General features: G+C 68.5%; 54 protein-coding genes (1 of these 54 running past the window's edge). 31 read left to right on the plus strand and 23 right to left on the minus strand.

What is annotated here, in order from left to right; all coding sequences use genetic code 11:
• The 9 genes from NNZ72_RS09900 to NNZ72_RS09945 form a co-directional block, all read left to right on the plus strand.
• A partial coding sequence (locus NNZ72_RS09900; protein WP_257315141.1) for a hypothetical protein occupies positions 1 to 1,375 on the plus strand: 1,375 nt, incomplete at its 5' end.
• A complete protein-coding gene (locus tag NNZ72_RS09905) occupies positions 1,375 to 2,127 on the plus strand; it encodes a hypothetical protein (RefSeq protein WP_257315142.1) in 753 nt (250 codons plus the stop codon). The genes NNZ72_RS09900 and NNZ72_RS09905, both read left to right, overlap by 1 nt.
• Positions 2,127 to 3,047: a hypothetical protein gene (locus NNZ72_RS09910; protein WP_257315143.1), complete on the plus strand. Its 921-nt coding sequence runs from the start codon at positions 2,127 to 2,129 to the stop codon at positions 3,045 to 3,047. Before NNZ72_RS09905 ends, NNZ72_RS09910 begins: the two co-directional genes overlap by 1 nt.
• Positions 3,047 to 3,346, plus strand: a complete 300-nt coding sequence (locus NNZ72_RS09915; protein WP_257315144.1) for a hypothetical protein — start codon at positions 3,047 to 3,049, stop codon at positions 3,344 to 3,346. The genes NNZ72_RS09910 and NNZ72_RS09915 overlap by 1 nt, the downstream gene beginning before the upstream one ends.
• Positions 3,343 to 3,681, plus strand: coding sequence for a hypothetical protein (locus tag NNZ72_RS09920; RefSeq protein ID WP_257315145.1), 339 nt, complete (start codon positions 3,343 to 3,345; stop codon positions 3,679 to 3,681). Before NNZ72_RS09915 ends, NNZ72_RS09920 begins: the two co-directional genes overlap by 4 nt.
• Before the next feature lie 131 nt (positions 3,682 to 3,812).
• The gene (locus tag NNZ72_RS09930; protein ID WP_306766246.1) at positions 3,813 to 4,472 is read left to right on the plus strand and encodes a peptidoglycan recognition protein family protein; all 660 of its coding nucleotides are present in this window, start codon (positions 3,813 to 3,815) and stop codon (positions 4,470 to 4,472) included.
• An 11-nt stretch (positions 4,473 to 4,483) separates the two neighbouring features.
• Positions 4,484 to 4,867: a hypothetical protein gene (locus NNZ72_RS09935; protein WP_257315146.1), complete on the plus strand. Its 384-nt coding sequence runs from the start codon at positions 4,484 to 4,486 to the stop codon at positions 4,865 to 4,867.
• A complete protein-coding gene (locus NNZ72_RS09940; protein ID WP_257315147.1) occupies positions 4,864 to 5,199 on the plus strand; it encodes a hypothetical protein in 336 nt (111 codons plus the stop codon). The genes NNZ72_RS09935 and NNZ72_RS09940 overlap by 4 nt, the downstream gene beginning before the upstream one ends.
• A 650-nt stretch (positions 5,200 to 5,849) precedes the next feature.
• Positions 5,850 to 6,494, plus strand: coding sequence for an SGNH/GDSL hydrolase family protein (locus NNZ72_RS09945; RefSeq protein ID WP_257315148.1), 645 nt, complete (start codon positions 5,850 to 5,852; stop codon positions 6,492 to 6,494).
• On the opposite strand, the gene NNZ72_RS09950 is transcribed toward NNZ72_RS09945, so the two are convergent.
• Positions 6,409 to 8,412, minus strand: a complete 2,004-nt coding sequence (locus tag NNZ72_RS09950; RefSeq protein ID WP_257315149.1) for a glycosyltransferase family 2 protein — start codon at positions 8,410 to 8,412, stop codon at positions 6,409 to 6,411. The two genes, NNZ72_RS09945 and NNZ72_RS09950, sit on opposite strands and share 86 nt — an antisense overlap.
• A gap of 58 nt (positions 8,413 to 8,470) precedes the next feature.
• Here NNZ72_RS09950 and NNZ72_RS09955 point away from each other — a divergent pair, with 58 nt between their 5' ends.
• Positions 8,471 to 9,358 (plus strand): transporter substrate-binding domain-containing protein, encoded by an 888-nt coding sequence (locus NNZ72_RS09955; protein WP_257315150.1) that lies wholly within the window; start codon positions 8,471 to 8,473, stop codon positions 9,356 to 9,358.
• A 12-nt stretch (positions 9,359 to 9,370) separates the two neighbouring features.
• On the opposite strand, the gene NNZ72_RS09960 is transcribed toward NNZ72_RS09955, so the two are convergent.
• Positions 9,371 to 10,036, minus strand: coding sequence for a S24 family peptidase (locus NNZ72_RS09960; RefSeq protein ID WP_257315151.1), 666 nt, complete (start codon positions 10,034 to 10,036; stop codon positions 9,371 to 9,373).
• A 136-nt stretch (positions 10,037 to 10,172) separates the two neighbouring features.
• Positions 10,173 to 11,057, minus strand: coding sequence for a DMT family transporter (locus NNZ72_RS09965; RefSeq protein ID WP_257315152.1), 885 nt, complete (start codon positions 11,055 to 11,057; stop codon positions 10,173 to 10,175).
• A 171-nt stretch (positions 11,058 to 11,228) separates the two neighbouring features.
• Here NNZ72_RS09965 and NNZ72_RS09970 point away from each other — a divergent pair, with 171 nt between their 5' ends.
• From NNZ72_RS09970 to NNZ72_RS09985, 4 genes are all read left to right on the plus strand, one after another.
• Positions 11,229 to 12,131 carry a DMT family transporter gene (locus NNZ72_RS09970; protein WP_257315153.1) on the plus strand — a complete coding sequence of 301 codons (903 nt, stop codon included), beginning with the start codon at positions 11,229 to 11,231 and terminating at the stop codon, positions 12,129 to 12,131.
• 90 nt (positions 12,132 to 12,221) lie between these two features.
• Entirely contained in the window at positions 12,222 to 13,718 is a 1,497-nt protein-coding gene (locus NNZ72_RS09975) for a sensor histidine kinase (RefSeq protein ID WP_257315154.1), read from the plus strand.
• Positions 13,715 to 14,161 (plus strand): response regulator, encoded by a 447-nt coding sequence (locus tag NNZ72_RS09980; protein WP_306766247.1) that lies wholly within the window; start codon positions 13,715 to 13,717, stop codon positions 14,159 to 14,161. Before NNZ72_RS09975 ends, NNZ72_RS09980 begins: the two co-directional genes overlap by 4 nt.
• Complete coding sequence (locus tag NNZ72_RS09985; RefSeq protein WP_257315155.1) at positions 14,162 to 15,217, plus strand: sensor histidine kinase; 1,056 nt, start codon at positions 14,162 to 14,164, stop codon at positions 15,215 to 15,217.
• Positions 15,218 to 15,235: 18 nt separating this feature from the next.
• Here NNZ72_RS09985 and NNZ72_RS09990 read toward each other — a convergent pair whose 3' ends face one another.
• The 5 genes from NNZ72_RS09990 to NNZ72_RS10010 all read right to left on the minus strand — a co-directional run bounded on the left by NNZ72_RS09990 (position 15,236) and on the right by NNZ72_RS10010 (position 21,313).
• Positions 15,236 to 17,446, minus strand: coding sequence for an FAD-dependent oxidoreductase (locus NNZ72_RS09990; RefSeq protein ID WP_257315156.1), 2,211 nt, complete (start codon positions 17,444 to 17,446; stop codon positions 15,236 to 15,238).
• 180 nt (positions 17,447 to 17,626) lie between these two features.
• Complete coding sequence (locus NNZ72_RS09995; RefSeq protein ID WP_257315157.1) at positions 17,627 to 18,835, minus strand: acetyl-CoA C-acetyltransferase; 1,209 nt, start codon at positions 18,833 to 18,835, stop codon at positions 17,627 to 17,629.
• Between the two features lie 35 nt (positions 18,836 to 18,870).
• Entirely contained in the window at positions 18,871 to 19,239 is a 369-nt protein-coding gene (locus NNZ72_RS10000) for a type II toxin-antitoxin system PemK/MazF family toxin (RefSeq protein ID WP_306766248.1), read from the minus strand.
• Positions 19,200 to 19,457: an AbrB/MazE/SpoVT family DNA-binding domain-containing protein gene (locus tag NNZ72_RS10005; protein ID WP_257315158.1), complete on the minus strand. Its 258-nt coding sequence runs from the start codon at positions 19,455 to 19,457 to the stop codon at positions 19,200 to 19,202. The genes NNZ72_RS10000 and NNZ72_RS10005 overlap by 40 nt, the downstream gene beginning before the upstream one ends.
• Positions 19,458 to 19,516: 59 nt before the next feature.
• A complete protein-coding gene (locus NNZ72_RS10010; RefSeq protein WP_257315159.1) occupies positions 19,517 to 21,313 on the minus strand; it encodes an acyl-CoA dehydrogenase C-terminal domain-containing protein in 1,797 nt (598 codons plus the stop codon).
• 351 nt (positions 21,314 to 21,664) lie between these two features.
• Here NNZ72_RS10010 and NNZ72_RS10015 point away from each other — a divergent pair, with 351 nt between their 5' ends.
• The 4 genes from NNZ72_RS10015 to rnk all read left to right on the plus strand — a co-directional run bounded on the left by NNZ72_RS10015 (position 21,665) and on the right by rnk (position 28,083).
• Positions 21,665 to 25,360, plus strand: coding sequence for a peptidoglycan-binding protein (locus tag NNZ72_RS10015; protein ID WP_257315160.1), 3,696 nt, complete (start codon positions 21,665 to 21,667; stop codon positions 25,358 to 25,360).
• A 311-nt stretch (positions 25,361 to 25,671) separates the two neighbouring features.
• Positions 25,672 to 26,598, plus strand: coding sequence for a sulfite exporter TauE/SafE family protein (locus tag NNZ72_RS10020; protein WP_257315161.1), 927 nt, complete (start codon positions 25,672 to 25,674; stop codon positions 26,596 to 26,598).
• Complete coding sequence (locus NNZ72_RS10025; protein ID WP_257315162.1) at positions 26,595 to 27,389, plus strand: TIGR02186 family protein; 795 nt, start codon at positions 26,595 to 26,597, stop codon at positions 27,387 to 27,389. The genes NNZ72_RS10020 and NNZ72_RS10025 overlap by 4 nt, the downstream gene beginning before the upstream one ends.
• A 244-nt stretch (positions 27,390 to 27,633) precedes the next feature.
• Entirely contained in the window at positions 27,634 to 28,083 is a 450-nt protein-coding gene (gene rnk / locus NNZ72_RS10030) for a nucleoside diphosphate kinase regulator (RefSeq protein WP_257315163.1), read from the plus strand.
• A gap of 39 nt (positions 28,084 to 28,122) precedes the next feature.
• On the opposite strand, the gene NNZ72_RS10035 is transcribed toward rnk, so the two are convergent.
• Positions 28,123 to 28,611, minus strand: a complete 489-nt coding sequence (locus NNZ72_RS10035; protein ID WP_257315164.1) for a winged helix-turn-helix transcriptional regulator — start codon at positions 28,609 to 28,611, stop codon at positions 28,123 to 28,125.
• 87 nt (positions 28,612 to 28,698) lie between these two features.
• Between NNZ72_RS10035 and NNZ72_RS10040 the strand changes: the two genes are divergently transcribed.
• On the plus strand, positions 28,699 to 29,250 hold the full coding sequence (locus NNZ72_RS10040) for a dihydrofolate reductase family protein (RefSeq protein WP_257315165.1): 552 nt from the start codon (positions 28,699 to 28,701) through the stop codon (positions 29,248 to 29,250).
• On the opposite strand, the gene pdeM is transcribed toward NNZ72_RS10040, so the two are convergent.
• From pdeM to NNZ72_RS10060, 4 genes are read right to left on the minus strand one after another with little or no spacing between them, the layout of a single operon-like run.
• Complete coding sequence (pdeM, locus tag NNZ72_RS10045; RefSeq protein ID WP_257315166.1) at positions 29,247 to 29,972, minus strand: ligase-associated DNA damage response endonuclease PdeM; 726 nt, start codon at positions 29,970 to 29,972, stop codon at positions 29,247 to 29,249. The two genes, NNZ72_RS10040 and pdeM, sit on opposite strands and share 4 nt — an antisense overlap.
• Before the next feature lie 8 nt (positions 29,973 to 29,980).
• The gene (locus NNZ72_RS10050) at positions 29,981 to 32,512 is read right to left on the minus strand and encodes a ligase-associated DNA damage response DEXH box helicase (RefSeq protein WP_306766249.1); all 2,532 of its coding nucleotides are present in this window, start codon (positions 32,510 to 32,512) and stop codon (positions 29,981 to 29,983) included.
• A 49-nt stretch (positions 32,513 to 32,561) separates the two neighbouring features.
• Entirely contained in the window at positions 32,562 to 33,197 is a 636-nt protein-coding gene (locus NNZ72_RS10055; RefSeq protein ID WP_257315168.1) for a DUF6198 family protein, read from the minus strand.
• 29 nt (positions 33,198 to 33,226) lie between these two features.
• Complete coding sequence (locus tag NNZ72_RS10060; RefSeq protein WP_257315169.1) at positions 33,227 to 34,174, minus strand: class I SAM-dependent DNA methyltransferase; 948 nt, start codon at positions 34,172 to 34,174, stop codon at positions 33,227 to 33,229.
• A gap of 158 nt (positions 34,175 to 34,332) precedes the next feature.
• On the opposite strand from NNZ72_RS10060, the gene NNZ72_RS10065 reads away from it, so the two are divergent.
• From NNZ72_RS10065 to NNZ72_RS10075, 3 genes are read left to right on the plus strand one after another with little or no spacing between them, the layout of a single operon-like run.
• The gene (locus tag NNZ72_RS10065) at positions 34,333 to 34,599 is read left to right on the plus strand and encodes a DUF6460 domain-containing protein (protein WP_257315170.1); all 267 of its coding nucleotides are present in this window, start codon (positions 34,333 to 34,335) and stop codon (positions 34,597 to 34,599) included.
• 2 nt (positions 34,600 to 34,601) lie between these two features.
• Positions 34,602 to 35,075: a CAP domain-containing protein gene (locus tag NNZ72_RS10070; protein WP_257315171.1), complete on the plus strand. Its 474-nt coding sequence runs from the start codon at positions 34,602 to 34,604 to the stop codon at positions 35,073 to 35,075.
• Between the two features lie 12 nt (positions 35,076 to 35,087).
• A complete protein-coding gene (locus tag NNZ72_RS10075) occupies positions 35,088 to 36,440 on the plus strand; it encodes an MATE family efflux transporter (RefSeq protein WP_257315172.1) in 1,353 nt (450 codons plus the stop codon).
• Positions 36,441 to 36,476: 36 nt separating this feature from the next.
• On the opposite strand, the gene NNZ72_RS10080 is transcribed toward NNZ72_RS10075, so the two are convergent.
• The 3 genes from NNZ72_RS10080 to NNZ72_RS10090 all read right to left on the minus strand — a co-directional run bounded on the left by NNZ72_RS10080 (position 36,477) and on the right by NNZ72_RS10090 (position 38,243).
• Entirely contained in the window at positions 36,477 to 36,680 is a 204-nt protein-coding gene (locus NNZ72_RS10080) for a DUF2934 domain-containing protein (protein ID WP_257315173.1), read from the minus strand.
• A 130-nt stretch (positions 36,681 to 36,810) separates the two neighbouring features.
• Entirely contained in the window at positions 36,811 to 37,896 is a 1,086-nt protein-coding gene (locus tag NNZ72_RS10085) for a quinone-dependent dihydroorotate dehydrogenase (protein ID WP_257315174.1), read from the minus strand.
• Entirely contained in the window at positions 37,896 to 38,243 is a 348-nt protein-coding gene (locus NNZ72_RS10090) for a DUF952 domain-containing protein (RefSeq protein ID WP_257315175.1), read from the minus strand. Before NNZ72_RS10090 ends, NNZ72_RS10085 begins: the two co-directional genes overlap by 1 nt.
• A gap of 98 nt (positions 38,244 to 38,341) precedes the next feature.
• On the opposite strand from NNZ72_RS10090, the gene NNZ72_RS10095 reads away from it, so the two are divergent.
• Positions 38,342 to 38,746 (plus strand): hypothetical protein, encoded by a 405-nt coding sequence (locus NNZ72_RS10095; RefSeq protein ID WP_257315176.1) that lies wholly within the window; start codon positions 38,342 to 38,344, stop codon positions 38,744 to 38,746.
• Positions 38,747 to 38,817: 71 nt separating this feature from the next.
• Entirely contained in the window at positions 38,818 to 39,465 is a 648-nt protein-coding gene (locus tag NNZ72_RS10100; protein WP_257315177.1) for a response regulator, read from the plus strand.
• Between the two features lie 161 nt (positions 39,466 to 39,626).
• On the opposite strand, the gene NNZ72_RS10105 is transcribed toward NNZ72_RS10100, so the two are convergent.
• Entirely contained in the window at positions 39,627 to 43,142 is a 3,516-nt protein-coding gene (locus NNZ72_RS10105) for a PAS domain-containing hybrid sensor histidine kinase/response regulator (RefSeq protein ID WP_371747746.1), read from the minus strand.
• Positions 43,143 to 43,313: 171 nt separating this feature from the next.
• On the opposite strand from NNZ72_RS10105, the gene mscL reads away from it, so the two are divergent.
• The gene (gene mscL / locus NNZ72_RS10110; protein WP_257315179.1) at positions 43,314 to 43,754 is read left to right on the plus strand and encodes a large conductance mechanosensitive channel protein MscL; all 441 of its coding nucleotides are present in this window, start codon (positions 43,314 to 43,316) and stop codon (positions 43,752 to 43,754) included.
• Positions 43,755 to 43,930: 176 nt separating this feature from the next.
• Here the strand turns inward: mscL and NNZ72_RS10115 are convergent, their stop codons facing one another.
• From NNZ72_RS10115 to NNZ72_RS10130, 4 genes are read right to left on the minus strand one after another with little or no spacing between them, the layout of a single operon-like run.
• Positions 43,931 to 45,538: a 5-guanidino-2-oxopentanoate decarboxylase gene (locus NNZ72_RS10115; protein WP_257315180.1), complete on the minus strand. Its 1,608-nt coding sequence runs from the start codon at positions 45,536 to 45,538 to the stop codon at positions 43,931 to 43,933.
• Positions 45,535 to 46,725: a pyridoxal phosphate-dependent aminotransferase gene (locus tag NNZ72_RS10120; RefSeq protein WP_257315181.1), complete on the minus strand. Its 1,191-nt coding sequence runs from the start codon at positions 46,723 to 46,725 to the stop codon at positions 45,535 to 45,537. Before NNZ72_RS10120 ends, NNZ72_RS10115 begins: the two co-directional genes overlap by 4 nt.
• Before the next feature lie 35 nt (positions 46,726 to 46,760).
• The gene (locus NNZ72_RS10125) at positions 46,761 to 47,378 is read right to left on the minus strand and encodes a TetR family transcriptional regulator C-terminal domain-containing protein (protein WP_257315182.1); all 618 of its coding nucleotides are present in this window, start codon (positions 47,376 to 47,378) and stop codon (positions 46,761 to 46,763) included.
• A gap of 14 nt (positions 47,379 to 47,392) precedes the next feature.
• The gene (locus tag NNZ72_RS10130; RefSeq protein WP_257315183.1) at positions 47,393 to 48,271 is read right to left on the minus strand and encodes a dimethylarginine dimethylaminohydrolase family protein; all 879 of its coding nucleotides are present in this window, start codon (positions 48,269 to 48,271) and stop codon (positions 47,393 to 47,395) included.
• Between the two features lie 213 nt (positions 48,272 to 48,484).
• On the opposite strand from NNZ72_RS10130, the gene NNZ72_RS10135 reads away from it, so the two are divergent.
• The 5 genes from NNZ72_RS10135 to NNZ72_RS10155 all read left to right on the plus strand — a co-directional run bounded on the left by NNZ72_RS10135 (position 48,485) and on the right by NNZ72_RS10155 (position 52,991).
• Positions 48,485 to 49,258: an ABC transporter ATP-binding protein gene (locus NNZ72_RS10135; RefSeq protein WP_257315184.1), complete on the plus strand. Its 774-nt coding sequence runs from the start codon at positions 48,485 to 48,487 to the stop codon at positions 49,256 to 49,258.
• Between the two features lie 28 nt (positions 49,259 to 49,286).
• Entirely contained in the window at positions 49,287 to 50,069 is a 783-nt protein-coding gene (locus NNZ72_RS10140) for a transporter substrate-binding domain-containing protein (RefSeq protein ID WP_257315185.1), read from the plus strand.
• A 204-nt stretch (positions 50,070 to 50,273) separates the two neighbouring features.
• On the plus strand, positions 50,274 to 51,002 hold the full coding sequence (locus NNZ72_RS10145) for an ABC transporter permease (RefSeq protein WP_257315186.1): 729 nt from the start codon (positions 50,274 to 50,276) through the stop codon (positions 51,000 to 51,002).
• The gene (locus NNZ72_RS10150; RefSeq protein WP_257315187.1) at positions 51,002 to 51,820 is read left to right on the plus strand and encodes an ABC transporter permease; all 819 of its coding nucleotides are present in this window, start codon (positions 51,002 to 51,004) and stop codon (positions 51,818 to 51,820) included. The genes NNZ72_RS10145 and NNZ72_RS10150 overlap by 1 nt, the downstream gene beginning before the upstream one ends.
• A 1-nt stretch (position 51,821) precedes the next feature.
• The gene (locus tag NNZ72_RS10155) at positions 51,822 to 52,991 is read left to right on the plus strand and encodes a M20 aminoacylase family protein (RefSeq protein WP_257315188.1); all 1,170 of its coding nucleotides are present in this window, start codon (positions 51,822 to 51,824) and stop codon (positions 52,989 to 52,991) included.
• A 113-nt stretch (positions 52,992 to 53,104) separates the two neighbouring features.
• On the opposite strand, the gene NNZ72_RS10160 is transcribed toward NNZ72_RS10155, so the two are convergent.
• Positions 53,105 to 53,626: a transglutaminase-like cysteine peptidase gene (locus NNZ72_RS10160; protein ID WP_257315189.1), complete on the minus strand. Its 522-nt coding sequence runs from the start codon at positions 53,624 to 53,626 to the stop codon at positions 53,105 to 53,107.
• A 389-nt stretch (positions 53,627 to 54,015) separates the two neighbouring features.
• Here NNZ72_RS10160 and NNZ72_RS10165 point away from each other — a divergent pair, with 389 nt between their 5' ends.
• Positions 54,016 to 54,315: a chorismate mutase family protein gene (locus tag NNZ72_RS10165; RefSeq protein ID WP_257315190.1), complete on the plus strand. Its 300-nt coding sequence runs from the start codon at positions 54,016 to 54,018 to the stop codon at positions 54,313 to 54,315.
• Positions 54,316 to 54,376: 61 nt separating this feature from the next.
• Here NNZ72_RS10165 and galE read toward each other — a convergent pair whose 3' ends face one another.
• Positions 54,377 to 54,869: the 3' end of a UDP-glucose 4-epimerase GalE gene (gene galE / locus NNZ72_RS10170; protein ID WP_257315191.1), read on the minus strand. Its footprint extends 500 nt past the window's final position; only the last 493 of its 993 coding nucleotides appear in the window; the start codon falls outside the window, past its right edge; it ends in the stop codon at positions 54,377 to 54,379.

Genomic DNA, 54,869 nt, shown 5'->3' on the forward strand with positions numbered 1-54,869 from the left:
GTTCCAGCGCTCGATCGTCGGCAGTGACGGCTTCTCCGGCTTCGTCCAGGGGCAGGGCGAGCTGGTGATCTCGAATGCGGACGGCAGCTACGACTTCCTGCCGCAGTTCTATGCGCTCGACGGCCGCGACCAACAGGTGCGGATGGGCCGCGCCGACCTGCCGTTCCGCCAATGGCATGTCGTCTTCACCGGCACGGCGACGGATTCGCATATCGACGAGACCGACTTCCGGATCTCGCTGCAGGACTACGGCTACAAGCTCGACGTGCCGCTCCAGGCCCGGACCTATGGCGGGGGAGGCGGCATCGACGGCGGCGCCGACCTTGCGGGCAAGCGCAAGCCGCGGTGCCTCGGCTACGTCTCCAACCTGACGCCGGTGCTGGTGCGCGCGCAGGCGCAGCTCTACCAGGTCAATGACGGACCGGTCCGCGCCGTCACGGCCGTCTACGCCAACGGGGCCCCGCTCGGCTTTGCCGGGGACTATTCGTCGGCGCAGGAGCTTCTCGCGATTTCGATCCCGGAGGGGCGCTATGCCACCTGCCTTGCCGAAGGCCTGTTTCGCATCCGCTTCCTGCTCGACGGCGAGGTGATCACCTGCGACGTCGAGGGCGATGCGAGCGGGTCGGGTTTCGCCGGCACGGTCGGGCAGGTGGTGCGCAGGATCCTGTCGCTTGCGACGGTCATCGCCGATCCGGACGGGCTCTACCTGCCGTCCTTCGCCGCCTACGACGCGGCCTACGGACGGGACTGCGGCTACTATGCCGACCAGAACAGCAGCGCGACCGTCTCTGAAGTGCTCTCCCTGCTCGTCGGGTTCGGCGGCTACATCGGCTTCCGGCGGAACGGCAAGTTGCAGATCGCCCGCTTCGCCAGCCCCGCGGGGCCGCCCATGATGCGCTTCGACGATACGCATATCCGCGACATCCGGCGCGAGAAGCTTCCGTCCGGGCTTTCCCCGCCGCCGTGGCGCTGGCGCGTCGGCTACGGGCGCAACTGGACCGTCCAGGACAGCGACGTGGCGGGCTCCGTCCCGGCCGCGCGGCGCGCCTTCCTGAAGGAGGAGGTCCGCTTCGCGGTCGCGGAGAGCAACGGCGTGAGGACGAACCATCCCTTCGCGCAGGAGCGAGAGGTCGGCGGCTACCTGCGCAGGGAGGCCGATGCGCTTGCGGAGGCGCAGGCGCTGCTTGCCATGCATGCCGCGCCGGCATCGCTCTACCGGCTGTCGCTCGACGCGCAGCCGTTCGGGCTGGAGATCGGCGACGACGTGCTCGTGACCTTTCCGCGCTTCGACCTTGCCGCCGGCCGCCTGCTGGTGGTGGTCGAGATCAACGAGAATGCGGCCGAGGATGCGGCCGAGATCGTGGGATATGGCTGATGCCTGCTGCCGTCGTCTTCGAGAACCTTGCGGACGCCGCCTCCGTGCGCGCTTCGTCCAGCATCCTGCTTGCCCAGCCGACGCTGGTGCAACAGGTCCATGTCGAGCGGCGCTGGCGCGCGCTCACCAATGTGGCCCATCTTGTCCTCGACCTCGGCGCCGAGATCCCGATCGACACCGTCGCGGCGATGGGGCTGACGGCGAGCGCTGCGCGGGTGCGCGTCTCGGCGGACGATCCGTCCGGCGCTGCCGGCGAGCTCTTCGACAGCGGCCAGATCACGGTGGACCAGGCCTATCTGGCGATCATCGCGCTCTGCGATATGCCCGTCGCGGGACGCTATGTGCGGATCGACCTTTCCGGCGCGACCTTCGACTACGTCGAGGCCGGTCGGGTCTGTGTCGGGCTCCGGTCGACCTTCGCCTACAATTTCGACTACGGCTGGAGCTACGGCTATGTCGATCCCTCGACGCGCTCGAAGACGCGCGGCGGGCAGACGCAGGTGACGCCGCGCCGGCCGTACCGGACGATCGACGTCAGCTTCGCACGCGTGACGGCGGCCGACCGATACACCTTCGTCGAGCGGATCGATCGCGAGAACGCGCTCCAGCGCGACATTCTCTTCATCACCGATCCCGAGAGCGACAACCTCGCGCGGGACACGATCTGGGGGCTGATGAGCGAGACGACGCCGATCGTCCAGCCCTTCATCGAGGATTTCACGAAGCAGTACAGGATAGAGGAGCGGCGCTGATGGCGTTGAGATTCCCTGACATGGTGGCGGAGACCTCCGTCACTACCGGCACGAACGACATGGAGCTCGCCGGCGCCGTCGCCGGGTTCCGCGCCTTCAGCGATGTCCTCGCGAATGGCGACACGGTGCCCTATGCGATCTCCTACGGCGACGAGTTCGAAACCGGCCTCGGCACCTGGAACGCGTCGACCGGACGCCTCGAGCGCACCGCCGTGTACCAGTCGTCGAACAACGACAACAAGGTGTCGTTCTCGGCCGGCACGAAGAAGGTGATCGTCGGCCCGCTCGGCAGGCACATCAATCCGGGCCTTGCGAGCAAGTCGGCCGACTACACGGTGGTTGCGGCCGACTTCGGAGCCGTCATCGCCGTTGACGCAAGCGGCGCTGCACGAACCATTACCCTGCCGGCAGCCGCCGCGGCCGGCACTGGCTTCAAGGTCGTCATAAAGAAAGCCGACACGAGCACCAACACCGTGACGATCGACGGTGATGGCTCCGAGACCATCGACGGCGCGACGACCAAGGTCTTGCGCCTGCCGTATCAGAGCGCGGCCCTGATCTGTGACGGCACCAAATGGCACGTCATGGCCGCGGCCGCCGAATTCGAGCGCGGGAGTAACGCAAACGGGGCCTACGTTCGTTACGCCTCCGGCATTCAGGAGTGCTGGGGCTCGCTAACGTTTACCGGCGGCGATGCGGTGACCGTATCCGCGACCTGGACCTATCCGGCAGCGTTTTCCTCGGCGCCGTTCTCGACGTTCCGGTCGACCTCATCGCCAGCCGCTGGCACGCGCGAGCGGTCCTATTGGGGCAACACGCCAGGGCTGGCGACGTCCGCGTTTTCGATGTCCATGAACACCAATTTTCCGTCAGGATTTTCGGAAACGGCCACTGTGTTCGCGAAAGGAGCGTGGTTCTGATGCGCATCTCTCTTTCCCCCATCCGAATGGATGCCGGCTTGGTCGTCAGCAAGCTCGGCGACGTGCTGACCATCAACGGCGAGACGTTCGACTTTTCGGGCCTCCCGGACGGCGCGACCATCCCGGCCGGCGAGGTGCCGTGCGAGTGGATCGTCGGGCCCGTCGAGCGCGTCGACGGTGACCTGCGCCTGACGCTCATCCTGCCCTACGGCTACAATGCACCGGTGGAGCGTCGCCACCCCGACCCCATCGTTGATCCAGCCGACGGCCTCCTCGTTTTCCCGGGAGACCAGCCATGACGTGGACCGTTGATCCCTCCAGAGTCATCACCGCCGAGGCCAAGGCTGCAGCGGCCGCTGCAGCCACGCTGCGCGCCTTCGAAGACGCCATCCAGGCGCACGTCGACGCCATGGCGCGGGAGCGGACGTTTCGCGACGGCGTGACGCTCGCGAGCTACGTGGCCTCGACCAATCCGCAATGGGCGGCGGAGGCGCAGGCTTTCGTCACATGGCGCGACGCCATCTGGGCCTATGCCTATGGCGAACTCGCCAAGGCGCAGGGCGGTCTTCGCCAACAGCCGACCGTCGAGGATTTCCTGACGGAGTTGCCGGCCATCGCGTGGCCGACGGCCTGAAACGAATGAGACCCGGGAGCGCCTCGTACGCTCGACCGGGTCCCCCTCACGGTCACTGGAGGGTGCTGTGACCGTGCCGGCGTAACGGCCGAACAGCACTCCGGTTCCCTGAAACTCAAGAGGACATCACCATGAAAACGATCCTGCAGGTGCAGGAGCGCCTGATCGTGCTCGGCTACAAGCCGGGCCCGGCTGACGGCATTTCTGGACCGAAGACGAAAGAGGCCATCAAGGCATTCCAGCGCGAGAACGGCCTTTCCGCCGACGGTATCGCCGGCCCGATGACGCAGGCGGCGCTTTTCCCGGCGGCCTCGGCGACACCCCAGGCCGCGGCCGTCGCGAGTACGGTGATCCTCAAGCAGCCGAAGGCGACGCGCGCGATCACGGAGATCATCGTCCATTGCACCGCGACGCCGGAGGGGCGGGACTACACCGTCGACACCATCCGCTCCTGGCATCTTGCCAACGGCTGGAAGGACATCGGCTATCACTATGTCGCCTACCGCGACGGCTCCGTCCATGCCGGCCGGCCGGAGGCGCAGGTCGGCTCACACGTTGCCGGGCACAACAGCGGCACGCTGGGCGTCGTCTATGTCGGCGGGGTGGCTGCGGACGGCAAGACCCCGAAAGACACGCGCACGCCGGCGCAGACGGCGGCCCTCCTCGATCTCGTCAAGGCTCTCCTCGCGAAATATCCGGCCATCCGCAAGGTGACCGGGCACAACCAGTACGCCGCCAAGGCGTGCCCCTCCTTCGACGTCCGCAAGGACCCACTCGGCAAACTCGTCTGAAAGGACCCATCATGTCTACCGCCATGGAATTCCTCACGGTCCTCTGGATCGTCATGCAGCCGCTCGTGACGCTCTTCATCGGTATCGTCGGCCCGGTCCTCGTCACCTGGCTGGCGATGCGCCTCGTCGCCCTGCTCAAGATCAGCGACGAGGCGAAGCGGGCGGAGATCGAAGGGCGCTTGCGCGAGGCGCTGCACGCATCGGCCGAAAATGCGGTGGCCTACGCTCGCGCGAGGTTCGGCGGGAGCCTGACCGCCCCTCCCATCCCGGCGGCGCTCGAAGCGGCAAAAGACTACGTGCGGAGCAAGAATGCCGGCACGCTCCGCCAGCTCGGCGTCTCCGAAGGCGATCTTTCCGACATCATCCTCTCCAAGATCGGCAAGGGTGCGAAATGACGCTGAGCGAACTGCAATGGCTCGTGGGGATCGCAGTGACATTCGTCCTCGCGATCGGCGGGATCGCGATCGGGGCATTCCGTGCGGTGGGTGCCCGCATCGACAAGGCGGTCGACCAGATGCGGGAGGCCGTCAAGGACGGGGACGACCAACTGCACGAGCGCATCAACCGCCTGCGGCAGGATGTTTCCGACAACTACGTCCGCCGCGTCGACCTCGACAGCCACATGATGCGGCTGGACAGTGCCGTCAAAGAAATCCGCGACGACCAGAAGGCGATCATCCGGTCGCTCGCGGCGCTGGAGGCGAAGCAGGGGCGGCAGGGGGTCTAATAGGCGACCCAGCCGCCGAGACACTGCAAGGTGCCGCCCCTCGCTTCCTGTTTTGTCGACCCGCCCGCCGGCTGGGGTTAGATGCGTCGGAGATTCGCCTTCGTCAAGCGCTCCGGGGTTTCGGGTACGTTCACTTGACACAACGGGCGGTAGCGGGCATTGTTTTACAAATGCCTGCTAAGTATCTGATATTCAATGAGGTTGATTGATCACGTTTTACAGCTAACTATCTGTGACTTGTGAAAAAGCCATAGCTTCCCAAGCTGAACGCGCGGGTTCGATTCCCGCTACCCGCTCCAGCGTTCCCTGAGGCAATTCCGGCAAAGGTCTGCAGCGGTTTTGCGCCCGGATTGCGGACATGCTATCGGCCCTAGCCCGCCGGCTTCCTGCTGTCGGGGCTTGCCTATGCGGACGGGCATATTCTGGGTCATGCGCTCGCCGCCGAGGAAATCGTCAGGGGCCAGGGTCAACCATTCCAGCGGTCGTATTGAATCTCCGCGGGAAAGCCTCCACAGTAAAACCACGTCGTTGTATCGGTTACTTGCATGCTTATTGCGACGATCGGCTCCTGCCTTTCGAGAAATATTACGGATTGCCTGATTGGGAGCCGGGTTCTCAACTCGGTCTACCACAACCGGAGCGACCGCCTGGTGGACATCCTGTCGACGGGCGGGACGAAGCTGAAGCCGCTCGACGAGCTGTGCGAGCGCATGGCCGTGGGCAGGACGGAGACCGGCGAGTTCTCCCCGCCCAATCTCCTGCGCAACCAGTCGGCCGAGGGTTTCGGCCGCCATCGCCTGCCGGACGGCATCCCGTTTCACCGCTCGCTCGTGGAGAAGCGGTTCGACCTGATCCTCATCGACAATTTCATGGACCTCGGCGCCCGTCTCTACAGGCTGCCGGGCGGGGAGCGGTATTTCTGTCGCTATACCAGGTCCCAGGTTCCGGCGGGCTTCCGGCTCGGCAGGCGCCTGACGCCGCAGGAAAGCGCCTCGAACTTCCGCGAGGTCGTGACGCTGCTGCGTGCCGCGCAGCCCTCCGCGCACATCGTCTTCATCCATTTCCCGATCAACAACTACCCCGCCGGCCGGAAGGCGGAATGGGCGAGGCAACTGGACGAGGTGCTCGACCTTTCGCCCTATGCCGACGTTCTCGCATTGAAGGAGGCCCGGCCGCGCTATCCCGACGGCGAGCCGCAGCATTTCCATTTCACGGAATACATGCGCTATGCGGCACGGATCCTGGCGCTTCACGGCCGCCATCGGTTCCCCCGCCTGTTTCGCGGGCCGGCGTGAGCGCCTGCCCGCTCTCGGCGGGCCGGTGCTCGGTCTTGTTCCAGAAGAAGGGGGCCGTGCGCAGTTCGCGCAGCGCCCGCCAGGCGGCAAGCGAGATCATGAGCCAGTAGAGCGGCGTGCGCAGCCACATCCAGCCGACCGCTGCCCGCTCGCCCGGCGTCATCGCCGCCTGCCCGAGCGCGACGAAGATCGCGTAGCTGCCGAAGATGTTGACGATGTCCAGCACGAAGAGTGCCGTCATCACCGGCGTGGAGCCGTGGATGCTCTGCTGCAGCAGCCAGGCGATCGTCAGGACATAGGCGAGCATCAGCGGATGCGCGAGCGAGGAGAAGACGAGCCCGCCGATCAGGACCTGCGCGACGAAGGCCGGCCACGGTCCCATTTCCGTCACGAGGCGCGCCGGCTGGCGCAGCATCACCAGCCACGTCTGCAGCCACCCCTTGAACCATCGCGTGCGCTGGCCGAGCCAGGCCTTCCCGTCGGACGGCGCGTCCTCGTAGGTCGGCCGGTCGATCGTGCCGCAGCGGTAGCCGTGCCGGTAGAGCCGGAGGCCGAGATCCGCGTCCTCCGTGACGTTGTGCGGATCCCAGCCGCCGACCGTCTTCAGGGCATGCGTGCGGAAATGGTTTGAGGTGCCGCCGAGCGGCATGGGCAGGCGCGCGGCGGCAAGGCGCGGCAGGAGCGTGCGGAACAGCCCGGCATATTCCAGCGCGAACAGCGCGCTGAACCAGCTTTCGCGCGCATTCGTCACGACGAGCGGCGCCTGCAGGCAGGCGAGCTCCGGCGGGCCGGCCTCGAAGCGGCGCCAGGCCTCCTCCAGTTGCCGGGGATCGACCCGGTCCTCCGCGTCGTAGACGGCGAGGTACTCGCCCCGCGCGCCGTAGAGCGCGTAGGCGAGCGCCTTCGGCTTCGTGCGGGGCTGGGCCGGCGGAACGGCCACGATCTCGTATTGCGGGCCGAGCGGCATCGCGGCGAGTGCGGCGAGCGTCTCCGGGTCGTCGGCCTCGCAGATCAGCTTGATGTCGAGCCGCGAGCGCGGCCATTCCAGCCGGTCGAGGGTCTGCACGAGCTGCGGCACCACCGCCGCCTCCCGGTAGAGCGCCACGAAGACGGAATAGATCGGGCGCGGGCGGCCCGGATGCGGGGCGGGCGGTTGCCGTCCGGCGCGGCGATGGGCGCGCAGGGCCTCGAAGCGGATTAGGAAGGTCGCGAGGAAGAACAGGGTCAGCGTCACGTGCAGGAGGAACAGCATCGCGATCGGCTGCAGGATGGCGAGCGACAGCGCCGCGCCGAGCGTGGTGCCGACGTAGAAGCCCTGGCGGCCCCAGAGCGTCACGCGGGCGCTCGCCTCCGGCGCGGCATCGAACAGGCCGCCGACCGTTTCGCCGAGGCGCCGCCGGCTCCCCGCCGCCCAGAGGCCCGCCCGCAGCGCCGACGGCGTCGTCACGGCCAGCCGCGAGCGAAGCGCCGGCATACGGTCGAGCATCGCGCGGAACTCCGCCAGCCGCGCGGCCTCCGGCACGACGACGGTGACCGGCGGATGCGCGGAATGGTGGAGGCGCGCCATCTTCGGCGTGGCGAGCTGGCTGTCGGCGCCGGGCAGGTCGTGCAGGAGGGCGGCGTCCAGTACCGGCCGGAAGGGCAGGCCGAGCGTTTCGGCGAGCGCCTCGTAATAGGTCGCCTCCGTCATGGCGCCGCTCGCCAGGAGCTCCGTCTCGAGCGTCGTGCCGTTGCCGGCGGCCCGCACGAGATGGCTGGAGATCAGGGGCTTGGCGAGGCCGAGCCGGCGAAAGAAGCGGGCTTCCTCCATCAGCGCCGGCGGCACGGCGGGTGCGTGCGGGGGCAGCGTCGCTTCCGTCGGGGCCGTAGCGATTGCGGTGGCAAAGCCGATGTCGTCGGGATATTCTGACAGCCGCATGCAGCCTTCGCGGCCGCGTGCGCGGCTACGTCCCCCTCTAAACCCCAAGTTGATTGTAATGCGGCCCAAGGCAATTTCATCCCTGAAAATTTACGGGTTTCTCGCCCTCTGCCTGCTCGCGGGCGTGGTCTTTGCGCCCGGCGGCGCCGGAGCCCAGGAGCGCCCGTCCGTGGACCTGCCGATCCTGTTCGACACCCGCGAGCGGATCGCCCGGCCGGATTTGTCCGGCATCGTCCGCCTGCGCTTCCTGACGACGGTCGATTTCCCGCCGTTCAACTTCATCGATCAGACCGGCAAGCTCGCCGGCTTCCATGTCGACCTGGTGCGCGAGATCTGCCGCGAGCTGGCCTTGTCGGAGAAATGCCAGATCCAGGCCGTGGCCTTCGCCGATCTCGAAAAGGCGCTTTCGGACGGCAACGGCGAGGCAGTGGTGGCGGGGATCGCCGTGACGGCGGGCCTGCGCGAGCGCTTCGCCTTCTCGCGCCCCTTCATGCGCCTGCCCGCCCGTTTCGCCGTGCCGCGCCAGGCCGTGCCCGAGGGCGATCCGGCGGGGGCCTTCGCCGGCAAGCCGGTCGGCGTGGTGAAGGGGACGGTGCACGAGGCCATGCTGAAGGCCTTTTTCCCCGAGGCGAGGCCCGAGGCCTTCGCCGATCGCGGCGCGCTGCTCGCCGCGCTGAAGGAGGGCAAGGTCGGCGCCGTGTTCGGCGACGGCATGCAGCTCGCCTTCTGGACGAACGGGACGGATTCGGCCGGCTGCTGCCGGCTCTTCGGCGGCCCCTATCTCTCGCAGCGTTTCCTCGGCGAGGGACTGACGGTCATGCTGCGCAAGGAGGATACGGCGCTGGCCGATGCGGTCGACCACGCGCTGCTCGCCCTTTCGCGCAACGGCCGCCTGCAGGAGATCTACCTGCGCTATTTCCCGGTCGATCTCTACGGCGCGATGTAGGCGGGATATCGCCTACTGGCTCGCCCAGATGATGCGGGCGATCCAGTCGATCTCGTCGATCTCGAAGCTGCGGTTGGGATGCTCGGGATTGAGCGAGACCAGCTCGATCGTGCGCGGGCTCTGGCGGTGCAGCACCTTGGCCATCACCTCGCCCTCGCGGGTCTTGACGACGACGCGGTCGCCCCGGCGCACCTGCGCGCCCGGCTCGACGATCAGCACGTCGCCGTCGCGGTAGAGCGGCAGCATGCTGTCGCCCTGCACTTCGAGCGCATAGACGCCGGGCTTGCGGTCGGGCGAGGCGGGGAACTCCACCACGTCCCAGCCCTGGCCCGCCGGGAAGCCGCCGTCGTCGAAGAAGCCGCCCGCGCCCGCCTGGGCGAAGCCGAGAAGGGGAATGGTGCCGGCCTGCGGCGGAAAGGCGCCCTGCGGCAGCGCGGGGCCGTTGGGCGCGGCGAAGGAGAGCGCGAAGAATTCGTCGATCGTCGCGCCGGTCGCATCCAGCACCTTGGCGATCGATTCCGTCGAGGGCCAGCGCTGGCGTCCGTCGACGCCCTGCCGCTTCGACTTGTTGAACGAGGTCGGATCGAGCCCGGCCCGCCGCGCGAGGCCGGAAGGGGAGAGCCGATGGCGCTCGGCAAGCGCGTCGATCGCCGCCCATATCCTGTCGTGGGAAAACATCCTGGAAAACCCTGCCCCTGGAAAATCCTGCCAAGGCCTCGGGCCGGCCGGCGCCGGTCCGATCGGCCGCAGCATAGTCAATGGCGGTGCGGGAGTAAAGGAAAAAGGATTATTTTCCTCTTGGAACGGCCCGGATTCAGCCGTTTTCCTTCGCGTTGCGCCTGGCCACCACGCTTTCGCGCCACAACGTGAAGATGCCGGCGCCGACGACGATGGCGGAGCCGGCGACCATGTTGAGCGTCAGCGTCTCGCCGAAGACCGTGGCGCCGATCCCGGCGGCGAGCACGACCTGGAGATAGGTGAGCGGCTGCACGGCGGCGGCGTCGAGCAGGTCGTAGGCCCGGATCAGGAAATAGTGGCTCGACATGCCGGTGATGCACAGCAGCGCCATCCACAGCCAGTCGACCGGCGCGAAGGCGGTCCAGTAGAAGGGGCCTACCAGCGTGAGCGTCGCCGCGCCCGCCACGCCGATGTAGAAGAAGCTCGCCGCCGCCGTGTCGGTGCGGCTGACGAGGCGGGTGGTGATGACGTAGAGGGCGAACATGAGGGCGGACGCGAGCGGCAGGAGCAGGCTCGGCTCGAAACCGCCGGCTTCGGGCGACAGGATGAGCAGCACGCCGGCAAGGCCGGCGGCGATGGCGCTCCAGCGCCGCCAGCCGACTCGCTCGCCGAGAAGCGGCATGGACAGGAGCGCGACGAAGATGGGGGTCGAGGCGAGGATCGCCTGGGAGCGGGCGAGGCCCACCGTGGCGAAGGCGGTGATGACGACGACGATCTGGAAGGCGAGCAGCGCGCCGCGCAGGATCTGCAGCACCGGACGCTGCGTATAGGCCGCCGCCCGCAGGCCGCCCTCGCCGCGCGCGCCCATCAGCGCCACGAAGCCGGCGAAGGCCCAGAAGCGGATCATCGCCACGAAGACGGGCGGATAGAGGCTGCCCAGGTGCTTCGAGATCGCATCCTGGAGGCAGAAGATCATCATGGCGAGAAGGGTGAAGGCGTAGCCGAGTCGTCTGGGGTCCATGCCTCGCGCATATACCTCTCCGGTGCCGCTTGCACGCCTGATTTGGCGGCCCGCAGGCTTTTCCTCCGGGGTGGGCCGGCCGGGCAACACATATGGGAAAAATTTCCTCGTGCTTGCCGTCTCTTGCCTCTTTCCGCCGGCCGCGCCGCGCGCTATCAAGGAGAGCGGCCGGTGCCGCTTTGGGGCCTTTCCGTGCGCGCGACCGTTACTTCCGGCATTCTGCTGACGAGCTTTGCCTATTTCCTCTTCTCGCTGCAGGACGCCTCCGTCAAATGGCTGGTCGCGGCCCTGCCGGTTCTGCAGATCCTCTTCGTGCGCAGCGTCACGATCTTCCTGATCTGTCTCGCCTTCGGCGGCCGGCCGCTCGTCGCGGCGGCCCGCCGGTCGCCCGTGCTGAAGCCGCTCTTCCTGCGCAACGTCCTGCTCCTGTCGGCCTGGCTGTCCTACTACACCGCGGCGCGCGACCTCGGCCTCGCGGAGCTGACGACGCTCTACTATGCCTCGCCGATCGTCATGACGTTCCTGTCGGTGCCGCTCCTCGGCGAGAAGGTGCCGCTCAACCGCTGGCTCGCCGTCGTCACCGGCTTCGCCGGTGTCGTCCTTGCCTGCGGCGTGGCGGCAAACGGGCTCGCCCTGTCGCTGCCGGTCTATCTCGCGCTGCAGGCCGCCGTCTTCTGGGCGACGGCGACGGTGCTCCTGCGCAAGACGGCGCTCCAGGAGCGCACCCATGTGCAGATGACCATTTCGAGCGGCTTCTTCATCCTCTTCACGGCGCTCGCCCTGCCGTTCGTCTGGCAGCCGGTATCCTTCTCCGCCCTCGCGCTGATGTCGGCGACCGGGGCGCTCGCCGGCGTCGCGCAGTTCGCCATGTTCGAGGGCATGCGGCGCGCGCCCGTGTCCGTGCTGGCGCCGTTCGAATATTCCTCGCTCGTCTGGGCCTTCCTGCTCGGCTACCTGATCTGGAGCGACATCCCGGGTTCGAACGTCGTCTCCGGCGCGGTGCTGATCTTCGCGGCGGGCATGATCGTCATCGCCGGCGAGCGGTTTGGCGGACGGCTGCGGCGGGGCGCATGAGGTGCAGCGCGCCTCCCCCATTTCTCGGCGGTTGCAACTCGGCCGCGGAACGATATTGTCGGGCGGCTAGAGAACCGGCCAGGAGGTGAAATGCCGATATCGAACGCCGCCTTCGTGCGTTCCACGCTGGTCCTGCTTCTGGCGGGGATGATCGCGCTGCTCGGCATCGTCGGCATGTCGCTGTGGCTGACGGGCAAGGTACAGAGCTATTTTGCGGAGCTGGTGGAGGTGCGCGCGGTGCGCAGCGCCGCCGCCGACCTGCTTTCGACGATCCAGGACGCCGAGACCGGTCAGCGCGGCTTCGTCATCACCGGCAACCCTGTTTTCCGCGGCCCTTACGACAATGCGCTGAAGGCGGTCGCCGAGCAGCAGCGCGATCTTGCGGAGCGCGCCGGCAGCCGGCCGGAATATGCGGGCCGGCTGGCCGAGATCGGCCGCCTCATCGACGGCAAGCTCGCCGAGCTGGCGCAGACCGTGACCCTGGTCGAGCAGGGACGGGCGGCGGACGCCGTCGCCATCGTCGAAGCCGAGCGCGGCCGCCAGATCATGGAGCGGCTGCGCGCCGAGCTCGGCGCCATCATCGCCGACGCCGACGTCCGCCTGCAGGAGGGGATCGCCGACATGCTCGGGGCCTCCGGTGCGCTGCGCTGGATGACGATCATCGGCGCCGTCGCCATCATCGGCGTGGTCGGCGGCGCGGCGCTGGTGGTCGCGCAATATACCCGCGACGTCGTCCAGGCCCGCCGCGAGGTGGAAACGCTGAACGCCACGCTCGAACGGCGGGTGGAGGAGCGCACGGAGGAGCTGATCCGCGCCAACCAGGAAGTCCAGCGCTTCGCCTATATCGTCACCCACGACCTGCGCGCGCCGCTCGTCAACATCATGGGCTTCACCAGCGAGCTGGATGCTGCGCTCGGCGCGATCCGCGCCTATGTGCTCGCCGACGACAAGACGCCGAACGCCGACGAGATCCTGGAGGCGCGCCGCGCCGCCGAGGAGGACCTGCCGGAAGCGATCGGCTTCATCCGCTCCTCGACGAAGAAGATGGATTCGCTGATCAACGCCATCCTGAAGATCTCGCGCGACGGCCGGCGCGAGCTGAAGATCGAGCGGGTCGACCTCAAGGGGCTGGTGGAGGCCGGCGCGGGGGCGGTCGCCCACCAGGTCGCCGAGTCGGGCGGCGACATCGCGATCGCCGCGACCCTGCCCACCGTGATCTCCGACCGCCTCTCGCTGGAACAGGTCTTCGGCAACCTTTTCGACAACGCCGTCAAGTATCGCGCCGAGGACCGGCCGCTCAGGATTTCCGTGACGGCGCGCGCCGGCGGGCGCGGCGAAAGCATCGTCGAGTTCACCGACAACGGCCGCGGCATTTCGGAGGAGGATCACGAGCGCATCTTCGAGCTGTTCCGCCGTTCCGGCACCCAGGACAAGCCCGGCGAGGGCATCGGGCTTGCGCATGTGCGCTCGCTGATGCGCAACCTTGGCGGGGACATCGGCGTTCGTTCTCAACTCGGGAAGGGCACGACCTTCGTCCTGCGCCTCCCGCCCGATCTCGGCAAAGTGGTAAGGAGTATGCAGGCATGAATGGTTTGGGCAAGGAAGTCACCATCGTCATGGTCGAGGACGACGAGGGGCATGCGCGCCTCATCGAGAAGAACATCCGGCGCGCCGGCGTGCACAACGAGGTCGTCGCCTTCGCCAACGGCACCGACGCGCTCGACTTCGTGCTCGGCAAGGACCGTTCCGGCGCCGTCAGCGCCGGCCGCTTCCTGCTGATCCTGCTCGACCTCAACCTGCCGGACATGTCGGGCATCGACATCCTGCAGAAGATCAAGACCAACACGCACACCAAGCGCCTGCCGATCGTCATCCTGACGACGACCGACGACGAGCGCGAGATCCAGCGCTGCTACGATCTCGGCGCCAACGTCTACATCACCAAGCCGGTGGACTACGACAGCTTCGCCCACGCGATCCGCCAGCTCGGCCTGTTCTTCTCCGTGATCCAGATTCCCGAGACGCAGTAGATGAAGGAAGGTCCGGTCCGGATTCTCTATGTCGACGACGACCCGATCCTGGCGCGTCTCGTCGAGCGCGCGCTCGGCCGCCTCGGCTACGAGGTCCTGCATGCCGAGGACATCGAACGCGGTCGCGCGCTGCTTGCCGAGGGCGGCGTGGACGCCGTCGTCCTCGACCATTTCCTGAAGTCGGGCACCGGCCTCTCCTTCCTGCGCGAGATCGCGGGCGCGCCGGGGGCCGTTCCGGTCGTCTACGTCACCGGCTCGAACGACGCGCAGGTCGCGGTCGAGGCGCTGAAGGCGGGCGCGGCCGACTACGTGGTGAAGACCGTCGGCGACGAGTTCCTGCCGCTGCTGGCGAGCGCGCTCGGCCAGGCGCTCGAGAACGCGGCGCTGAAGCGGGCGAAGCTCCGGGCGGAGATGGAGATCCGCCGCGCCAAGGAACGCGCCGAGGTGCTGCTCGCCGAGGTGAACCACCGCGTCGGCAATTCGCTGGCGCTCGCTGCAGCGCTGATCCGCCTGCAGATATCCAATGCGTCCAACGAGGCGGTGCGGGCGGCCCTCGCCGAGACGCAGGCGCGCATCACCGCGATCGCCGGCATCCACCGGCGGCTCTACACGTCCGACGACGTGCGCAACGTCGACATGGCCGCCTATCTCGGAACGCTGCTCGCCGAGCTCTCGGCCAGCATGCGCGGCGAGGGCCGGAGCCTCAGCCTGCGCCACGACCTGGAACCCCTGTCGGTGCCGACCGACCGCGCCGTCTCGCTCGGCGTGATCGTCACGGAGCTCGTCACCAACGCCTTCAAATACGCCTATGGCGAGGGCGGCGGCGAGGTGCGGGTGCGCCTCGCGCGTACCGATCCGGAAAGCGCGCTCCTCGTCGTGGAGGACGACGGGGTGGGCTGGCGCGGGGAGGGGCCCGTGCAGGGCACCGGGCTCGGCACTAAGATCATCGCCGCCATGCTCGGCAGCCTCGGCGCCTCGCTCGGCTATGCCGCGCTGCCCGTCGGCACCCGCGCCGAGCTGCGGCTGCGCGTCATGGAAAACCCGAACCCGGCGTGAGGCCGGCGGAGGCCGCGGTTACGCGGCCTTCCTGCCCTGCGGCGCGAAGCGGCCGTAGAAGGTCTCGCCCTTCGCGGCCATGTCCTTCAGCAGCGGCGTCGGCTGGAAATGCGGGCCGTATTTGGCGGCGAGCGTCTCGCAGAGCGCGACGAAGGCCTTCGCCCCCATGCCGTCGATATAGGAGAGCGTGCCGCCGGTATAGGGCGCGAAGCCGAAGCCGAGGATCGAGCCGACGTCGGCCTCGCGCGGATCGGTGACGATACCCTCCTCCATGGTGCGGGCGGCCTCCAGCGCGATGGTGACGAGGATGCGCTGCTTGAGCTCGCCGACATCCACCTCCTCGGGCTCCTTCTGCGGATAGAGGTCCTTGAGGCCGGGCCAGAGCTTCTTCTTCGCCGGCTTCGGCGGATAGTCGTAGAAACCCTTGCCGGCCTTGCGGCCGAGGCGGCCCTCCTTCTCCACCAGCCCGGCGACGAGCGCCATGTGGCGCGGGTCGACCGATTCCGGGCCGAGATCGGCGATCGAGGCCTTGAAGATCTTGTACGAGAGGTCGACGGCCACCTCGTCGTTGAGCGAGAGCGGGCCGACCGGCATGCCGGCCATCTTCGCCGCGTTCTCGATCATCGCCGCCGGCACGCCTTCGATCAGCATGTCGTAGGCCTCGGCGATGTAGCGGAAGACGCAGCGATTGACGTAGAAGCCGCGCGTGTCGTTGACGACGATCGGCGTCTTCCTGATCGTCGCGACGTAGTCGAGCGCGGTGGCGAGCGCCCGGTCGCCCGTCTCCTTGCCGAGGATCACCTCCACCAGCATCATCTTCTCGACCGGCGAGAAGAAGTGGATGCCGATGAACTGATCCGGACGCTTCGAGTTGCCGGCAAGGCCGGTGATCGGCAGCGTCGAGGTGTTGGAGGCGAAGATCGCGTCCTCCTTCAGCACCGCCTCGATCTTTTCCGTCACCTCCTTCTTCACCGTGCGGTCCTCGAAGACGGCCTCGATGACGAGGTCGGCGTCGGCGAGCGCCGAATAGTCGGCCGTCGCCGTGATGCGCTCGAGCAGCGCCCGGCCTTCCTCCTCCGTGGTGCGGCCTTTCTGCTGGGCGGCCTTCACCAGGCTTTCCGAATGGGTCCGGCCCTTGTCGGCCGCCTGCTGGTCGCGGTCGACCAGCACGACGGGAATGCCGGCGGCGGCTGTCACATAGGCGATCGAGGCGCCCATGAAGCCGGCGCCGACCACGGCGACCTTCCTGAACTCCACCTTCGGCTGGCCGGCGGGTCGCCGCGCGCCCTTGCCGAGCTCCTGCATGGAGACGAAGAGCGAGCGGATCATCGAGAAGGCTTCGGTCGTCTGCAGCACATGGGTGAAATAGCGCTGCTCGATCCTGAGCCCCGTCTCGAACGGCACCTGCAGGCCCTCGTAGACGCATTTGAGGATGGCGAGCGCGCCCGGATAGTTGCCGGCCGTCTCGCGGCGCAGGATCGCCGGCGCGGCGGGCCAGAGCTGCGCGGCCGCCGGCGTCCAGATGCCGCCGCCCGGCGCCTTGAAGCCCTTCTCGTCCCAGGGCTGGACCGGCTTCAGCCCGTCCCTGATCATCTGCTTCGCCGCCGGGATCAGCTGATCCGGCTCGACCACCTGGTGCACGAGGCCCATCGCCTTGGCGCGCGCGCCGGTGAGCGACTGCCCGGTCGTCATCATCTGCAGCGCATCCTGCGCATTGGCGAGCCGCGGCACGCGCTGGGTGCCGCCCGCACCCGGGAAGATGCCGACCTTCACCTCCGGCAGCGCGATCTTCAGCGCCTTGTCGCTGGAGGCGACGCGGCCGTGGCAGGCGAGCGACATCTCGAAGGCGCCGCCCATGCAGGTGCCGTTGATCGCCGCCACCCAGGGCTTGCCGCAGGTCTCCAGCTTGCGGAACAGCCAGGTCATCCGCCCCGCCGCGTCGAACAGCTTTTGCACCGCCGTTGCCGGATCCTCGGCCTGCGCCTGCCTCAGGAGGTCGAAGCTCGCCTGGATCATCGACAGGTCGGCCCCGCCCGAGAAGGAAGACTTGCCTGATGTGATGACGACGCCCTTGATCGCGGCATCCGCGACCACCTGGTCGATGATCCGGTCGAGCTCGTCCATCACCTCCGTCGTGAAGACGTTCATCGACTTGTCGGGCATGTCCCAGGTGACGAGCGCGATGCCGTCGGCGTCGGTTTCGATGGAAAAATTCTTGTATGCGCTCATGATGGGATTCCTCTTCCCTCGAAAATCTTGCGAACTGCCCCTCATCCGCCTGCCGGTACCTTCTCCCCGCAAGTGGGGAGAAGGATCATGCTGCGACGCCGCCGTTCCCCCTCGCCCCGCTTGCGGGGAGAGGGTGCGCCGAGCGAGGCGGGGTGAGGGGCTTCCATGCGATGCCGTTCCTCAGACCCGTTCGACGATCGTCGCCGTGCCCATGCCGGCGCCGATGCAGAGCGTCACCAGCGCGGTGTTGAGATCGCGGCGCTCCAGCTCGTCCAGCACGGTGCCGAGGATCATCGCCCCGGTCGCGCCGAGCGGATGGCCCATGGCGATCGCCCCGCCGTTGACGTTGATCCTGTCCTGAGGAATGTCGAAGGCCTGGCAATAGCGCAGCACGACGGCGGCGAAGGCCTCGTTCAGCTCGAAGAGGTCGATGTCGGACAGCGTCATGCCGGTGCGGGCGAAGAGCTTCTCCGTAACGTCGACCGGCCCCGTCAGCATCAGCGCCGGATCGGAGCCGATATTGGCGAAGGCCTTTATCCGCCCGCGCGGCTTCGCGCCGAGGATGCTGCCGCCTTCCTTCGAGCCGAGCAGCACGGCGGCCGCACCGTCGACGATGCCCGACGAATTGCCGGCGTGGTGGACATAGTTGATCGCCTCGATCTCCGGATGCGCCTGGATGGCGACGGCCTCGAAGCCGCCCATCTCTCCCGGCATCTGGAAGGAGGGCTGTAGGCTCGCCAGCGCCTGCATGTCGGTGCCGGGCCGCATGTGCTCGTCGCGGTCGAGGATCACGAGCCCGTTGATGTCCTTCACCGGGATGACGGACCTGGCGAAATAGCCGTTCTCCCAGGCATGCGCCGCGCGCCTCTGGCTCTCCACCGCATAGGCATCCACGTCGTCGCGGGAAAAGCCGTATTTCGTGGCGATCAGATCGGCCGAGACGCCCTGCGGCATGAAATAGGCCGGGAAGTTGACGGACGGGTCCATGAACCAGGCGCCGCCCGACATGCCGAGCCCGATGCGCGACATCGACTCGACGCCGCCGGCCACCACGATGTCGTCGGCCCCCTGGGCGATCTTCGCCGCGCCGAAATTCACCGCGTCGAGGCCGGAGGCGCAGAAGCGGGAGATCTGCATGCCCGGCGCCTTCGTCGAATAGCCGGCCTCGAAGGCGGCCGCCTTGGGGATCACCGCGCCCGCGTCCATCACCGGGTCGACGCAGCCCATGATGATGTCGTCGACCTTTTCCGTATCGAGGCCGTTGCGGTCGCGCACCGCCTCCAGCACCTTCGCCGCCAGCCGCACGGACGGCACCTCGTGTAGCGCCCCGTCCTTCTTGCCGCGCCCGCGGGGTGTGCGCACATGGTCGTAGATGAAGACGTCGGTCATGGATTCCTTCTCCCTGAGCGGCTTGCCGCCGGATCCTATTCGAAAAATGTTGCGACTCGCGCTAGGACGTCGTCGATGATGAAATCGGGAACACGTTCGATGAACCGGCCCCCGCGTGCCTTCAGATCGACGGCGCGCAACTGATTGCACAGGACGATGCCGCTGCTTCTTGTTCCGGCGCCGGACAATGAAACGGCAAATCCGCGAAACCGGGCGAATTCCCCGCCGGAGGTGATCGGGGCGACGATCGGAATGCTCGTCCTGTTGAAGAGAGCGTCCGTCACCACGAGGACATAGCGGGCGCCCGCCTGCTCATGGCCACGTATCGGCTCCAGGTCGACATGCCAGACCTCTCCCCGGTTCATCAGAGGACTTCCCGCCCGGTCGGCGGGTCGTTCAGCCATTCGCGATCTTCCTCGGAAAGTGGGGCATCGAGGTCGCACTCGGCGATCAATTCTTCGAGCGTATATTTGGGTCGGGTGCGCGGCACCGCGATGAGGCGGCCGTCCTCGACGGTAACCTCCACCTTGGTATTGGCCTGAAGGCCCAGCTCTTCGACGATCGGCTTGGGAACGGTCATCATCACCGATCCGCCGACATTGCGCAGTGTTGAGGTCGCCATCGTCATCTCCCTGGAAAGTTATATCAATATATAACTTCCACCCGCCCTTCACAATCCGCTCAGAATGCCTCCGCCGCCAGTTCCATCATCGTCTCCGCGCCGGCCTCGATGCGCGCCTTGCGCAGCGCGGTCTCCGGCATCAGCCGTTCCATGAAGAAGCGGCCGGTGACGAGCTTGTTCCTCAGGAAATCCTCGCGCTCGCCGGCGCCCGCGGCAAGGCCCGCCTGCGCCGCCTTGGCGATCCGCGCCCACATGTAGCCGACGACGACGAGGCCGAAGAGGTGCATGTAGTCGGTGGAGCCGGCGCCGGCATTGTCGGGCTTGGCGAGCGCGTTCTGCATGAACCACATGGTGGAGGCCTGCAGGTCGTTCAGACCCTTCTTCAGGTGCCTGGTGAAGAAGGAGAGCGTCTCGTCGTCGCGGTTCTCCTCGCAGAAGTCGCCGATCTCCTTGAACAGCGCCATGACGGCGCGCCCGCCGTTGAGCCCGAGCTTGCGGCCGACGAGGTCGAGCGCCTGGATGCCGTTCGCCCCCTCGTAGATCATGGCGATGCGCGCGTCGCGCACGTACTGGCTCATGCCGTGCTCTTCGATATAGCCGTGGCCGCCGAAGATCTGCTGCGCCATCACGGCGTGCTCGAAGCCCTTGTCGGTGAGCACGCCCTTGAGGATCGGCGTCATCAGGCTGAGGGTGTCGTCGGCCGCCTGCCGCGCCGTCTCGTCGTCCGAGCGGTGGGCGATGTCGGATTTGAGCGCGGTCCACAGCGTGAAGGCGCGCCCGCCCTCCGCCCAGGCCTTGATCGTCATCAGCGCGCGGCGCACGTCGGGGTGGACGATGATCGGGTCCGCCTTGCCCTCGGGGTTCTTCGCGCCGGAGAGCGAGCGGCCCTGCAGGCGCTCGCGCGCATAGGCGACGGCGTTCTGGTAGGCGGCCTCGGCGATCGAGAGCCCCTGCAGGCCGACGCCGAGGCGCGCCTCGTTCATCATCACGAACATGGCGTTGAGGCCCTTGTTCTCCGGGCCGATCAGGAAGCCGGTCGCCCCGTCGTAGTTCATCACGCAGGTGGCGTTGCCGTGGATGCCCATCTTGTGCTCGATCGCCCCGCAGGAGACGGCGTTGCGCGCGCCCGGCGCGCCGTCGTCGGCAAGCAGGAACTTCGGCACGATGAAGAGCGAGATGCCCTTGGTGCCCTCCGGCGCGCCCTCGATGCGGGCGAGCACGAGGTGCACGATGTTCTCCGACATGTCGTGCTCGCCGGCGGAGATGAAGATCTTCTGGCCGGAGATCTTGTAGGAGCCGTCGGCCTGCGGCACGGCCCTGGTGCGGAGCAGCCCGAGGTCGGTGCCGCAATGGGGCTCGGTGAGGTTCATGGTGCCGGTCCAGGTGCCCTCCACCATCTTCGGCAGGTAGGCCGCCTTCTGTTCGTCCGAGCCGTGGACGAGGATCGCGGCGATCGCCCCCTGGGTGAGGCCCGGATACATCATCAGCGACATGTTGGCAGACGACATGTATTCGCCGACCGCCGTGTGCAGCACGTAGGGAAGCCTCTGGCCGCCGAATTCCTCCGGCACCGCAAGGCCGATCCAGCCGCCCGCGCGATAGAGGTCGTAGGCCTCCTTGAAGCCCTTCGGCACCGTCACCGTGCCGTCGTCGTGGCGTGTGCAGCCCTCCTGGTCGCCGACGCGATTCAGGGGGAAGAGCGCTTCTTCCGCGAGCCTCGCGGCCTCGCCGGCGATCGCCTCCAGCATGTCCGCCGAGGCATCCGCAAAGCCGGGCAGGTTGTTGTGGCGCGCGAGCGCCAGCACGTCGTTCAGGATGAAGAGCGTGTCGGCCACGGGGGCCTTGTAGGTCGGCATCGTCGGTTCCTCGCCTTTCCGGACGGGCGGTCCGGGTCCGTGGGCAGGATAGTAGAAAGTTTTGACGTTCGCGTAAACGTCAAAACACGGGCATGGCGTATTCGCCGGCCGCTCCCCTTCCCGTGCCCCAGTCTATGAGCAAATCGTTAAAAAATTTCCGAAGCGGTTAACCCCTTGTTTACCACGTTTCGGGAATTGTGCGGTGAAGGACGCGGGACCGGGAATCACGTCGATTTCCCCTTGTGCGGCCCGGAGGACAGGTCCGGGAAAGACAGGGACGATACTTTTCCGCCGCGGCGTCTTCCAGGGTATTTCCCGGCGGCCCGGACGGCCGCCAAAGCGAGGCGAAAGATGAACGGATCGCGAAACCCGCAACGCCACGGCGAAAGATCCTCGCTCGACGCGCTGAACCGCACGATCGAGGGACTGGAAGCGCGCATCGAGGGCTTGATGGCGAACGGCCGCGAGCCGCGCGGACGCGGCGAGCCCGCCCGCTACGACGGCGCGCGCAGCCTGCCGCTGCGCGACGATCCCGTCTCCGAGATCATGCAGCGCCAGCGCGCCATCGACGGCGGGCGCGACCGCCTCGCCCAGCGCGCGGAACGCCGCCCGCTTTCCGCCGATCACCATGTCGCCGCGCAGCACGCCCAGAGCGCCTATGGCGGCCAGCGACCGGACGCGTCGGTCAAAGACATCGCCGAGGCGCTCGTGTCGCTCCGCCACGACCTCAAGCGCGACATCGCCGACGGCCTCGACCGCGAGATGCAGTCGCTGCGCGCCGAGATCCGCGGTATCCGCCAGATGGCCGAGGGCCGCGGCGGCGCCGACGACCTGCGCGAGGAGCTTCACCGGCTCTCCGCCGGCATCAGCCAGCTCGGCCGCCAGTCCTCCCATGGCGACGGCCTGCGCGTCGAGTTCGACGAGCTGCGCTCCGTGCTCGACGGCCTCGCCCGCGAGGATTCCGTGCGCCGCATGGAGGACCGCTGGTCGGGCGTCGAGCAGAAGCTCTCCGCCTTCGACCGGGCGCGCGACGACGAGCTGGTGGCGCTCGCCTACCGGCTCGACGAGCTGAAGGCGCAGATCAATGCCGTCAGCGCCACGCCGGCGATCCGCGCGCTCGAAGGCCGGATCGAGCAGATCGCCCATGCCATCGACACGCTCGCCCACCGTCCCGAGCCGGACGGCGGCCGCTTCGCCTCGCATTTCGAGGGCCTGGATGCCCGTCTCGACGAGATCAGCCGGGCGATCGCCGCGAGCGGCCGCATGCAGCAGTCCTCCTCCGCCGACCACACGATGATGCAGCGGCTGGAAGGCCGCATCGCCGACCTCGCCGGCCAGCTCGACCAGATCGCCCGCCGCCCGGTTCCGGCGGCCGACCAGGGCCTCGGCCTGCGCATCGAGGCGCTGGCGGGCCGCATCGAGGAACTGGCGGGCGAGCAGGCGGCGCTGCGGCTGGAGGAGCGCATCGAGCAGCTCTCGCAGATGCTGGAGCAGAACCGGCAGGCACCCGCCGCCGGCGGCGACGAGCTCGCCTATTACCTCTCCGACATTTCCCGCAAGATCGAGGCGCTCGACCAGGGCAGCGTCAACGGTGAGCTTGCCGAGCGGCTGGACGCGCTCGCCCGCCGCATCGATGCGCTCGACGTGCCCGTCGGCAGTCCCTTTGCGGAAGACCGCTTCTCGAAACTCGAAGGCCGCCTCTCGGCGATCGCCGACCGGCTGGACGCGACCCGCACGGCGCCTGCCGGCGACCACGAGGCGCTGCGCGGCCTGGAGGCACAGATCGCCCATCTCTCGACGCTGATCGGCGGTGCGCCGTCCGCGGGGCCTGCCGGCCTGCCGTCGGAGGTCGAAAGCCGCCTCGCCACGATCGAGGACTACATGGCGACCAACGACGAATATATCGTCGAGGCCGCGCGCCAGGCGGCCGAGGCCGTCATGGAGGCCTATCGCCACACCGGCTCCGCCGGCGCGCCCGCGCCGGCCGACATGGATGCCATCGCCGGCCTCGCCGACGACCTGCGCACGCTCGAGGAACTGACCCGCTCCAGCGAGGAGCGCACCGCCCGCACCTTCGACGCGCTGCACGAGACGCTCGTCCAGATCGCCGGCCGGCTGGAGCAGCTCGACGCTCCGCGCGAAAGCTTCGGCCGACGCGAGGCGCCGATGCCGCGTGCGGACATGCCGGACATGCGGCTCGCCGAACCCGAAGAAGCGCCGATCCGCCTGCGCGAGGACGAATACCCTTTTGACGACGGCGACTTCGACCTCGTCGAGGACCGCCCGGCCGAACCCGCCCGCCGCCAGGACGATGCGCTCGCCGACGCCGTCTCCGAGGCAGCCGTCGCGCTTGCCGATGCCGGCGAGCTCGCGACGAAGGCCGAGCCGCAGAAGGGCGGGCTCCTCGCCGGCCTGAAGCGCCGCCTCAAGCCCGGCCGCCGCGAGCCCGCCGCCGAGCCGGAGCGCCGGCACGTCGACCCGACCCCCTCGATCGATCCGGTCGACGAGCTGGCGCCGGAAGAAGCCAACCAGCTCCTCGAACCCGGCTCCGGCGTGCCGGACGTGCGCCGCATTCTGGAGCGCGTGCGTGCCGGCCAGACCGCGTCGGGCCGTGCAGGCCTCGACGGCGGGGCGGACAAGTCCGACTTCATCGCCGCCGCCCGCCGCGCCGCGCGCATGGCCGCCGAGGAGGCGGATTCGATGGCCCGCGTCGCCCCGGCGAAGAAGGCGGAGAAGGCCGCCGGCGCAAAGCCCGCTTCCGCGCTCGCCCGCCATCGCCGGCCGATCCTGCTGGCCGTCGGCGCCGTGCTGCTCGCCATCATGTCCTATCCGCTCGTCAGCGCGCTGACCAGGGGCGACACGGCGCCCCCGGTCGCCGTCGAGCAGGCCGCCGTCGCGACCGATGCGGCCGTTCCCGTGCAGGACGAAGCGGCGGCCGTCACCGGGACGGAAGCCGCCGTCTCCGACGGCGCGGCCGACACGGGTGCGGATGCGGCGGCCGACGAGGCCCTGCCGCCCGTGACGGATACGCATGCGGGCGCGGACATGCTGACCCGCCCCGCCGACGATGCGGAAGAGAACATGACGGCCGGCTTCGAGCCGGTGACGGCGGAGAGCGGCGAGGCCGCCGCGGACACCGTCGAGGCCGTGCCCGCCGGGGAGGTCGAAACGGCGGCGATCGTCGTGCCGGAGGCCATCGCCCCGGCCTCGCTCGCCAAGGCGGCCACGGACGGCGATCCGCTGGCGCTCTTCGAAATCGGCGCGCGCTACACCGAAGGCCGCGGCGGCGTCGCCGTCGATCTGAAGGAAGCCGCCCGCTGGTACGAGCTTGCCGCCGGACGCGGCTTCGCGCCGGCCGAATACCGGCTCGCCAACCTCTACGAGAAGGGCCAGGGCGTCGAGCGCGACCTGGCGCGCGCCCGCGATCTCTACCGGCAGGCCGCCGAGAAGGGCAATGCGAGCGCCATGCACAATCTCGCCGTCCTGCTCGCCACCGGCACCGGCGATGCGACGCCGGATTTCGACGGCGCGGCGAAATGGTTCGAGAAGGCCTCCGACCTCGGCGTGCGCGACAGCCAGTTCAACCTGGCGATCCTCTACGCCCGCGGCAACGGCGTGACGCAGGACCTGGAAGAGTCCTACAAGTGGTTCGCCATCGCCGCCCGCGACGGCGACCGCGATGCGGCCGGAAAGCGTGACGAGGTGGCCAACGCCATGCGGCCCGAGCAGCTTTCGAGCGCCAAGGCGAAGGTCGAGCTGTGGAAGCCGCAGCCGCTCGACGACAAGGCGAACGCGGCCGACCTGCCCGACGAATGGGCGGGCACCGCCACCAAGACCGCCAGCGTCGACATGAAGAAGGCGATCCGCAACATCCAGGCGATCCTCAACAACAACGGCTTCAACGCCGGCGCGCCGGACGGCCAGATGGGCAAGAAGACGGTCGCCGCCATCAAGGCCTTCCAGAAGTCCGTCGGCCAGCCGGAGACCGGCGAGATCGACGACGCGCTGGTGACGGAGCTCCTGAAGCGCAACAAGCAGCCGGAGTGAGCCGGGCGGCCTCGAAAACGGGCCGCTCCGGTTGACTTATCCACAGCCTGCGGGCATGACGCTCCATAGAAAAACCACATGTTGCCTCAGGATGATACGCGTCCGACGGACGTCTTCATCCACAGGGCGGCGACGGCGCGGTCTTCGGGCCGCGGCGACATGACCGGACCTTGCGCGATGCAGGGAGCGACCGGCCGGGGAGGGGGTGTCCCTCCACCCGGCGGGCGCGTTTTTGCATCCGGCGCGCGGGATGGGAGGAATGCCGGAGACGGGTCTGCACGGGCGGGCCGCTTGCCGATCGGGGTATCGTTGTGACTGTCTATCTGCCCATCGCAGAGCTTTCGGTGAATATCTTCATCATCCTCGGCATGGGCGCGGCCGTCGGCTTCCTGTCCGGCATGTTCGGCGTGGGCGGCGGCTTCCTGATCACGCCGCTCCTCATCTTCTACAACATCCCGCCGGTCGTCGCCGTGGCGACGGGCGCGAACCAGGTCGTCGCCTCCTCGATGTCCGGCGCGCTGTCGCATTTCCGGCGCGGCACGCTCGACGTGAAGCTCGGCACGGTCCTGCTCCTGGGCGGCCTCCTGGGGGCGACCGCCGGCATCTGGCTGTTCTCGCTGCTGCGCCGGATCGGCCAGCTGGATCTCGTCATCTCGCTGCTCTACGTGGTGCTGCTCGGCACCGTCGGCACCCTGATGCTGCTCGAGAGCATCCGGGCGCTGAGGCGCGCGGCGAACAACCAGCCGGTGTCGCTGCGCCGGCCCGGGCAGCACAACTGGGTGCACCGCCTGCCGCTCAAGATGCGCTTCAAGAAGTCGAAGATCTATCTGAGCGTCATTCCCGTGGTCGGGCTCGGCTTCTGCATCGGCGTGCTCACCTCGGTCATGGGCGTCGGCGGCGGCTTCATCATGGTGCCGGCGATGATCTACCTCCTGCGCATCCCGACCAATGTCGTCGTCGGCACCTCGCTGTTCCAGATCATCTTCGTCACCGCCTACACGACGATCGTGCAGGCGACGGCCAATCATGCGGTCGACATCGTGCTCGCCTTCATCCTGATGGTGGCGGGCGTCATCGGCGCGCAATACGGCGTGCGCGTCGGCCAGAAGCTGCGCGGCGAGCAGTTGCGCGCGCTGCTGGCGCTGCTCGTGCTCGCCGTCGGCGTGCGCCTTGCCGTCGATCTCGTCGCCACGCCGAGCGACATCTATTCCGTGGTGAGCGAGGGGGTCTACCGATGAGGATCCTCGTCCCCCTGCTGCTGGCCGCAAGCCTGCTCCTTCCCGCCGCCGCCCGCGCGCAGGAGGACACGCGCCCCGACTACCCGGAGAAGCTGGAGATCGGCATCTCCACCGACGAGATCGCCATCTCGTCCGATTTCCGCGGCGCGGACCTGACGATCTTCGGCGCCATCGAGGGCTACGATCCGGCGCTGCTCGCACAGGGCAAGTACGACATCGTCGTCGCGCTCGAAGGGCCGAAGGACGACGCGACGGTGCGCAAGAAGGAGCGTGTCTTCGGCATCTGGGTGAACCGCCGCTCGATGACCTTCGAGCTGGTGCCGGAATCCTATTCGCTGTCGAGCACGCGCGACGTCGAGACCATCGCGCCGACGGCCGAGCTCAACGGCGTCGGCGTCGGCATCCAGCATATCCGCCTGACGCCGACCGGCTATTTCGGCGACGGCTCCAACCTCACGGAGTTCCGCGAGGCCTTCAAGCGGCTGAAGGAAAGCGGCGGCTACTACCAGCGCGATCCCGGCGGCGTGCAGTTCATCAGCGCGAGCCTGTTCAAGGCGACGGTGAAGCTGCCGGCGAGCGTGCCGAACGGCACCCATGTCGTGCGCGCCCACCTCTTCCGCGACGGCGTCTTCATCAGTGAGAAGGCGCTGCCGCTGCGCGTGTCCAAGACCGGCATCGAGCAGATGATCTCGAATGCCGCCTACAACAATGCCTTCCCCTACGGCGTCTTCTCCGTGCTGCTCGCCGTGCTGACGGGCTGGCTCGCGAGCCTCGTCTTCCGCAAGGAGTAGCCGGACGGCTTGACATTTCGGCCCGTCGCCGGTTGGGTGTTTCAATGAATCGCACGCGTCCCCATATGCCCGCCACGGGCTTTTTCCGGGTGTCTCCCATCGCAGGAGGCTAGCCCCCGGTCGCGACGTGACGTCGGGATGCGGGGGGACGCATTTTTTCCACACATGAGCAAACGCGCGATGCGGCCGCCCGACGGTGCGCCGCCGCGCCGGCCGCACGGGCCAGACCGGAAGGTATTCGGACATGACCAACACGATAACCGCACCGCGCCGCAGGGGCGCCGACACGAAACCCCGCATCGTCATCAGCGATGCCGACCACGGCCGGCTGATGCGCCTTGCCGATAGCCTCTACGACAACGCGCCGGAGCTTGCCGACGCGCTGATCGGCGAGTTGGAGCGCGCCACGGTCAAGCCCGCCGAGAAGGTGCCCGCGGACACGGTGCAGATGGGATCCGCCGTCGAATACGAGACGGGCGACGGCCAGAAGCGGCGCGTCATCCTCGTCTATCCGAACGACGCGGAGATCTCGGCCGGCAAGGTGTCGATCCTCACGCCGATCGGCACGGCGCTGATCGGCCTTTCGCCCGGCCAGTCGATCGACTGGACGGCGCGGGACGGACGCGAGCATCGCCTGACCGTGCTCTCGGTCGAGCAGGGCGCCGCCGAGAGCAATCCCGGCAAAAGCGCGTAGGGTTCGCGTCCGGAACTGCGGAAAGCCCTCCAGGACGCGTCAACCGGCGGCGAGAGCCGCCTCGTAGGCCGCACGCAGTTCCGAGAAGACCGAGCGCGCCGGCCGCGGCGCGCCGAGATGGATCGCCCGCAGTTCCTCCATGAAGGCTTCCCACATCTCTGGCCCGCCCCGTTCCAGGAGCTCCGCGCGGATCGACAGTTCGCGCGTGACCGGCAGGAAGCGCCGCCCCCAGGCACCCATCGCCGCGAAGACCGGCACGAGCGCGATCCCCATCTCGGTCAGGCTGTAGAGCGCCTTCTGCTTGTGGCTGGGATCGTCGTTCTTCGTGATCAGCCCTTCCTCCACCAGCCGCCGCAGCCGGTCGGCGAGGATGTTGGAGGCGATGCCTTCCTCGGATCTGGTCAAGAGCTCGCGGAAATGGCGGCGGTTGCCGAACATCATGTCGCGCAGCACGATCAGGCTCCAGCGGTCGCCGAGCACTTCGAGCGTGAGATTGATCGGGCAGCCGGACCGGTGGACGTCTTTCATCGCGAACTCCAAAACCGGTTGCGTTATAAAATCGGTCTTGCTATCCATCAACCGATTGCAATTCGCAACCGGTTATGGGAGGCGGCGATGGCATCGGTGATCGTCTGGAACCTCGTGAGCCTCGACGGCTTCTTCGAGGGCGAGGAGAAATGGGACCTCGGTTTCCACGAGAAGGCCTGGGGGCCGGAGCTCGAGGCGCTGAGCATCGAATTCGGCGGCAAGGCCGGCCTGCTCGTCTTCGGCCGCGTGACCTACGAGGGCATGAAGGCCTATTGGACGACGGCCGAGGATGAGACCACGGTGAAGGCCTACATGAACGCCCTGCCGAAGCTCGTCGCCTCGCGCACGCTCGCCACCTCCGACTGGAACAATACGGAGGTCACGGCCGATATCGAGGGCGAGCTCGCCCGGCGCAGGCAGGCGCTCGACAAGCCGATCTACGTCTTCGGCAGCGCGGAACTTGTCGACAGCCTCCTTGAGGCCGGGCTCGTCGACGAGATCATGCTCGCCGTCGTGCCGATCCGGCTCGGCCGCGGCACGCGCCTCTTCAAGGAGGGTTCGGGGGGCGATCTCCGCCTGCTCGAAAGCCGGCCGCTGTCGAACGGCACGGTCATCCTGCGCTATGCGCCCGAAGGCTAGCCGAGGAGATTGGCGAAGCGGACGGAATAGATCCGGTCGCGCCCCAGCATGTGGGCGACGAGGCTCTGGCGGTCGAACAGGCCGGCCATCGCCTTGTGGCGGAGATCCAGCCCGCCGCTCATCAGGCCGAAGGCCGGCATCAGCAGCCGGTTGCCGTCGGTCGCGAAACAGGCCCGGCGCACCGCCTTCTCGCGCCGCACGACGGTCGCCGCGGGATGCAGGTGCCCCGCGATCTCGCCTGCGGGAGAGAGGAGCGACGGCTCGTGGCGGAAGGCGAGGCCGGCATAGTGCAGCTCGTCCGCCGACTGGCCCGGCAGGTCCACGGTGCCGTCCGGATCGTGGTTGCCGTTGATCCAGATCCAGTCGCGCCCGCGCGCCATCGCCGCAATCCGCGCGCGGAAGACGTCCGGCAGGTGGGCGGAGCCGACGCGGTCGTGGAAATTGTCGCCGAGGCTGACGACGATCGCCGGGTCGTGCCGGGCGATCACCGCCTCCAGCACCTTCAGCGTCGCGAGCGTGTCGTAGGGCGGCAGCATCATGCCGCGCCGGGCAAAGGCGGCGCCCTTCTCCAGATGCAGGTCCGAGACGACGAGCAGGCGCGTCTCCGGCAGGAAGAGCGCGCCGAGCGGGTCGCACACGACCTCGACGCCGGCGACGACCGTGCGCGCCGAGACCGCGCCGAAATCCTGGATGTCCGCTGCCGCCAGCGCAAGCCTCTGCATATGAAATCCTAAGTCCGATCCGCGCCCATCGCCTCGGCGATCAGGTCATCCGCCGCTTCCGCGAGCAGGACGTCCTGCGCCTCGCCCGCCACCGGCTCCCTGCCGATCTCCAGCATGATCGGCACGGCGAGCGGCGAGATGCGGTCGAGCCGCCGATGGCTGATATGGCCTCTGATTCGCGCCAGCATATCGCCCAATCGCTGAATATCCAAAAGCCCCGCCGCCGCGTCGTTGCGCGTGGCCTCCAGGAGGATGTGGTCCGGCTCGTGGCTGCGCAGCACGTCGTAGATGAGGTCGGCGGAGACCGTGACCTGCCGCCCCGTCTTCTCCTTGCCGGGATGGCGCTGCTCGATGAGCCCGGCGATCACGGCGCAATTGCGGAAGGTGCGCTTCAGCATGAAGCTCTCGTCGAGCCAGGCCTCGAGGTCGTCGCCGAGCATGTCCTCGTCGAAGAGGTCGGCAAGCGACGGGCGCTCGACCGTGAAGGCGTGGCCGAGGTCGTCCAGCGCCCAGACGGCGAGCGAATAGTCCGTCGCCACGAAGCCGAGCGGCCGGCGTCCGGCCCGCTCGAGCCGGCGCGTGAGCAGCATGCCGAGCGTCTGGTGCGCGAGCCGCCCCTCGAAGGGATAGGCGACCATGTAGTGCCGGCTGCCGCGCGGAAAGGTCTCGATCAAAAGCTCGTCGCGCTTCGGCAGCGTCGAGACGTCGCGTTGCAGGGCCAGCCAGTCGCGCACCTGGTCCGGCAGCGCGCTCCAGCGGGCGGGATCGTCCAGCATGGCGCGTACGCCCTCGGCGAGATAGGTCGAGAGCGGGAACTTGCCGCCGGCATAGGCCGGCACCTTCGGGTCGAGCGAGAAGGCCTGGGAGACGAGGCATTCGTTCTCGCGGATGCCCTCGAAGCGCAGCACCTTGCCGGAGAAGAGGAACGTGTCGCCGGGCGACAGCATCTCCAGGAAATATTCCTCGACCTTGCCGAGCGACGCGCCGCCACGCCCGATGGCCCCCCTGGCGCCGCGCTTGACCATGCGCACGTTCAGCATCGGCATCTCGACGATGGTGCCGAGGTTGAGGCGGTACTGCTGGGCGACCTGCGGGTTGGAGACGCGCCACAGCCCCTCCGGCGTGCGGCGGATGCGGGCATAGCGCTCGTAGGTCTTCAGCGCATAGCCGCCGGTCGCGACGAATTCGACGATGCGGCGGAATTTTTCACGCGGCAGCCCGGTGTAGGGAGAGGCGGAGGTGATTTCGGCGAAGAGCGCGTCCTCGTCGAAGGGCGCGGCGCACGCCATGCCGAGCACGTGCTGGGCGAGCACGTCGAGCGCGCCCTCGCCGACCGGCGGCGTGTCCTGCGCGCCGACATAGTTGGCGTCGAGCGCGGCCTGGCACTCCATCACCTCGAAGCGGTTGGCGGGCACGAGGATCGCCCGGCTCGGCTCGTCCATGCGGTGGTTGGCGCGGCCGATCCGCTGGGCCAGCCGCGAGGCCCCCTTCGGCGCGCCGACATGGATGACGAGGTCGACGTCGCCCCAGTCGATGCCGAGATCGAGCGTCGAGGTGGCGACGACGGCGCGAAGCCTGCTCTCCGCCATCGCCGCCTCCACCCTGCGCCGCTGGGCGACGTCGAGCGAGCCGTGGTGCAAGGCGATCGGCAGCGTGTCCTCGTTGATGTTCCACAGTTCCTGGAACAGGATCTCCGCCTGGCTGCGGGTGTTGACGAAGAGCAGCGCCGTCCTGTGCGCCTTGATCGCCTCGTAGACCTCCGGCATGGCGTATTTCGCCGAATGGCCGGACCAGGGCACGCGCTCCTCGCTCTTCAGGATGGTGATGATCGGCTTCGCCCCGCCCGGCGCGGTGACGAGGCCGGCGTGGTTCTCCTCTCCCGGCCGCTGCTCGACCAGCCAGCGGCGCAGGTCCATCGGCTCGGCGACGGTGGCGGACAGGCCGATGGTGCGAAGATCCGGTGCGAGCCGCCGCAGCCGCGCAAGCCCGAGCGAGAGCAGGTGGCCGCGCTTCGAGGTGACGAGCGAATGCAGCTCGTCGAAGATCACGTATCTCAGGTCCTTGAAGAAGCGCTGAGCCTCGCCGTTGGCGATCAGGAGCGCCACCTGCTCTGGCGTCGTCAGCAGGATGTCGGGCGGGTTCAGCCGCTGGCGCTGGCGTTTCGCCTGCGGCGTGTCGCCGGTGCGCGTCTCGACGGTGATCGGGAGATCCATCTCCGAGACGGGCTTCATCAGGTTGCGCTCGATGTCGACGGCGAGTGCCTTCAGCGGCGAGACGTAGAGCGTATGGATGCCCGTGAAGGCCGAACCGGGCGGGATCCTGCCGCGGCCCGCCAGATCGGTCAGCGCCGGCAGGAAGCCCGCGAGCGTCTTGCCCGCGCCGGTGGGAGCGATCAGCAGCAGGCTCTCGCCGGCCGAGGCGCGGGCGAGCAGCTCCATCTGGTGCGCGCGGGGCTCCCAGCCCTTTTCGGCGAACCAGCCGGAAAAGGGTGCGGGGAGGAGCGCGGGGCCGGTTGCGGAATCGGTGCGTTTCACGCCCATAAGCTAGTGATCGCCGGGCGAATGGGAAGCGGCGGGCGGAAAAAATGCCTCACATGGCGATGTAGCGGTCGGAGCGGTGGTTGATCGTCAGGAACAGGTTCAGCACCACCGCGCCGGCGACCGAGCAGAGCACGATGAAGGGCGAGGCGACGGCGAAGGCGCCGACGAGCACCACGAGGTCGAAGGCGAGCTGCACGAGCCCCGCCCGCCAGCCGAACCGGTCCTGCAGGTAGACGGCGAGGATGCCGACGCCGCCGAGGCTCGCGCGGTGCCGGTAGAGCCCGAGCAGGCCGAAGCCGAGCAGGATGCCGGCGAGCACCGCCGTCCACAAGGGCCGGATCGCGTCGATGGCGATGAAATGCGGCAGCGCCTCGGTGATGAGCGAGGTGAGCCCGACGGCGATGAAGGTCTTGACCGTGAAGGCCCTGCCGAGCCGCCTGAGCGACAGGAGATAGAAGGGCAGGTTCACGACCGTGTAGAACAGGCCGAAGCTCACGCCGGTGAGATAATGCAGCACGAAGGCGATGCCCGCCGTGCCGCTCGCCACCAGCCCGGCGCTGCCCATCAGCGAGAGCCCGAGTGCGGCGATCATGCTGGAGGCGAAGATGCCCTGCGCGTCCTCCAGCGGCGTGTGCCGCGTCGCGGCGGTGTTCCAGAAGCCGAAACGCCGCTTTTCCTCGCCCATGACCGTTCTCCGCCGTGATCCGGGTTCCGTTATACCGCGCCGCGGCGGGCGAGGAAGAGCAGGCCGTGCACCGGCGCGCCGGCATCCATGCGGATTGTTTCGCGCGTGACCGCGACGATCGCGAACCCGGCTTCCGCGGCACGGCGGCGCATGAAGATCTCCGGATGCGCATAGCGCAGCGACGGACGCAGCACCGGCGCATCGCCCTCGCCGCCGTCCTCCACGGAGAAGGCGAAGAGGCCGCCGGGACGCGTGAGCCGCGCGACGCTCGGGAAGACCTCGGCGAGGTCGCCGAGATACATCAGCACGTCGGCGGCAGCGACGAGATCGGCGCGGCCTTCCGGCATGACCTCGTCGAAAAGGCCGCTTTCGGCGGCGGGGCGGGAGAGGTCGGCCCGGGCGAGATGGTCGTAGACGCCCTTTTCCGCCGCCCTGGCCAGCATGTTGGCGGAAAGGTCGAAGCCTTCGAGGCGGCCGGCACGGGGACGGATCGCGGCGCCGAAGAGGCCGGTGCCGCAGCCGAGGTCGGCCACGACGGGAAATCGTGCGTCGGGGCCGGAATGGTCGAGGATGAGGGCGGTGAGCTTTTCGGGGACGCTGTAGGCGAGGCGTTCCACCAGGGCGGTCTCGAAGCGGGCGGCATAGTCGTCGAAGAGCCGCTCCACGTAGCGGGCCGGCGGGGCGGCCGGGGTCTTGGCGGCGCCGAGCAGAGCGAGTTTCAGCCCGGCGCCGAAGACATCCGTGGGGTCGAGCCCCAGCACCGTCTCCAGTGCGGCGATGGCCGCCTCCTTGCGGCCCGATTTCTCGGCATATTCGGCGAGCCGGAACCAGCCGGCGGCCCAGTCCGGCGCCTGTTCGAGCGCCTGCTCCATCAGTTCGGCGGCCTCGGCGAAATCGCCCGCCTCCGCCAGAAGGCGGGCGTAGGTCGCGCGGCGATCCGCAACGAGGTCGCCCGAGGAAAAGAGATGTTTGGCCATGTATGAGGGTGCCGGAGCCGTGAAACGCGCGGATAATTTTTCAGGACGCGGTAAAATACAAGCGTTTTTTTGAAAAGGCTTCAGTTCTGCCTCCTTCGCTTGCCGCAAGACGGCACGCGCACTATCAGGAGGCAAGGCAAACCGTGGAGAATCAGCCCATGTCGGACGGAGTGAACCGCTTTCTCGGCGATACGCCGCTGCGCACCCTCGTCAAGCTCTTGATCCTGTCGGTCGCCGCCGGCTTCCTGATGTCGGTCTTCGGCCTCTATCCGGAGGACATCCTCTACGGCGTGCGCAATTTCCTGCTCGATCTCTGGCACACCGGCTTCGCCGCGCTCGGCCGGGTCGGTGACTACCTGATGCTCGGCGCGGTCATCGTGATACCGGTCTTCATCCTCATCCGCGTCCTGAGCTACCGGCGCTGAGCATGATCGACCGCAGGGCCTTCCTCCTCGGTTCCGCCGCGCTCGTCGCCGGCTGTTCCACCACCGACGTGCTGCCGACGTCCTCCGGCAGCGATTACACCGATGCGACGCTGCCGCTCGTCAACAGGCTGAGGGCGGAGCGCGGCCTGCCCGCGCTTGCCGCCGACCCGGCCGCCCGCCGTGCCGCGCTCGACCATGCCGGACGCATGGCCTCGGCCGGGAAGATGGCGCACAATATCGGCTTCGCCGCCGATTTCGGCAAGCGCATGAAGGGCATGGCCGTGGCACTGCCGGCGGCCGAGAACATCGCCGTCGGCCAGGACAGCGCCGCGGAGGCCTTCGACGCCTGGTACCGCTCGCCGAAGCACCTCGCCAACATGCTCGACCCGCGCTTCAGCGGCCTCGGGGTGGCGACCGTCTCCAGTCCGGCCTCCGGCGGCAGGCCCTACTGGGCGATGGTCCTTTCGGGAGGCTGACGGAGACGGGCCATGCACGCGGCAGAGGCGCATGAGAGCGGCGCAGGTCCCTTCGAGGTGACGCACCGGCTGGTGCTGTCCATCGCCGTGCCGATGACGCTCGGCTTCCTGACGACGCCGCTCCTCGGCCTGACCAGCACGGCGGTCGCCGGACGGCTCGGATCGGCGGAGGCGCTGGCGGGGCTCGCGGTCGGCGCCGTGCTGTTCGACCTCCTGCTCGGCACCTTCAACTTCCTGCGCGCCTCGACCACGGGTCTCGTGGCGCAGGCCTTCGGGCGCGGTGACCGGCGCGAGGAGCAGGCCGTCTTCTGGCGCGCGCTGACGCTCGCCCTCTGTTGCGGGCTGGCGATCACGCTTCTTTCGCCGCTCCTGCTGTCCGCCGGGCTTTTCCTGATGGCGCCGTCCGCCGGCGTGGCGGCCGTGACCTCGACCTATTTCGTGATCCGCGTGCTCGCCGCGCCGATGGCGCTCGCCAACTACGCGATGCTTGGCTTCGTGCTGGGGCGCGGGCAGGGCGTGACCGGCCTCGCGCTGCAGGCGATCATCAACGGCGTCAACATCGCGCTCTCCATCCTGCTCGGCCTCGTCTTCGGCTGGGGCGTGGCGGGCATCGGCTGGGCGACGGTGATCGGCGAGACGACGGGCATGCTGGCGGGGCTTGCGATCGTCGTCCTGCGCTTCGACCGGGCGCACCGGCCGGACCGGGCCGCGGTCTTCGCCCGCGACCGGCTCGCCGCGCTCTTCTCGCTCAACCGCGACATCATGATCCGGACCTTCGTGCTGATCGGCGCCTTCGCCCTGATGACGCGCATCGGCGCCTCGCTCGGGCCGCTGGTGCTCGCGGCGAACGCGGTGCTGATGAACATCTTCCTGGTCGCCGGCTACTATCTCGACGGGCTTGCGAACGCGGCCGAGCAGCTCGTCGGCCGCGCCTTCGGCGCGCGCTTCCGCCCGGCCTTCGACCGGGCGGTGCGGCTCACCATGCTCTGGTCCTTCGGCCTCGGAATCGCCACCACGCTGCTGTTCCTCCTGTTCGGCGCGGACGTGATCGCGCTTCTGACCACGACGGAGAGCGTGCGGGCGGCGGCGGGCGAATACCTGCCCTGGGCGGCGCTGACGGCGGTGACCGGCGCGCTCGCCTTCCAGATGGACGGCGTCTTCATCGGCGCCACCTGGTCGGCGGCCATGCGCAACCGCATGCTCATGGCCTTTGCCGGCTATCTCGTCGCCCTTGCCGTCTTCGTGCCGCTCTTCGCCAATCACGGCCTCTGGCTGTCGCTCAATCTCTTCCTCGCGCTGCGGGGCCTTTTCCTGGCGTCCTGCCTGCCGCGGCTGGCAGGACGGCAGTTCGCCGATCCCCGCTAGAATGCCGCGCGTCCGGACGGACGCGCGAAGGATGCCCTACACCTTCGAATCCAGGGCATCCTTCCCGCTTCCGGGCGGTTCCGCCTGGGCGCGGGATGCCCTCGGTGCGGCCTCTGCCTCCTCCGCGCGGATTGCCGCTCTCGCGCGCAGCCAATGGCTGTATTCCCGCCCTTCCGGCCGGCCCTCTTCCTCCCATATCGCGTGGGCGCGCTGGCGGATGCGTTCGTCTCGATCGTCCATCGTCTCGTCCCTTCCTGCCTTTGCGGCTATCGGGCGGGATCGGTGCTGGCTACCGCCGGCATGCCGGCTTCTGCCGCGCACTCCACCCGCCGCATGGAAAATCCGCGGCGGGTGGCTTTGGTTCCGGGGGTCAGAGCGGCCGGTCGGCCCAATGGGCGGTGCGGCTGCCGCGGATGTCGCCGATGGAGGCGAGGCCCTCGCGGTCGCAGAGGCGCGAAAGCCCGCCGACGATCTCGCCCGGCAGGCCCGGCCCGGCATAGACCATGCAGGAATAGAGCTGCACGAGATCGGCTCCGGCGCGGATCTTCTCCGCCGCCGTCTCCGCCGAGGAGATGCCGCCGACGCCGATGATCGGCAGGTCTCCGCCGACGCGCCGGCGCATCTTGGCGAGCACGCTGGTGGACTTCTCGAAGAGCGGCCGGCCGGAGAGCCCGCCCGCTTCCCCCGCCAGCCGCCGGTCGGTGAGCCCCTCGCGCGACAGCGTCGTGTTGGAGACGACGAGGCCGTCGAGCGGATGGGCAAGCGCCACGGCCGCGATGTCGTCCAGCCCCTCCTCGGTCAGGTCCGGTGCGATCTTCAGGAAGACCGGCACGTGCCTGCCCGTCCTTTCCGCCTGCTCCGCGCGGGCGGCAAGCACGGCGGCAAGCAGCGCGTCGAGGCTTTCGCGCGCCTGCAGGTCGCGCAGGCCCGGCGTGTTGGGCGAGGAGATGTTGGCGGTGAAGTAGCGCGCGACGTCGTAGAAGGTGCGGATACCCTCGACATAGTCGGCGACGCGGTCGGCGCTGTCCTTGTTGGCGCCGATATTGACGCCGATCAGCGCGTCGCGCCGGCAGGCCTTCAGCCGGGCGAGCGCTGCCGCATGGCCGGCATTGTTGAAGCCGAGCCGGTTGATGACGGCCCCGTCCTCGAGGAGCCGGAAGATGCGCGGCTTCGGGTTGCCTTCCTGCGGGCGCGGGGTGACGGTGCCGACCTCGGCGAAGCCGAAGCCGAGCCGGATCAGCGGCTCCGGCACCTCGGCGTTCTTGTCGTAGCCGGCGGCCATGCCGAGCGGGTTGGGGAAGGTGAGGCCGGCGACGGTCCGGGCGAGCCGCGGATCGGGCCGGGCCGGGCAGGCGGGCACGAGCCCCGTCTTGAGGGCGGCGATCGACAGGCCGTGCGCCGTCTCGGGATCGAAGAGGAAGAGGCCCTTGCGGCCGAGGTCGGAGAGGAGGGACATCAGGCGGTCAGCTCCGGGAACTGGTGGAGCCCGTCGGGGCCGAGCGGCAGCGGCTTCTGCCACAGCACGGCGGAAAGCGGCAGGGCCGCATAGAGATGCGGGAACAGGTCGCCGCCGCGCGAGGGCTCGTAGACGAGCTTCTCGCCGAGCGCATCGCCGTCGACGGCGACGAGCAGCAGCCCCTCCTGGCCGGCGAAGTGCCGTGCCGCCGTCTCGCTCACCTGCCCGGCGGTCGAGAAGTGGATGAAGCCGTCGGCATGGTCCACCGGCGCGCCGTCGAAAACGCCGGCGGCCTGCGCTTGTCGCCACAGACTTGCCGGAACGATCTTGTAGATTATCCTTGCCATGGCGTCCGCTTGCCGCAACGGGGGACGAATGTCCACCGGCTTTTGTCCGGAACCTGATTATTGGAGGACTTTGCATGCGAATCCATACCCTGCCGCTGATGCTCGCCTTCGCCGCCCTCGCCGGTTCCGCCGCGGCCGAGGGCGAGGGGCGCTACCGGATGGAAAAGACGGAAAGCGGCCTCGTCCGTCTCGATACGGTGACGGGCGAGATCTCGCTCTGCCGGGAGCAGGACGGCCAGATCGCCTGCCGCATGGCGGCCGACGAGCGGGCGGCCTTCGAGCGCGAGCTGGAACTCCTGACCATGCGCGTCGAAGCCCTGGAAAAGGCCGCGGCGGCCGCCCCGGCGGACGCAAAACCGCGCTTTCCGACCGACGAAGAGATTGACCGGACCATGAGCGTCATGGAAAGAATGATGCAAAGGTTCATGGGCATCGTGAAAAATCTCGACGGCGGTGAGGAGGAGACCACGCCCGGAACGGATGCGATGCCGCAGAAAACCTGAGGGAGGGGCGCCTGCGTCAGGCCTGGCCGCGGGCCGTTCCCGCCCTCTCGGGACATGCGGGAGGAAACGACATGCCATCGACCATCATCATCGCGGACGACCATCCGCTGTTCCGCGGCGCGCTGCGCCAGGCGGTGCTCGGCATGGAGGGAGAGCCCGACGTGGTGGAGGCCGGCGATTTCGAGGCGGCGCGGGCGGCGGCGGGCGCTCATCCCAATGCCGACCTGATGCTGCTCGACCTCGCCATGCCCGGCGTCAGCGGCCTTTCCGGCCTGATCGCGCTGCGGGCGGAGTTCCAGAGCCTGCCTGTCGTCATCGTCTCGGCGAGCGACGATCCGTCGACCATCCGCCGGGCGCTCGATCTCGGCGCCTCGGGCTTCATCTCCAAGTCGGCCTCGATCGAGGACATCCGCGAGGGCATCCGCTCGGTGCTCGACGGCAACATCTACACGCCCGGCGGCTATGTGCGTGCACCCGAGCAGGACAGCGAGGTGGCCGATCTCATCGCCCGCCTGCGCACGCTCACCCCGCAGCAGTCGCGCGTGCTCGCCATGCTCGCCGAGGGCCTGCTCAACAAGCAGATCGCCTACGAGCTCGGCGTCTCCGAGGCGACCATCAAGGCCCATGTCTCGGCGATCCTTTTGAAGCTCAACGTCGACAGCCGCACCCAGGCCGTCATCCAGCTCGGCAAGATCGGCGGCGCCCAGGCGGCGGCGTAAGGCGTTCCCGGTTGGGGATATCGCAAGCCCCCTCATCCGCCTGCCGGCACCTTCTCCCCGAGGGGAGAAGGGATGTGCGGCGACGCCTCCTCTCCTTCTCCCCGCCGGGGAGAAGGTGCCCGAAGGGCGGATGAGGGGGACGGCATCCGCTCTTTATCGCTCTATTCCGCCGCCTCGCGCTCCAGCGTCGAAAGCTGCGTCAGCCAGGCCCGCATGGAGGCCGGGCGCACCGGCTTGTTCTGCAAGAGGACGTCGTCCCGTTCCGCGACGGCCCTGACCTCCGGCGTGCGGTCGGCGGTGACGAGGAGCGCCGGCACCTTGCGCCCGAGCGCTTCCCGCAGCCGCGCGATGGCGTCGATCCCCGTCCCGTCGTCGAGGTGATAGTCGGCGATGATCGCATCCGCGGCAAAGCCCTCCGTCGCGGCGAGCGTTTCGGCGGCTGCGACGGACTCAGCGAGCGTCACCGCGCAGCCCCAGCCGGACAGCAGCAGCCGCATCCCGTCGAGGATCTTCGGCTCGTTGTCGATGCAGACGACGCGGAGCCCCCGCAGCGGCTCGTCGCTCGCGGGCTTCGTCGCCGGCTTGTCGGCGACGTGGCGGCTTGCCGCCGCGTCGATCGGCACGCGCACCTTGAAGCTGGTGCCGCGCCCCGGCACCGATTGCAGCTCGACCGGATGGGAGAGCACGCGCGAGATGCGGTCGACGATGGAAAGGCCGAGCCCGAGGCCGGGCGCGGTGCGCATGCCCTCGTCCAGCCGGGCGAATTCCTTGAACACCGTGCGGAACTTCGAGGCCGGGATGCCGATGCCGGAATCGAGCACCTGGATCACGGCCTGCCCGCCCTGCCGGCGCACGCCCACCAGCACCTTGCCGGAATTGGTGTACTTGATGGCGTTGGAGACGAGGTTCTGCACGACCCGGCGCAGGAGGTTGGGGTCGGTGCGGATGGCGAGCGAGCTCGGCAGCACGGTGAACTTGAGGTTCTTCGCCCGCGCCATCGGCGTGAAATCGGTCTCGATGCGCTTCAGAAGGTCCTTGAGCGCCACGGTTTGCACGCGCGGCTTCATCGCCCCGGTGTCGAGGCGGGATATGTCGAGCACGGCGCCGAGGATCGCCTCCACCGATTCCAGCGAGGAATCGATGTTGTGGATCAGCAGGCGATTCTCGGTGTCGCCGAGCCGCTCGACCAGCGAGGAGGAATAGAGCCGCGCGGCGTTGAGCGGCTGCAGGATGTCGTGGCCGGCGGCGGCGAAGAAGCGGGTCTTGGAGATGTTCGCCTCTTCCGCGGCCGCCCGCGCCTCCGCAAGCGCGGTGTTGACGCGTGTGAGCTCGGCGGTGCGCTCGGCGACGCGCATCTCCAGCGTCTCGTTCGCCCGCTTCAGCGCCCGGTCGGCCTCCACCCGCTCGGTGATGTCCGTGTAGGTGGAGACGAAGCCCTTCTCCGGCATGGCGTTGGTGCGCACCTCGACGATGCGCCGGCCGCCGGAGAGCACCAGCGAGAAGGGCTGGTCGAAGGTCATCGTCCGCTCGACCGTGACCTTGCGGTCCTCCTCGGCGATGTCGCCGCGCTCGACCAGGATGTCGACGATGTCGGACAGCGGGAAGCCGACCTGGCCGACATGCTCCGGCAGGTCGAGGAGCTGGCGGAAGCGGCGGTTCCAGATCGTCAGGTTGCCGGCCGCGTCGAAGACGGCGATGCCCTGGTCCATCTGCCCGAGCGCCGTCTGGAGAAGGTCCTGGTTGTATTGCAGCGCCTCGCTCGCCTGATCGAGCAGCCAGTCCATGTCGGCGGGCGTGTCGTCGATGCGCTGGAGCACCAGCGACAGCACGAGGCGGGCGGAGGAGGAGCCGATGGCGCTGCCGAGGAGCTGCTCGGAGAAGTGGACGAGCGCCGCGTCGGCCGGCGCATGGTCCTCCAGCCAGCGCCCGGCCTGCCGCTCGTAGGTGTGGAAGGAGCGCTGCATGCGCTCCTCGCCGAGATACTTGGCGATGGTCGATTTCAGGTCGCGCACCGTCACCTTGGTGCGGCGCCCGCGGAAGGCGCGCTCGAGGCGGCGCTTGGAGCGGATGAAGGTTCCCGCCTGGAGCCGCTCCAGCGAGGTCGGGTTGCGCGTCAGCGAGCCGATGACATAGGCGCCGACATTGACCATGGCGGCGAGCAGCGTCGCGTTGACGAGCGGATCGGCATCCGCGCCGGTGAAGATCGTGACGCCGGGAAAGATGAAGCCGAGGATCGTCCGGGTGATGTGGTCGTTGTCGGCGACGCCGAGGCTCGGCAGCAGCAGGAGGTAGGCCCAGACGACGAAGCCGGAGATCATGCCGGCCATGGCGCCGCGGGCGTTGGCATTGCGCCAGAACAGGCCGCCGAACAGCGCCGGAGCCACCTGCGCCACGGCGGCGAAGGCGAGCAGGCCCATGGAGGCGAGGCCGGAATTGCCGGTCGCGGCGCGATAGTAGGCGTAGCCGAGCAGCAGCACGAAGAAGATCGCCAGCCGCCGGATGCGGAGCAGCATGCGCGACAGGTCCTCCTGCTGCTCCGCGCCGCCGATCAGGCTGCGGCGCAGCACGACGGGGATGACGATGTCGTTCGACACCATGATGGAAAGCGCCACCGAGGCGACGATGACCATGGCGGTGGCGGCGGAAAAGCCGCCGAGGAAGGCGATGATGGTGAGCAGCGGCTGGTCGCCGGCAAGGGGCAGGGCGAGGACGTAGAGGTCGGCATTGCCCTCGCCGTTGAAGGTCAGCATGCCGCCGATGGCGACGGGCAGCACGAAGAGGTTGATCGCCACCAGGTAGAGCGGGAAGAGGATGCCGGCCATGCGCAGCTCCCCCTCCGTGCGGTTCTCGACCACGGTGACGTGGAACTGCCGCGGCAGCATGACGATGGCGAAGGCCGAGAGCACGATGAGCAGGACCCAGCGGGCGACCGGCGTCTCGTGGCCGAGGGCCGCCATCACCCGCTCGCTTTCCGCCGCGCGCCGCCAGAGATCGCCGGTCCCGTCGAACAGGAAGAAGACGACGTAGATGCCGACCGAGGCGAAGGCCACCAGCTTGACGAGCGATTCCATCGAGATCGCCAGGATCAGGCCGTCCTGGTGCTCGGTCGCGTCGGTGTGGCGCGTGCCGAAGACGATGGCGAAGCAGGCGAGGAAGAGGGTGACGACCATCGGCAGGTCGATCAGCCCGCCGGAGGCGGCGATGCCGAAGCCGGTCGTATCCACCATCGCCGCGACGGAATTCGACACGGCCTTGAGCTGGAGCGCGATATAGGGAATGGCGCCGATCAGCGAGATGAGGGCGACGAGGGCCGCGACGCCGGGGTTCTTGCCGTAGCGGGCGGCGATGAAGTCGGCGATCGAGGTCAGCCGTTCGGATTTCGCCAGCGTCACGATGCGCCGCATGAGCGGCATGCCGAGCGTGAACATCAGGATCGGCCCGATATAGATGCCGGCGAACTCGAGGCCGTTGGTGGTGGCGAGCCCCACGCCGCCGAAATAGGTCCAGGAGGTGCAGTAGATCGCAAGGCTCAGCGCATAGACGACCGGCCGTCCCTTCGTCGCGGCCGGGCCGCTTCGCGCCATGCGGTCGCCGTAGCTCGCCACCGCGAAGAGCAGGAGCAGATAGCCGAGCGCAAGCGCGAATATCAACGAGCCCGGCAATGCTTCCTCCCGCAGGCGTCAGGCGTTCCGGACCACCATAGGCCAAAGCGGCGGGGAAGCAAATTGCGCCGAAGGTCGGGCTTGAGCCGGGCGGCGCGCAAGTTTGCCGGGTGCGCATATTCGCTGTTTCCCGAAGCGGGAAACTTGATTAGGGTCAAGCGGTCTGGCAGCAACAGGGAGCCTCTCATGCTCAACGAATTCAAGGAATTCATCGCCCGCGGCAACGTCATGGACCTCGCCGTGGGCGTCATCATCGGTGCGGCCTTCAACAAGATCGTCGATTCGGTCGTCAACGATCTCGTCATGCCCATCATCGGCGCCCTGACGGGTGGCGGCTTCGACTTCTCCAACTACTTCATCGCGCTGTCGAGCAACGTCACGGCCTCCTCGCTTGCCGCCGCGCGCGAACAGGGCGCGGTCTTCGCCTACGGCAATTTCATCACCGTCCTCATCAACTTCCTGATCCTCGCCTGGATCATCTTCCTGATGGTGAAGGGCGTGAACCGCGTGCGCGCCTCCGTCGAGCGCGAGAAGGCCGCCGGCGTGCCGGAAGCCGCCCCGCCGGCGGAGGACGTCCAGCTCCTCACCGAGATCCGCGACCTGCTGAAGACGCGCCCCGCCGTCTGAGCGGCCGCAGGCTCTGCCCTTCATCCGCCTGCCGGCACCTTCTCCCTGCAGGTGGGGAGAAGGCAGTCGCGGCGAATCGGGGGAAACCAGCGCGGCACGCCCCTCCTCCCCGCTCGCGGGGAGAGGTCGCGGCAGAGGGATGAGGGGCTTGCGAAACACCGCAGGCCGCCTCCGTCTCAGGTCGTCGCGCCGGCCGTCCTCGTCTGGTGGATCTCGATCAGGCTCGGGCCGTCGCGCGCGGCCGCCCTTTCGAGGGCTGCCGGCAGATCGGCGACGTCGGCGAGCCGTTCTGCCGGCAGGCCGTAGGCTGCGGCGACGGCGATGAAGTCCGGCGCCGACGGCTTGACGCCCACCGGCACGATGCCGGCGTCGATCATGAAGTTCTCGATCTCCTGGAAGCCGTCGTTGTTCCAGACGAGGAAGACGACGCGGGCAGCGGCGTCCGCCGCCGTGCCGATCTCCGGCAGGGTGAACTGGAAGCCGCCGTCGCCGACGAGGCAGACGACGGTCGCGTCCGGCTCTGCCAGGGCCGCGCCGATCGCCGCCGGCGGCGCATAGCCGAGCGTGCCGTAGCCGGTCGCCGCGTTGAACCAGCTTCGCGGCCGGGGCGCCTCGCAATAGTAGTTGGCGGCGTAGACGGCCTGCGTCGAATCGCCGACGACGATGGCCTTGGGCAGCGTGCGGTAGATCGCCTCGACCACGCCGATCTCGACATGCATCTTCGGCGTCAGCTCGCTCCATGCGCCCTTGCGCGCGGTCTCGGCGCGACGTGCGCCGTCCGTCGGCCGCACGTCGTCGCCGAGGAAGCCGACGATGCCGGCGGCCGCCGTCTTGGCGCTGGAGAGGATGGCGAGGCCGGCATGCGGCCGGCGCGAGAGCTGTGCGGCGTCGATGTCGATGCGGATCAGCGATTTCAGCCGCGGCAGGCCGCCGTCGACGTTGATGTCGTAGTCCGTCGGCCCCATCTCGGTGCCGAAGGCGACGACGAGGTCGGCGTCGGACAGCAGCCGCCGCACGGCCTTGAGGCTGGGGCTCGCGGGCACGGACAGCGGATGGCCGGCGAGGAGGCCGCGCGCGTTGATCGTTGTGACGACCGGCGCGCCGATGCGCTCGGCGAGCGCGCGGATCTCGTCCTCCGCCGTCACCGCGCCGCCGCCGGCGAGGATGACCGGGCGGCTCGCATGGGCGCAGAGGATCGCCGCGCGCTGCAGCGTCTCGGCGTCGGCCCGCGGCCGCGTCGCGGCGGCGGGGCGGAAGGGCCCGGCCTCGATCTGGGCCGCCATCACATCGGTCGGGATCTCGATATGCACCGGGCCGGGCCGGCCGGAGAGGAGAACGGCGAAGGCGCGGTCGACGACGGCCGGCAGGTCGGCGGGGTTGAGCAGCGTGTGCGAGTAGAGCGCCAGCGTCTTGATCATGCCCTGCTGGTCCGGCAGCTCGTGCAGCATGCCGCGGCCGTGGCCGAGCGAATCGCGCCGGTTGACGCCGGAGATCACCAGCATCGGGATCGAATCCTGCCGCGCCTGCGCCATGGCGGTGATCGTGTTGGTGAGCCCCGGCCCGGTGATGACCAGCGCCACGCCCGGCTTGCCGGAGACGCGGGCATAGCCGTCCGCCATGAAGCCGGCGCCCTGCTCGTGGCGCGGCGTGACGTGGCGGATCTTCGAGGCGGAAAGCCCCCGGTAGAGCTCCACCGTATGCACGCCCGGGATGCCGAACACCACTTCGACGCCGTTGGCTTCGAGCAGGTCGATCAGGACTTCTCCGACGGTCTTCGTGCTCATGCGCGGCGCTCCTTCGGCAGGGTGGATCGGGCGGCGAGCGCGGCGATGCGCCGGCAGGCCTCGTCGATGGCGTCGTCGGGCACCGTCAGGCTGAGGCGGATGAAGCTTGCCGCCTCCTCGCCGAAGGACGAGCCCGGCATGACGGCGACGGCCTCCTCCTGCAGAAGCGCCCAGGCGAAGTCCTCGCCGCTCATGCCGGTGCCGGAGACGTCGACGACGATGAACATGCCGGCCTCCGGCGACAAAGGCACGAGGCCCGGCGCGCGTGAAAGCGCCTCGGCGAAGCGCGCGGCGCGGCGCCTGTAGGCCTCGCGCATCGCCGCCGCCGTCGGGATGGCGTTGTCGAGCGCATAGGCCGTCATGTCGGCGATGAAGGGCTGGCCGCCGAACAGCATGGTCTCGGAGACGGAAAGCAGCCGCGTGCAGAATTCCGCCGGCCCGACCGCCCAGCCGCTGCGGAAGCCGGGTGCGGCATGCGACTTGGAGATCGAGGAGACGACGATCGTGCGTTCGGCGAGGTCGGGATCGTCGAAGGGCGAGGCGAAGGCGACGTCGAAGACGAGCTGCTCGTAGACCTCGTCGCAGACGATCCAGAGGTCGTGCCGGCGGCAGACCGCGCCGATCGCGGCGATCTCCTCGGCCGTCAGCACCGCCCCGGTCGGGTTGTGCGGCGTGTTGAGGAGCAGCACCCGGCAGTCCGGCGTGATCGCCGCTTCGAGGTCGGCCGCCTGCATGTGGAAGCCGTGTTCCGGACGCAGCGGCACGGCGACGCGCTCTGCGCCGGTCGCGCGGATCACGCCCTCGTAGGTGGCGTAGAGCGGGTCGCCGACGAGCACGGCGTCGCCCGCCTCGACGAGCCCGAGCATGACGGCGAAGAGCGCCGTCTGCGTGCCGGGAAAGCACAGCACGTTCTCTTGCGCCACGTCGGCCCGGCGCTTGCGGTACTTGCGCACGAGGGCGTCGACCACGGCGGGCTCGCCGCGCCCGTTGGAATAGCGGTGCCGGCCGGCCCGCATGGCGCGCTCGGCCTCGTCGAGGAGGCGGGTGTCCGGGGCGACATCGGGCTCGCCGATGGTGAGCTCTATGACGGGCGCCCCCTCGTCCTTCATGCGCCGCGCGGCGGCATGGATCGCCCATTTCTCCGAGCCGAGGCTCGCGAGCCGGTCTGTGATGGATGCGTAGCGCATGGCCGTCCTCCGCGTGATGTCCGTTCGTTCTTGTTTCACCGGCGGGTGAACCGGATGCCGAGAAGCGCCTCGATCGAGGCGAGCGCGATCCCGACGATTTCGCTCTCGCCGAACAACTCGCCGGCAAGGCAGCTTTCGAGCCACAGCCCGTCGAGCAGGCCGTTGATGGCGATGGCGAGCTGCCGGCAGCGTTCGGGCGAGGCGTCCGCGCCGCGCGCGGCGAGGAAGTCGGCCAGAAGCGCCTCCAGCGTATCGCGGAAGTTGAGATAGCCCTCGCGGTGGATCGCCGCCAGCGCCGGGTCGACGCTGACGCGGCTGATGAAGGAGGCCCAGAGCGAGAGGCTGCGGCTGTTGGCGACCGGCTCCGTCAGGTTGATGACGATGAAGTCGTAGAGTCGCGTCTCCGGATCGCCCGTCACCCGCTCGGCCTTTTCCGTCAGCCGGGCGATGACCACCCGGTAGGCCTCCTGCAGGATATGCTCCTTCGACTGGAAATAGTGCCGGATGAGGCCCGCCGTCACGCCGGCTTTGAGGGCGATCTGCCGCACCGTCGCGCCCTCCAGGCCGTATTCGGCGATGCAGTCCAGCGTCGCCTCGATGAGATCGTGGCGGCGCTCGCCCTCGGGGGCGCGATGGAAGGTCCGGCGGGTCATCTTCCCTCCGTGGTTCAGGCGGCGCGGCGCAGCACCGGCCGCGTCAGGCAGGTCGGCCCGCCCTCGCAGGCGATGCAGAGCGCATCCGCCTCGAACGTCTCGACCGTGCAGCCGGCAGCCTCCATCGCCGCCTTCGTCGCCGGGAAGCCCTCGACCATGATCACCTCGTAAGGCCGGGTCGGCAGCACGTTGAGCGACAGGCCGTTGCTGGCGTGGAACTCGTCGGCCGGCGCCTCGATCAGCCGGATGCCGCGCGCCTTGAGCAGCTGGTAGAAGGCGGCCGGCAGCAGCGGCGCGAAGACCAGCGCGAGGTCGTCGGCAAGCGGGCTCATCACGCTCATCAGGTGCAGGCAGGCCTCCTCGCCCTGCCAGAGCGGCAGGTCGTAGGCGATCACCGAAACGCCGTGGGGCCCGAGGATCGCGGCAAGCTGGTCGATGCCCGCCTGGTTGGTGCGCACGCCGCGGCCGACGACGAGCGTCTTCGCATCGAGCCAGATGCAGTCGCCGCCCTCCACCGTGCCGGGTGCCTCGACGCGGCCGAGGATCGGGATCTGCCGCTCGGCATAGGCCTTCTCGTGCAGCGCCGGCTCGCCGGTGCGCAGCGGCTTGCCCATGCGCAGCAGGATCGCCCCGTGCTCGCTCATCAGCGACGGGTCGTGCGTGAACATGGCGTCGGCAAGGCCGTCGCCCTCGTCCTCCAGCCAGAGGATTTCCGCGCCGGACTTCTCCACGAGATCGGCGAAGGCGGCATACTGGCCGACCGCGCGCGCGCCGTCGAAGGTCGGGCCGTAGTGCCATTTCGCGGGGTCGGCGGCCCTGAGGCTCTCGCCCGGCCGGCGCATCAGCACGCGCAGAAGGGGGGCCGACATTTCCTGCGAACCGTATGCGGTCATTCGATGCTCCTCGTGGATGGAAGGGTCTGCGGCGGGCGTGCCGGAAAATCGCCGACGCGGCTATTATACGCTTGAACAATTTCTCCACAAGTGCCACGATGCGACGACTGGGAAGGACACGACGGGCCGAAGATGCCCGCGTGAACGATAAGAACAGGGGAAGTTTGGCATGTCCCATGCAGCGATTTTCCGTGCGCTCAAGGTATGTCGGCGATGACGGAACGCGCCGAGGCCATCGCCGTCAGGGACCTCCACAAGCGCTTCGGGCCGCTCGAGGTCCTGAAAGGCGTGTCGCTGACGGCGCAGGAGGGGGATGTGATCGCCATCATCGGCGGCTCCGGCTCCGGCAAGTCCACGTTCCTGCGCTGCATCAACATGCTGGAGCTGCCCTCGGCCGGCTCCGTGACGATCCACGGCGAGACCATCGCCATGAAGGCGGACGGCCACGGCGGGCAGGTGCCGGCCGACCGCAGGCAGGTGCAGCGCCTGCGCTCCCGCCTCGGCATGGTGTTCCAGAGCTTCAACCTCTGGCAGCACATGACCATCCTCGAAAACGTCATCGAGGCGCCCGTCCACGTGCTCGGCGTCAGGAAGGACGAGGCGGTCGAGCGGGCGGAGACGCTGCTGCGCCGCGTCGGCCTCTACGAGAAGCGCGACGCCTATCCCGCCTTCCTCTCCGGCGGCCAGCAGCAGCGCGCCGCGATCGCCCGGGCGCTCGCGATCCAGCCGCATGTCATGCTGTTCGACGAGCCGACCTCGGCGCTCGACCCGGAGCTGGTCGGCGAGGTTCTCACCGTCATCGGCGACCTCGCCCGCGAGCGGCGCACCATGATCCTCGTCACCCACGAGATGAAGTTCGCCCGCAACGTGGCGAGCCATGTCGTCTTCCTGGCGGGCGGCGTGATCGAGGAGCAGGGTCCGCCGGAAGACATCTTCGAAAGGCCGAAATCGGAGCGGTTGAGGAAATTCATCAGCTCCATCCACTGAAGCAACAAGAACAGACAGAGGGAAGATCATGAAGACTGCCTTGAAGACATTCGCCCTTGCCGCGGCGCTCGGGCTTGCCGCCGTTTCCGGCGCGGCCGCCCAGCAGGTCCGCGTCGGCTTCGCCGCCGAGCCCTATCCGCCCTTCACCTCGCCGGACGCCTCGGGCAACTGGGAGGGCTGGGAGGTCGACTTCATGAAGGCCATCTGCGCCGAGGCGAAGCTCGACTGCGTCGTCACCCCGGTCGCCTGGGACGGCATCATCCCGGCGCTCACCTCCAACAAGATCGACATGATCGTCGGCTCCATGTCGATCACCGCCGAGCGTCTCCAGACCATCGACTTCTCCGACAAGTACTACAACACGCCGACCGCCGTGATCGGTCCGAAGGGCGTCGACTTCGAGGCGACGCCGGAGGGGCTCGCCGGCAAGACCATCGGCGTGCAGGTCGCCACCGTCCACCAGGTCTATGCCAACAAGTATTTCGGCGAGGCCGGCGCGACGGTGAAGGAATACCAGACGCAGGACGAGGCCAACAACGACCTCGCCGCCGGCCGCATCGACGCGGTGCAGGCCGACTCGATCGCCCTCAACGATTTCCTCAAGACCGAGCAGGGCGCGGCCTGCTGCGAGATGAAGGGCAACGTCAAGGATGACGTCGACATCCTCGGCGCCGGCGTCGGCGTCGGCCTGCGCAAGGGCGACACCGAGCTCAAGGACAAGGTCAACGCCGCGATCAAGGCGATCCGCGCGAACGGCACCTACGACGAGTTCTCGAAGAAGTACTTCGACTTCGACATCTACGGCGGCTGATCGCCGGTGCGCGTTGCGGCTTCCCCCTCATCCGACCCTTCGGGCCACCTTCTCCCCGAGGGGGAGAAGGGAAGTTCGGCGAGGCCGCAAATCTCCTTCTCCCCATCGGGGAGAAGGTGCCGGCAGGCGGATGAGGGGGTTTGCCGGACTGACATGGCCGGGGGTTCGAACCGCCGGCCGCTCCCCTGAAACGGACGAAACCCCATGGCCGACGCCGGATCGCTGATCAACTGGAGCCTGCTCGCGCTGTCGCCGCCCGGCTGGGGCGGCGTGCTGCTCGCCGGCCTCTGGCAGTCCGTCCAGATCGCCGTCGGCGGTTACGCGCTCGGGCTGGCGCTCGGCACCGGCGGCGCGATGGGCAAGCTCTACGGCGGCCCGGTCGCCAGGGACCTGCTGGAAGTCTACACGACGCTGGTGCGCGCCGTGCCGGAGCTCGTGCTGATCCTCATCCTCTACTACGCGGGCACCGACCTCCTGAACCAGCTCTCCGCCGCCCTCGGCTACGGCACCGTCGACGTCAGCGGTCTTGCCGCCGGCATCTTCGTCATCGGCGTCGTGCAGGGGGCCTATTCGACCGAGGTGCTGCGCGGCGCGATCAAGGCGGTGCCTGCCGGCCAGATCGAGGCGGCGCGCGCCTACGGCATGTCGCCCGGCCAGATCATGCGCCGCATCACGATTCCGGCCATGCTGCCGCATGCCATCCCCGGCCTCTCCAACCTCTGGCTGATCGCCACCAAGGACACCGCGCTGCTCGCCGTCGTCGGCTTCAGCGAGCTGACGCTGGTGACGCGCCAGGCGGCGGGCAGCACCAAGGCCTATCTCCTGTTCTTCTGTGCGGCGGGCGTGCTCTACCTCCTCCTGACCCTCGTCTCGAACGTGCTGATCGGCCTGATCGAGCGCCGCTACCGGCGCGGCATGGCGGAGCCCGCCTGATGAGCGACCAGACCGTCTCCGCGCTCGCGCTCACCGAACTGCCGTCGAAGAGAAGCTTCTTCAAGCCGCACCGCATCGTGCTGATCGTCCTTGCGGCCCTGATCGTCTTTTCCGTCGTCTGGTTCATGCGCTGGGACTGGGTGCCGAAATATTCGGGGCGGCTCGCCTACGGCATCGGCGTTACGCTGCTGATGCTCGCGAGCACGTCGATCCTCGGCTTCCTCCTCGCCGTGCCGATCGGCCTCGTGCAGGTGACGGGGCCGTGGCCGCTGAAGATGCTGGCGCGCGGCTTCTGCACCATCATCCGCGGCACGCCGCTGCTGCTCCAGCTCTGGCTGCTCTACTACGGGCTCGGCTCGCTCTTCCCGCAGTTCCCGGAGATCCGCAATTCCTTCCTCTGGCCCTACCTGCGCGAGGCCTGGCCCTATGGCGTGGCGGCGCTGACGATCTCGTTTGCCGCCTACGAGGGCGAGGTGATGCGCGGCGCCTTCGCCGGCGTGCCGAAGGGCGAGCTGGAGGCGGCGCGCGCCTACGGCATGAGCCCGTTCACCGCCTTCCGCCGCATCTGGCTGCCGCGCGCGGTGCATCGCGCGCTGCCGACGCTGACGGGCGAGACGGTGCTGCAGCTCAAGGCGACGCCGCTCGTCGCCACCATCACCGTGATCGACGTCTATTCCGTCATCTCCAAGGTGCGGCAGGAGACCTTCATCACCTACGAGCCGCTGCTCCTGCTCGCGCTCATCTATCTCTGCCTCACCGCCATCCTGGTGGTGGGCTTCCGCTGGTTCGAGAACCACATACCGACACGTGGTGCCTGACATGACCGTTCAAGACACGCTGCGCAACGTCCTGCCGGAGATGGTGGCGATCCGCCGCGACCTGCATGCCCATCCGGAGCTCGGCCTGGAGGAATTCCGCACCTCGGACCTCGTGGCGCGCCATCTCGAAGGCTACGGCTACACGGTGACGCGGGGACTTGCGAAGACCGGCCTCGTCGCCACGCTGGCAAACGGCACGAGCCGTCGCGCCATCGGCATCCGCGCCGACATGGACGCGCTGCCGATCGAGGAGGAGACCGGCCTCGAATACGCAAGCCGCAATCCCGGCCGGATGCACGCCTGCGGCCACGACGGCCATACGACGATGCTGCTCGCGGCGGCGAAGGCGATCGCCGAGCGGCGCAATTTCGACGGCACCGTGCACCTGATCTTCCAGCCGGCCGAGGAGAATTTCGGCGGCGCGAGGATCATGGTGGAGGAGGGACTGTTCGAACGGTTTCCCTGCGACGCGGTCTTCGCGCTTCACAACGAGCCGGGCCTGCCCTTCGGCCAGTTCGCGCTGCGCGAGGGGCCGATCATGGCCGCCGTCGACGAGGCGCGCATCACCGTCAATGGCCGCGGCGGCCACGGCGCGGAGCCGCAGGAGACGGCCGATCCCGTCGTCGCCGGCGCTTCCATCGTCATGGCGCTGCAGACCATCGTCTCGCGCAACATCCATCCGCTCGACCCGACGGTGGTGACGGTCGGCGCCTTCCATGCCGGCTCGGCGAGCAACATCATCCCCGAGCGCGCCGAGATCACCGTCGGCATCCGCTCCTTCGATCCGAAGGTGCGCGACGAGCTGGAGGCCCGCATCCGCCTGATCGCCGCCCGTCAGGCCGAAAGCTACGGCATGAGCGCCACGGTCGCCTACGAGCGCAGCTACGACGCGACGATCAACCACAAGGCCGAGACCGACCTCCTGCGCGATCTCGCCGTCCGCTTCGCCGGCGCCGACAAGGTGGTCGATCTTGCCCGCCCCTTCATGGGCAGCGAGGATTTCGCCTATATGCTGAAGGCGCGGCCCGGCAGCTATTTCTTCCTCGGCGGCAGCCGCGGCGGCAACGATCGCTCGCTGCACCATCCGGCCTACGATTTCAACGACGATCTCCTGCCGATCGGTGCCGCCTTCTGGACGGAGCTCGCCGAGCACTACCTGCGCGCCGCCTGACGAAAAGGAAAAGCCGCAGGAACCGGAGTTCCTGCGGCGTGCGGGGACATCGCACCGAAAGGACGAGGGCAAGAGCGGCTTTGCCTGCCGCGAATTGCACGAAGGACTCCGGATCAGCGGACGCGCAGCTCCGGCAGCTTCAGCGGAACCGACGCCGTGTGGCTCTCGTCCAGCGCTTCCTTCGCGACCCGGCTGCTCAGGCTGTCGAGCACGAAGTCGCCGGCGCTCGTCTCCACCACCAGCACCATGCGGCGCCCGGCGTCGTCCTCGCGCGGCGCAAGGCGCAGGGCGTTGGCGGGCAGGCCGTGATGGATGAGGCGGTCGCGCTTGGCGCGGGCGGCGGCCTCGCCTTCGATCGGCATCAGGCCGGCCGGCCGGTAGGCGCGAAGCTGCGGCCGTGCGGCGGGTTTCTCGTTGACGAGCTGGTTGACGATGGTGAGCGTCAGGTAGAGCCACGGGGAGAAGGCCGGCGCCATATGTGTCGCCTGCCGGTCCTGCGAGACCGCCTCGGCCCTGACGGCGATGGCGATGCCGGCGGTGCGGCTCGCCGAGCCGAGCATCACGGCATGGGCGGCTGCGGCGGTGAGGCCGAGGCTTGCTGCGGCGAGCATGACGATGCGTGCGAACTTCAGCATTTCGATGGTCCCTGCTTCCGATCCGGCGGACGGTCCGCTCTCTTGTGACCTCACCATACCCGGCCGGATTTGCAGGCCGCTTAAGCCGATGCGTAGAATTTTACGGATCGGGCGGATTTTCTGAAAATAAGGCGCGAAAGGAGGGCGTATTTTATGAAAAGGTGACGCACCTGACGCAGCGTGATCTGGCCAGCCTCGCGCCAGCTTGCTTGCCTAGGTTCCGCCTCGGCCAGCATGCAGGCCCGAAGGCGGAAGACAGGACCGCACCCTCCTTCCGCCCGACCCCCGGGCCTGCATGTGGCCCCGATCGCCCGGAAACCTGCGACGACAGGTGCCTTTCCCCCCGGCCGATCCTCTGCTATCCCCTCCCGCAAAAGAAGGAGACCGGAATGGCGAAGACGGCGGCCGAATGCACGACGATGGTGGATATCCGGGAAAACATCGACCGGGTCGATCGCGAGCTGATGGCGCTCTTCGCCGAGCGCTGGAGCTTCATCGGCCGCGCCGCGGAGATCAAGGCCGGCCTCGGCCTTCCCGCCGACGTGCCGGAGCGCGTCCGCCAGGTGCGCGACAACGCGCGGGCGAATGCGGCCGCCCACGGCCTCGACGGCGATTTCTACGACGATCTGTGGGCGCGGCTGATCCGCTACGCCATCGCGCACGAGAAGAAGCTGCTCGGCGAGGAGTGAAGCAATTCCAGCAAAGGTGCGTAGCGGCTTTGCGTCCGGAACTGCGTAGAAGAATAAGGCCTCACAGCATGTTGCGCTTGCCGAGGTGGTCTTCCCAGTCGAGCGCGGTGCGCACGATGAAGGCGAGGTCGTCGTGCTTCGGCGTCCAGCCGAACTCGCGCATGGCGACGGCGGGATTGGCGACGATGGAGACGGCGTCGCCCGGCCGCCGGCCGGCGATGTTGACCGGGAAGTCGCGGCCGGAGACCGCCTTCACCTGATCGAGCACCTCCAGCACCGAGAAGCCGCGGCCGTAGCCGCAATTGGCGACGATGGAGCCGCCGCCCGCGCGCATGCGCTGTAGCGCCTTCAGGTGTGCGTCGGCGAGGTCGGTGACGTGGATGTAGTCGCGCACGCAGGTGCCGTCCGGCGTCGGGTAGTCGGTGCCGTAGACGTCCATACCGGCGCGCTTGCCGAGGGCCGCCTGGCTCGCCACCTTGATGAGATGGGTGGCGCCCGCCGTCGACTGGCCGGTGCGCCCGCGCGGGTCGGCGCCGGCGACGTTGAAGTAGCGC

Source organism: Shinella pollutisoli (genome assembly GCF_024609765.1).
Lineage (GTDB): Bacteria > Pseudomonadota > Alphaproteobacteria > Rhizobiales > Rhizobiaceae > Shinella > Shinella pollutisoli.

Coding starts and splice junctions, on each gene's coding strand:
- NNZ72_RS09905 (WP_257315142.1), top strand. CDS start 1,375: ATGCCTGCTGCCGTCGTCTTCGAGAACCTTGCGGACGCCGCCTCCGTG.
- NNZ72_RS09910 (WP_257315143.1), top strand. CDS start 2,127: ATGGCGTTGAGATTCCCTGACATGGTGGCGGAGACCTCCGTCACTACC.
- NNZ72_RS09915 (WP_257315144.1), top strand. CDS start 3,047: ATGCGCATCTCTCTTTCCCCCATCCGAATGGATGCCGGCTTGGTCGTC.
- NNZ72_RS09920 (WP_257315145.1), top strand. CDS start 3,343: ATGACGTGGACCGTTGATCCCTCCAGAGTCATCACCGCCGAGGCCAAG.
- NNZ72_RS09930 (WP_306766246.1), top strand. CDS start 3,813: ATGAAAACGATCCTGCAGGTGCAGGAGCGCCTGATCGTGCTCGGCTAC.
- NNZ72_RS09935 (WP_257315146.1), top strand. CDS start 4,484: ATGTCTACCGCCATGGAATTCCTCACGGTCCTCTGGATCGTCATGCAG.
- NNZ72_RS09940 (WP_257315147.1), top strand. CDS start 4,864: ATGACGCTGAGCGAACTGCAATGGCTCGTGGGGATCGCAGTGACATTC.
- NNZ72_RS09950 (WP_257315149.1), bottom strand. CDS start 8,412: ATGCGGCTGTCAGAATATCCCGACGACATCGGCTTTGCCACCGCAATC.
- NNZ72_RS09955 (WP_257315150.1), top strand. CDS start 8,471: ATGCGGCCCAAGGCAATTTCATCCCTGAAAATTTACGGGTTTCTCGCC.
- NNZ72_RS09960 (WP_257315151.1), bottom strand. CDS start 10,036: ATGTTTTCCCACGACAGGATATGGGCGGCGATCGACGCGCTTGCCGAG.
- NNZ72_RS09965 (WP_257315152.1), bottom strand. CDS start 11,057: ATGGACCCCAGACGACTCGGCTACGCCTTCACCCTTCTCGCCATGATG.
- NNZ72_RS09975 (WP_257315154.1), top strand. CDS start 12,222: ATGCCGATATCGAACGCCGCCTTCGTGCGTTCCACGCTGGTCCTGCTT.
- NNZ72_RS09980 (WP_306766247.1), top strand. CDS start 13,715: ATGAATGGTTTGGGCAAGGAAGTCACCATCGTCATGGTCGAGGACGAC.
- NNZ72_RS09985 (WP_257315155.1), top strand. CDS start 14,162: ATGAAGGAAGGTCCGGTCCGGATTCTCTATGTCGACGACGACCCGATC.
- NNZ72_RS09990 (WP_257315156.1), bottom strand. CDS start 17,446: ATGAGCGCATACAAGAATTTTTCCATCGAAACCGACGCCGACGGCATC.
- NNZ72_RS09995 (WP_257315157.1), bottom strand. CDS start 18,835: ATGACCGACGTCTTCATCTACGACCATGTGCGCACACCCCGCGGGCGC.
- NNZ72_RS10000 (WP_306766248.1), bottom strand. CDS start 19,239: ATGGCTGAACGACCCGCCGACCGGGCGGGAAGTCCTCTGATGAACCGG.
- NNZ72_RS10005 (WP_257315158.1), bottom strand. CDS start 19,457: ATGGCGACCTCAACACTGCGCAATGTCGGCGGATCGGTGATGATGACC.
- NNZ72_RS10010 (WP_257315159.1), bottom strand. CDS start 21,313: ATGCCGACCTACAAGGCCCCCGTGGCCGACACGCTCTTCATCCTGAAC.
- NNZ72_RS10015 (WP_257315160.1), top strand. CDS start 21,665: ATGAACGGATCGCGAAACCCGCAACGCCACGGCGAAAGATCCTCGCTC.
- NNZ72_RS10025 (WP_257315162.1), top strand. CDS start 26,595: ATGAGGATCCTCGTCCCCCTGCTGCTGGCCGCAAGCCTGCTCCTTCCC.
- rnk (WP_257315163.1), top strand. CDS start 27,634: ATGACCAACACGATAACCGCACCGCGCCGCAGGGGCGCCGACACGAAA.
- NNZ72_RS10035 (WP_257315164.1), bottom strand. CDS start 28,611: ATGAAAGACGTCCACCGGTCCGGCTGCCCGATCAATCTCACGCTCGAA.
- NNZ72_RS10040 (WP_257315165.1), top strand. CDS start 28,699: ATGGCATCGGTGATCGTCTGGAACCTCGTGAGCCTCGACGGCTTCTTC.
- pdeM (WP_257315166.1), bottom strand. CDS start 29,972: ATGCAGAGGCTTGCGCTGGCGGCAGCGGACATCCAGGATTTCGGCGCG.
- NNZ72_RS10050 (WP_306766249.1), bottom strand. CDS start 32,512: ATGGGCGTGAAACGCACCGATTCCGCAACCGGCCCCGCGCTCCTCCCC.
- NNZ72_RS10055 (WP_257315168.1), bottom strand. CDS start 33,197: ATGGGCGAGGAAAAGCGGCGTTTCGGCTTCTGGAACACCGCCGCGACG.
- NNZ72_RS10060 (WP_257315169.1), bottom strand. CDS start 34,174: ATGGCCAAACATCTCTTTTCCTCGGGCGACCTCGTTGCGGATCGCCGC.
- NNZ72_RS10065 (WP_257315170.1), top strand. CDS start 34,333: ATGTCGGACGGAGTGAACCGCTTTCTCGGCGATACGCCGCTGCGCACC.
- NNZ72_RS10070 (WP_257315171.1), top strand. CDS start 34,602: ATGATCGACCGCAGGGCCTTCCTCCTCGGTTCCGCCGCGCTCGTCGCC.
- NNZ72_RS10075 (WP_257315172.1), top strand. CDS start 35,088: ATGCACGCGGCAGAGGCGCATGAGAGCGGCGCAGGTCCCTTCGAGGTG.
- NNZ72_RS10080 (WP_257315173.1), bottom strand. CDS start 36,680: ATGGACGATCGAGACGAACGCATCCGCCAGCGCGCCCACGCGATATGG.
- NNZ72_RS10085 (WP_257315174.1), bottom strand. CDS start 37,896: ATGTCCCTCCTCTCCGACCTCGGCCGCAAGGGCCTCTTCCTCTTCGAT.
- NNZ72_RS10090 (WP_257315175.1), bottom strand. CDS start 38,243: ATGGCAAGGATAATCTACAAGATCGTTCCGGCAAGTCTGTGGCGACAA.
- NNZ72_RS10095 (WP_257315176.1), top strand. CDS start 38,342: ATGCTCGCCTTCGCCGCCCTCGCCGGTTCCGCCGCGGCCGAGGGCGAG.
- NNZ72_RS10100 (WP_257315177.1), top strand. CDS start 38,818: ATGCCATCGACCATCATCATCGCGGACGACCATCCGCTGTTCCGCGGC.
- mscL (WP_257315179.1), top strand. CDS start 43,314: ATGCTCAACGAATTCAAGGAATTCATCGCCCGCGGCAACGTCATGGAC.
- NNZ72_RS10115 (WP_257315180.1), bottom strand. CDS start 45,538: ATGAGCACGAAGACCGTCGGAGAAGTCCTGATCGACCTGCTCGAAGCC.
- NNZ72_RS10120 (WP_257315181.1), bottom strand. CDS start 46,725: ATGCGCTACGCATCCATCACAGACCGGCTCGCGAGCCTCGGCTCGGAG.
- NNZ72_RS10125 (WP_257315182.1), bottom strand. CDS start 47,378: ATGACCCGCCGGACCTTCCATCGCGCCCCCGAGGGCGAGCGCCGCCAC.
- NNZ72_RS10130 (WP_257315183.1), bottom strand. CDS start 48,271: ATGACCGCATACGGTTCGCAGGAAATGTCGGCCCCCCTTCTGCGCGTG.
- NNZ72_RS10135 (WP_257315184.1), top strand. CDS start 48,485: ATGACGGAACGCGCCGAGGCCATCGCCGTCAGGGACCTCCACAAGCGC.
- NNZ72_RS10140 (WP_257315185.1), top strand. CDS start 49,287: ATGAAGACTGCCTTGAAGACATTCGCCCTTGCCGCGGCGCTCGGGCTT.
- NNZ72_RS10145 (WP_257315186.1), top strand. CDS start 50,274: ATGGCCGACGCCGGATCGCTGATCAACTGGAGCCTGCTCGCGCTGTCG.
- NNZ72_RS10150 (WP_257315187.1), top strand. CDS start 51,002: ATGAGCGACCAGACCGTCTCCGCGCTCGCGCTCACCGAACTGCCGTCG.
- NNZ72_RS10155 (WP_257315188.1), top strand. CDS start 51,822: ATGACCGTTCAAGACACGCTGCGCAACGTCCTGCCGGAGATGGTGGCG.
- NNZ72_RS10160 (WP_257315189.1), bottom strand. CDS start 53,626: ATGCTGAAGTTCGCACGCATCGTCATGCTCGCCGCAGCAAGCCTCGGC.
- NNZ72_RS10165 (WP_257315190.1), top strand. CDS start 54,016: ATGGCGAAGACGGCGGCCGAATGCACGACGATGGTGGATATCCGGGAA.